Source organism: Colwellia psychrerythraea (assembly GCF_000764225.1).
GTDB lineage: Bacteria > Pseudomonadota > Gammaproteobacteria > Enterobacterales > Alteromonadaceae > Colwellia > Colwellia psychrerythraea_D.
Window position 1 is genome coordinate 346,029 of the sequence record NZ_JQED01000005.1, and the last position, 57,671, is coordinate 403,699.

Consider the following 57,671-nt stretch of genomic DNA (forward strand, 5'->3'; position numbering starts at 1 on the left):
TGTTGGTTCACAAGACACGACTGGCCCTATGACATGTCAGGAATTAGAAGCGATGGCTGCTTCTACTATTTCTCCAATTGTTGATGGTGCATTCCAATCAGGTTGTCACACAGCATCAGTTTGGGATAGCAAAGCAAAAGCTAACACGCCTAAATTAATGGCATTCATGAACAAGTTTGGTTTAATCACAGCACGTGATCCAAAAGGTGTTTACCACTCAATGACTGACGTTATTCATAAAGTATTGAATGACATCACCATTGACGACCGCGCTATCATCATTGGTGGTGACTCGCATACCCGTATGTCTAAAGGTGTAGCGTTCGGTGCCGATTCAGGTACAGTTGCTATCGCTCTTGCAACAGGTGAGTCAGCAATGCCAATCCCTGAGTCTGTTAAAGTGACGTTTAAAGGTAACATGAAAGGCCACATGGATTTCCGTGACGTTGTTCACTCAACTCAAGCGCAAATGCTTAAGCAATTTGGCGGCGAGAACGTTTTCCAAGGTCGTATTATCGAAGTACACATCGGTACATTAATGGCTGACCAAGCCTTTACTTTCACAGATTGGTCTGCAGAAATGAAAGCTAAAGCGTCAATCTGTATTTCAAATGATGAAACATTAGTTAAATCTATCGAGCTTGCTAAGAGCCGTATCCAAATTATGATCGACAAGGGTATGGAAAACGAAGCAGGTACACTTAAAGGTTTAATCGCACTTGCGGATAAACGTATTGCGGGTATCAAGTCGGGTGAACAACCTGCACTTGCACCTGATGATGCAGCTAAATACTATGCTGAAGTTGTTGTAGATCTTGACTCAATTGAAGAGCCAATGATTGCTGATCCTGATGTAAACAACGATGACGTATCTAAGCGTTACACCCATGATGTTATCCGCCCTGTATCATATTACGGTGATAAAGCTGTAGATTTAGGTTTTATTGGTTCATGTATGGTTCATAAAGGTGACATGCAAATTGTTGCGCAAATGTTACGTAATCTTGAAAAACAAAACGGTACGGTAGAGTTTAAAGCACCATTAGTTGTTGCTGCGCCTACTTACAACATTGTTGATGAACTTAAAGCTGAAGGCGATTGGGACATTCTACAAAAATATGCTGGTTTTGAATTTGACGATGCTGCGCCTAAAAATGCTGCTCGTACTAAGTACGATAACATCTTATACCTAGAACGCCCAGGCTGTAACTTATGTATGGGTAACCAAGAAAAAGCTGAACCAGGTGATACAGTAATCGCAACGTCAACACGCTTATTCCAAGGTCGTGTTGTGGCTGATACTGCAGAGAAAAAAGGTGAATCATTACTTGGCTCATCAGCGTTAGTTGTTCTTTCAACGGTATTGGGTCGTTTCCCTACTATGGATGAATACAAAAGCGCTGTAGAAGGTATCGACTTAACTAAATTTACTCCTCCTACTGAAGAAATGACAACTCAGTTCATTCCAGTTAAAAGAGTATAAAGCTATTCAACTGACCAGCTTTACTTAGTGTAAAGCTGGTCCAAACTAGCAATAGCAAAATCGACAAACTAAAAAGGGTTACTTTCCAGTAACCCTTTTTTTTGCCTGATAGTTTATCCTCATAATAAGGGGCAGTTGATCTTATTCCGTTCTTGGACACTCAAGTTTCGCAGTTAAGTTTGGCATTATCATATTCGGCGAAGCTCTGAAATGATCAAAACTTTCAACCCCAGTTATCAACTCAAGTTTATAACCATATCTACCACAGATTAAGTAACCTCTACGTAGGAGAAATACCGATAATCGCTCAAAGCTAACGTTATTATTTGGGATAACTTCTAATTGATAATTGAATTCATCAAATTGAGTTTTTTTGAATTGTAATTGGTGATCAAAGTCCCACTCTGTTTGTGCTTGACCTAGCACGACTGAACTCGGGCCTGCACAAGCAGATAAATATAAGAGACTGAACGAACACAGAGCAGTTCGGATGACTGGTTTATTTATGAGGTTTAACATGGTAATTATCCTTTTTACAGTTGCCTTATCAGTCTAACAAATAGAAAACACTGACAACAAACATACTAAAGTACTTACTTAATAATAATTAACTACTCGTGGAGTGTTCGATTAAATTAAAGTTAGTTTTTGGCTCACCAAACACATAAATACTGCAGTTTTTCCAATTGGTGGGGATTGTCCAAGTATTATTATTTTCTACCGTATAAACATGGCGTTTATTAGCGCAGCGAACATCTAAAGTATGTAAAGAGCCTTCAATATTGGTTAACGAAAACTTATTTCTTACTAAGTCTGCATACCAGTAATCATTATCAATAGCAGCCTTAATCATGATATCTTTGTCACTACTGATCACTGAATCAATATCTGCCATAAGTTTTTCAAGTTTTGCCAAATATGGTTTTGCCTCTTCAAGCTTAATAAGCTGTTCATAGGTATTAAATGCACTTTGAAACTTAGATAAAGCCGCCTCTAAGTAGAATTGTTGATACAGCACAGAAAATTTTAACTTCTCACTTTTTACTCCACTATCAAGTGTTACTCGATCAAGATGATATAACTGTAAAGTATCATTACCAATCTCTCTCGCATAATTTGCCGCAAGAATGTGCATGTAATTATTTTCACTGAGGTGCATTGTTCTGCGCGCGCTCATTTTAGCTAACTGATGCTCTACCTCCTGGTAATCTTTATCTTTCAATGCCTTGTCAGCTAGGTCATATTTTCTCTTAAAACTTCGAGATACTCCTTGAATACCGTCGTTCTTGCCCATACGGAAATTCATTTGTACTGTATTAACGCACTGCTGTATTGGCTTGCCATTTTCAAATGCTGGTTGATATTTCCATTTAGTCACGGCTTTTAGTGCTGCTTTATCAAAATCTTTACTACCTGAAGATTCTTTAACTAATGCATCAGAAACATTGCCCTTTTCATCAATAACAAAACCAAGAACCGTCCAACCTTCACGGCTTTGCCTAGCAGCCTCAATAGGGTATTTGGGGGGAATGCGTTTAATAGGCTCAGGAATAATAATCGTTGATAGGTGTTGAGAAATTTCGTTGGCAGAAACTGAGGTACTAGCGTTTGCTGTTAGAAGAGCAGCCACACTTACGTAGAGTACTTTATGACTCATAATTAAATCCTTTTATTTTTAGAGTTATCTAATACCAAATCCATTAAGTTATTTCCCACTCAGAGCATGCCAGCGGTTTGAGAACAAATAGAATTTTTTTGTATATAGTCACTCTATATGAAAGAAATTCTGTGCAGTTATCGAATCGCTGGAAAGCTCCCGAAGGGCGAGTTTAAAAGACTTATATGCGGCGTTATTGATTTTGACAAGGGAATAACCATTCTCTTCAATCAATGCCTTGCTTCTAAGGCTTTTAACTCTCACTGAGTGGGAAGAAACTTATTGGAATTGGTATAAGGTTAACAGAATGTTAACTATCAATCTACAAGTACAAAAAAACCAATTATAAATAACTAACATTAGTTTCTATAATTGGTTTTTATTAAATAACCTTATTTCGCTAAGCAAAAATTAAGCTAATTATTTTTTCTTTTTCTTTACTGCTTTAGCATTTGGTAAATCAGTGATTGAACCTTCAAAGATTTCTGCCGCTAAGCCAATTGATTCATTTAACGTTGGGTGAGCATGAATGGTTAAACCAATATCTTCTGCATCAGCGCCCATTTCAACCGCTAAACAAATCTCACCAAGCATTTCACCAGCGTTGATACCAACAATTGCGCCACCTAAGATACGACCAGAATCTTTTTCAAAGATTAGCTTAGTTTTACCTTCAGTACGTGCAGAAGCGATAGCACGGCCAGATGCAGCCCAAGGGAAGTTTGCTACTTCGATGTTTAAGCCTTGCTCTTTCGCTTCAGCTTCAGTAACACCAACCCAAGCCATTTCTGGATCAGTATAAGCAATTGAAGGGATACAACGAGGTTCGAACGTATGTTTCTTACCAGAGATAACTTCAGCTGCACAATGTGCTTCATGAACCGCTTTATGTGCAAGCATAGGTTGACCAACAACATCACCAATAGCGAAGATGTGTGGCACGTTAGTGCGAAGCTCGTTAGTTACGTTGATGAAACCACGCTCATCAACATTTACGCCAGCTTTATCAGCAGCAACTAAATGACCATTTGGCTTACGGCCAACAGCAACTAGAATCTTGTCATAACGTACTTGTTCTTTTGGTGCTTTTTTGCCTTCAAAAGTAACATATAAACCATCATCTTTTGCTTCAACAGCAACAACTTTAGTAGACAACATGATGTTGAATTTTTTCTTGTTGTAGTTGTTGTAAACTCTAACGATATCTTTATCAGCTGCTGGCACTAATTGATCAGCAAACTCAACAACAGATACATTAGAACCTAAAGCAGAGTAAACAGTACCCATTTCTAAACCAATGATACCGCCACCAAGTACTAACATTTCTTCTGGAACATCTTTAAGTTCTAAAGCACCAGTTGAATCGATAACACGTGGGTCATCGTTAGGGATAAATGGTAAGTCAATTACTGAAGAACCCGCTGCGATAATTGCGTTATCAAAAGTAATGGTTGTTTTTTCGCCGTCATTACCTGCAACTTCGATAGTTTTATCTGAAGTGAATTTACCGTAACCGTATACTGTAGATACTTTACGGGCTTTACCCATGCTGCCTAAACCACCAGTAAGCTGAGCAATAACGCTTTCTTTCCAGCCACGGATTTTATCTAAATCAATTTCAGGCTTACCAAAAGTAACACCGTGAGAAGCCATCGCCGCTGCATCATCAATAACTTTAGCAACGTGAAGTAATGCTTTTGATGGGATACAACCAACGTTTAAACAAACGCCACCTAAAGTTTCACGGCTTTCAACTAAGACTACGTCTAAACCTAAATCTGCTGCACGAAATGCCGCTGAATAACCACCAGGGCCTGCACCTAATACTACTACTTGAGTTTTGATATTGTTACTCATGCTTATCCTCATTGAATATGTAAGCTGATATAGGGTCTCTGTATCAACTTTTATTTATAATAAATTCTTGTGGCGAAATTCTACGCCTATGCGTTGAATTTCGCCAATATTAATTAACCACTGCCGACTAAAGTCTGACTATTTAACGTTTGACAGTACGGTTTAAAGTACTAACTTACGAATATCAGACATAACGCCCGCTAAATGCACAGTGAAACGTGCAGCTAATGCGCCATCAATTACACGATGATCGTAAGACATTGATAGTGGCAACATTAATTTAGGCTCGAAATCTTTACCATTCCACTTAGGTTTCATCTCTGATTTAGAAACACCTAAAATAGCCACTTCTGGTGCATTAACGATTGGCGTAAATGCTGTGCCACCGATACCACCTAAACTAGAAATGGTAAAACAACCACCTTGCATATCAGCTGCTTTTAACTTGCCATCACGCGCTTTCATGCTAATTTCAAGTAACTCACGAGATAACTGATGAATACCTTTTTGGTCAACATTACGTACTACTGGTACAACTAAACCATTAGGCGTATCAACCGCAACACCAATGTGAATGTACTTTTTAAGAATTAAACTTTCACCATCTTCACTCAGGCTTGAGTTAAACGTTGGGAAAGCACGTAGTGCATCTGCCGCCGCTTTTAAGATGAATACTAATGGTGTAATTTTAAAACCAAGTTTTTGCTTTTCACACACAACATTCTGTTCTTTACGGAACGCTTCAACGTTAGTGATATCTGCTTCATCAAATTGCGTAACATGCGGAATAGTTACCCAGTTACGATGTAAAAATGGTCCAGAAATTTTCTGAATACGTGTTAATGCTTTTGTTTCAATTTCACCAAATTTAGCAAAATCAATGGCCTTAGCACTAACAACTTGTAAACCACCTTCACCGGCTGCAACTGAACTACCTGCATTCGCTTTTGGACGAGATAACTCATATTTCACGTATGATTGCACATCTTCTTTTAAGATTCTGTCTTTACGACCGGTGCCTTTCACTAAGGTTAAATCAACGCCAAATTCACGTGCCAAACGACGAATTGAAGGTGTCGTATAAATTGCCCCTTTCTTTACATTACCCGCTTGTGGGTGATGTGGAACGGGTGCTGCTTTTGTTGCTGCTGGTGTCGCTGCAACAACAGGCGCGCTTGCTGGTGCCGCTTGCACTGCGGGAGCTGCTGCAGCAGGTGCAGCAGGTGCAGCAGGTGCAGCAGGTGCAGCAGGTGCAGCAGGTGCTGCGCCGCCAGAGGTTTCAAGTTTAATTACAAGTGAACCCTGCTTAACTTTATCACCATTGCTAATAAATACTTCTTTCACTGTACCAGCGTGCGTTGATGGTACATCCATTGTCGCTTTATCAGTTTCAAGTGTGATTAAACCATCTTCTTCTTCAATCACATCGCCAACGTTTACTAATACTTCAATAACGTCAACTTCACCATCTTCACCAATATCAGGTACTGCAATTTCAATCACTTGAGAGGCAGTAGCAACTGGTGCAGCGACAGGTGCCGCTTCAACAACAGGAGCAACTGGTGCTGCTGGTGTTTCAACAACTGCTGCCGGCGCTTCTTCAACTGGCGCAGATGCTGCGCCAGCCGCCTGCATTTCAGCGATAATATCGCCTTCTTTAATCTTGTCGCCAACTTTTACAGTTAAGCTTACTAGCTCTCCTGCAAACGGCGCAGGAATATCCATTGACGCTTTATCCGTTTCAACGGTAACAATGCCTTCATCTGCTTCTAAGGTATCGCCAACAGCAAAACAAATTTCAATTACTTCAACTTCATCGCCACCCACATCAGGGACTAGAACTTTTTCTATAGACATAATATTTTCCTTATCTAGCCGCTAATTAAGCGTAAAGTGGGTTAAGTTTTTCAGTATCAATATCAAAGCGTTTGATTGCTTCTGTAACTACTGAACGTTCGATTTCGCCACGATTCGCTAACTCGAATAATGCCGCTACAACCACGTAAGCTGCACTTACTTCAAAGTGAGTACGTAAATTTGCACGACTATCACTACGACCAAAACCATCAGTACCTAAACAACGGTATTCTGTGTCAAGGTAAGCACGTACTTGATCAGAGTAGTTTTTGATGTAATCCGTTGCGGCAATCGCAGGGCCCGCTTCTTTAGTAATAACTTTTGCAATGTATGGTACACGCTGTTCACTTTCTGGGTGAAGCATGTTCCAACGAGTCACGTCTTGTCCATCACGGCCTAGTTGGTTAAATGACGTTACTGAGTAAACATCACTAGATACATTGTAATCATTTGCTAAAATTTGAGCTGCTTCACGTACTTTCTCAAGAATAGTCCCTGAGCCTAACAACTGAACATTTGCAGTCGCTTTACCTTTAGCTGGTGCGGCTTGTTCTAGTTGATAAATACCTTTAATGATTTCTTCTTCTACACCCTTTCTTTCAGGGAAAGCAGGGTGCTGGTAGTTTTCATTCATTAACGTTAAGTAGAAGAAGATATTTTCATTTTCTTCATACATGCGGCGTAAACCTTCACGCACGATAACAGCAATTTCATAACCGTAAGTTGGATCATAAGTAACACAGTTAGGGATTAAACCCGCTTGTACATGTGAATGACCATCTTGGTGTTGCAGACCTTCACCGTTAAGCGTTGTTCTACCTGCAGTAGCACCTAATAAGAAACCGCGTGCTTGGCTATCGCCAGCTGCCCATGCTAAATCACCAACACGTTGGAAACCAAACATTGAGTAGTAGATGTAAAACGGAATAGTGGTAGCATTACACGTAGAGTAAGACGTACCAGAAGCGACCCAAGAGGCCATAGCACCTAGTTCATTAATACCTTCTTGTAAAACTTGACCTTTTTTATCTTCACGATAATAAGCAACTTGGTCAGCATCTTGTGGAACATACTTTTGACCTTCACTTGCATAAATGCCCACTTGGCGGAATAAACCTTCCATACCAAAGGTACGTGCTTCATCAGGAATGATTGGCACGATGCGCTTACCGATTTTCTTATCTTTTAATAAGCTGTTTAATACACGGACAAAGGTCATTGTTGATGATACTTGACGCTCACCTGAACCTTTCAAGATAGGATCAAAGATTTTAAGCGCAGGTACTTCAAGTGACTCTTCTGCTTGTACACGACGTGCAGGTAATGAACCACCTAATGCTTCGCGACGCGCTTTCATGTATTTAAATTCTTCACTATCTTCTGGGAACTTGTAGAAAGGTAGATCAGCAATATCTTCATCTTTTACTGGGATGTTGAAACGGTCACGGTAATGTTTAATTGAATCAACGTCCATTTTCTTAACGTTATGTGCAATGTTTAATGCTTCACCAGATGCACCTAGACCAAAACCTTTAACAGTTTTCGCTAAGATAACCGTAGGACGCCCTTTAGTCTTCATTGCTTGATCATATGCAGCATACACTTTAACTGGATCATGACCACCACGGTTTAAACGCCAAATGTCATCATCAGACATGTTAGCAACCATAGCCGCTGTTTCAGGGTACTTGTTAAAGAAGTTTTCGCGCGTGTATTTACCACCTTTCGCTTTACAGTTTTGGTATTCACCATCCACTGTTTCGTTCATTAACTGTAATAATTTACCTGACGTATCACGCGCAATAAGTGAATCCCAGTAAGAACCCCAAATAACTTTCACTACTTCCCAGCCTGCGCCACGGAATGTACCTTCAAGTTCTTGAATAATTTTACCGTTACCACGTACCGGGCCGTCTAAACGTTGTAAGTTACAGTTAACTACGAAACATAAGTTATCTAAACCTTCACGTGAGGCTAAACCAATAGCACCTAATGATTCTGGCTCATCTGTTTCACCATCACCTAAATAACAGTAAACACGTTGACCTGAACAGTCTTTAATACCACGGTCAGTTAAGTACTTTAAAAAGCGTGCCGTGTAGATAGCTTGTAATGGACCTAAGCCCATAGAAACTGTTGGGAACTGCCAAAAATCCTTCATCAAATGAGGGTGTGGGTATGAAGATAAACCTTTGCCATCACACTCTTGACGGAAGTTGTTCATTTGATCTTCAGTTAAACGACCTTCCATGAAAGCACGTGAATAAATACCTGGAGAAATATGACCTTGTGCGAAAATAAAATCGCCACCATTTTCTGGCGTTGCCGCTTTAAAGAAGTGGTTAAAACCAACATCATACAAAGTAGATGAAGAGGCAAAACTACCAATATGACCACCAAGCTCTAAATCTTTTTTAGAGGCACGTAATACTAAAACCAAAGCGTTCCAACGAATTGCAGCACGAATACGTGACTCAATAGTTTGATCTGCAGGCATGTTTGGCTCTTGGCCTGGTGGAATAGTATTTACATAAGCAGTTGTTGCATCAAAGGGTAAATGAGTACCACCGCGGCGTGCGCGATCAATTAACGTTTCTAATAATTGATGTGCGCGCTCTGGGCCTTCATTTTCTAATACTGACTCCATTGATTCTAACCACTCTTGGGTTTCTGCTGAATCAATATCGATATTTGGTAGATCTGACATATTGTTTAGTCTCCAATACTTTTATATTTAATAAAAAGTTTTAATTAAATGTTTAAAATTAAATTTTCAAACTATTCGTTATTTCACTACATTAATTTTTTCTTCTAACGCTTTGTTGCTTGCGCCTATTCCTTTACATTCTGCGCATTGAGCGTTTCATGCGACTGTTTTCTTGTGTACATTTCTTTGAAGAGTAATAATACTTCTTCGATAAACGCTAAATGTCCATGGCTTGCTCCCCAAGCTTTTTTGAGGTTCACCACTGACTTATCTACATTCTGCGCATTGAACGTTCCATGCGACTGTTTTCTTGTGTACATTTCTTTGAAGAGTAATAATACTTCTTCGATAAACGCTAAATGTCTATGGCTTGCTCCCCAAGCTTTTTTGGGGTTCACCACTGACTTATCTACATTCTGCGCATTGAACGTTCCATGCGGCTGTTTTCTTGTGTACATTTCTTTGAAGAGTAATAATACTTCTTCGATAAACGCTAAATGTCTATGGCTTGCTCCCCAAGCTTTTTTGGGGTTCACCACTGACTTATCTACATTCTGCGCATTGAACGTTCCATGCGACTGTTTTCTTGTGTTGACTTTAATAATACTTCTTCGATAAACGCTAAATGTCTATGGCTTGCTCCCCAAGCCTTTTGGGGTTGGCCACTGAGAATGGCATCAAGTAAACGCTTTCTATAATCAGTAATCTTGCTAAAAATATCAGGACGCTTTGCTAATACTGTTAAATTTTGTGCAATATTATCTGCTAATAATGACGACATGCTGCGAGCAAGCTGTAAAATCACTGCATTATGCGATGCAGCACAAATGGCTAAATGAAATTCAACCACAGCTTCAGCTTCTTTGCGAAAGTCATCTTCTAATTGACTTGTGCCAATTTCATTATGCTTTGCTTGAATTTGCTCAAAATCAGCGGGTGTTCCACGCATTGCGGCATAGTAAGACGCCATACCTTCAATACCATGACGAAATTCCAATAAATCAAATTGGGATTCATTATTGTTGGACATTAACTCAAACAAGGGATCAGAAAATCCACTGAGTAGATTGTTACAAACAAATGTTCCTCCACCTTGCTTACGTGTCACCAAACCTTTCGCTTCTAACTTTTGAATAGCTTCACGTAATGATGGTCTAGAAACTTCAAATTGCAATGCTAGTTCACGTTCAGGTAACAATTTTTCACCTGGCAGTAAACTTCCTTCAATTATCATGGTTTCAAGCTGCCCTAAAATAATATCAGCTAATTTTTGTGGCTTTACTCGCCCACTACTTTTGGTTGCTGATGTTGATTTTTTTGTCGTTACATTTGTATTCATAAAAGTAAATTAACTAATTATTTCAATGATAATAAAAAGACAATAAGGCTTAAAATCACTCGCCAAACACCTGGTAAATTGGTAAGACCAATTGATTTCTGGGTAATAAAGTAGCAAATCCAGCTACTTTTGACAAGTAAATTTAGTTGATGAATAGTCTTTATGCAAGGTTTTTATGCGCTAAAACAAATTTTTTTTAACTATTTTAGCGCATAAATGGAGGAGAAAAAGATTGGTCTTACCAATCTTTTTTCGGCTGCTTTTAATTTAATAAACCAGAAAGGGTCAAGATTGAAATCACAGCAAGTACAAGCAGAACATTGCGTTTTGCTAGTCTAACAAGCAAGCAAGGCTCTGCTGTACAGTCATTGTCGTTTACCAAAAGATCTTCAGATTTTTCTGCAACATCAATCAATACTTGATGCGTTGTCTTTTGACTATCAAATAAGCTTTCTAACCAAACAGGCATAGCTTTAGAGAAATGACCTACAAACATATAACCAAAAGAGGCGATACGCACAGGTAACCAATCTAACCAAAAAAGCACATCATGATGATTTTGACAGCCATTCATAATATTTGGCGCAACATTACCCTCATGAACGGTTGCATTTTTATTTTCAAGCTCGATGTCACTTTCAGTTACTGAGCTTTTTTCTTTATCACTGTCAGCAGCACTCGCCATACATTTAGCTTTTTTGTGCTCAATAACTGTGGTTAGCAAACGATAAAATACCGCACCAGCAGCACCGAAAAGAGTAAAAAACAACATAATAGCAATGTAATAACGGTAATTTAACCAAATGAGTGCTTGACCAAATCCCATCTCTGGTAAATTTTTATCTGACAATAATTGCTTGTGATGCATCTCGGTGGTGGTTTCTTCGCCACGAAAGGCAGAGTGCAAATAACTTTTATAACTCTTTCTCGTCGTAGTACAGCCAAAACACACGATAAGTATCACAGTAGAAAGCAATAATTGCAGTACAGAGTTATCAATGGCGTCAAGCAGCAAGTATGTCAAAATAACAGGTAAGATAATAAATACCGCACTCGCGGTAGTTCCCTGCTTAGCGGTAAAGTTTTTACTAAAAAAATGGTGGTAATGGTGGTAATAAAAATTAAATTGCCATACTTTTGCAGATAAAGATCGATCGGCTGCTAGTGCAATTAATAGACTTAATAAACTCATATTAGGTGTTGTTCCTTGTCGCTTGATCAGTCAAACACTGACGAAAGTATTGCCAGTCAAATACAGGCCCTGGATCAGTTTTTCTAACTGGGGCAATAGCACAATGACCAACAACATTGTCCATAATGATAGCAGGAAATTGATCTTGCAAACAAAGTGTTAACACGATTAATTGCTGATATTGCTCTGCTGTATAAGGGATATCATCAGTGCCCTCCAATTCAATGCCGATAGAATAATCATTACAACGCTCTCTGTTATTAAATGATGAAACGCCTGCATGCCAGGCTTTGTCATTAAAAGAAACATATTGAATCACACGACCATCACGGCGAATGAGGCAATGTGCCGACACTTCAACGCCTTTTAGGTCATGAAAACTCGCATGAGCATCACAGTCAAGTTGACCAAGAAAGAGATCACTAATGTAATTATCGCCAAACTGCCCTGCTGGCAATGAGATGTTATGAATAACCAGTAAACTAATTTCTTCATCCAGCTCACGTGAAGAAAAATGCGGTGACGGCAGGTGCTCTGCTTGAGTTAACCAGCCAGAGGAAATTGAAAACATAGGTTTCTCATTTTAAAGTGATTGATGCATTTGCTATAAGATTACGCTTTGTACTTTATTACTTGCTAACATACAATATCCGTACAATGAATCATAGGCTGCTTATTATGGCTGAAGTTGACCCCACGAAAAAAATGGCGAAGATATTCGTTTGGCTGGCCTGGATAATTGGCTTAGCATTATTGATGTTCTTATTTCAGGGTGTCCTTGACGAACAATACAACCCAAATAGCCGCCCAGAAATGCGTTTGTCGGAAAGTGGCCAAGCAGAAGTAATTTTAGATCAAAATAGGCAAGGTCATTATGTTGCCCAGGGCACAATAAATGAGGCTCCCGTTACCTTTTTACTCGATACTGGAGCAACTCAAGTATCGATACCTGCCCATATTGCAGAGCAATTAGGTCTAGTTGCCCAAGGAAATTATCGAGTACAAACAGCTAATGGCAGTATTACCGTTTATAAAACTGAAATTGCCCAATTGAGCTTAGGTAATATTTTCTTGTATAATGTCGCCGCTCACATTAACCCAGCAATGAAAGCCGATGAAATACTTTTAGGCATGAGCGCACTAAAACAAGTCGATTTTTATCAAACGGGCAAACAATTAATCTTACGGGATCCCCTGTAATAGGAAGAAAGCAATGCTTAGTTCACAATTAGAAAAATTACAGCAAGACATTAGCAAAACAATCTCTTGGGCCCTTTGTGAAGATTTAGGTGCCGTTGATAATGCTATGCCTCAAGCGAGCCAAGATATTACCGCGATGCTAATTCCCGAAAATGAACAAGCAGTTGCTACTGTGATAACCCGTGAAGATTGTATCGTTTGTGGTGTTGCTTGGGTCAATGAAGTCTTTAAGCAACTTGATGCATCATTAAATAGAACCACTGAGCAGGCAACAAAAATCACTTGGTTCGTCAATGACGGAGAATCTGTTGCTGCCAACAGCACACTGTTTGAACTTGAGGGTGATGCACGAACTTTGTTGACAGGTGAACGTGTTGCCTTAAACTTTTTACAAACATTATCAGGAACAGCAACCTTAACAAGTCAATACGTGAAAGAGCTAGCAGGTAGTGATACTAAGCTGCTTGATACGCGTAAAACATTACCTGGATTACGAAGCGCACAAAAGTACGCCGTGCTTTGTGGTGGGGGTGTAAACCATCGAATTGGCTTATTCGATGCCTTTTTAATTAAAGAAAACCATATCGCCGCTTGCGGTGGTATTAGCCAAGCAGTCACTACCGCTAAAAGCAATCACAGTGATAAGACAGTGGAAGTAGAAGTCGAGTCACTCAATGAACTCGAACAAGCACTTAACGCTGGTGCTGACATTATCATGCTGGATAACTTCACGCCTGAAATGATAGAGCAAGCTGTCAAAGCAACCCGAGGTAAAGCAAAACTTGAAGTCTCTGGCAATATGACAATTGAGATTTTGCAAGAATATGCCAAAGCAGGCGTCGATTACATATCAAGCGGTGCACTCACCAAGCATGTTAACGCAATTGATTTATCTATGCGGTTTAAATAATCGCTAGCAATAATAAAAAACGGTAAGCATTTTTTGCTTACCGTTTGATATGTCTAATTTATTTCATCACTATATCAGACATAATTATATCCCCATTAAGCCCCAAACCACAGCGACTAGTCCAGTTAGCAGTATCATAAAGCTATATATGGTGGCAATAACAGTGAACTTCACAAAAGTAAAAAAGTAACCTTGTCTATAAACTTTTCTTTGCATTAAAAATAAATAGATCGGTATCCAAAATAAAATCCCTCCAGCAACAACACCGATAAAATTGGCGAGAATCGGATACATTGGTGCAAGGTAGTTATCTAGCACATCCAATATTTCAGAGAGTAATATCGCGATAAAAATGAAACTGTGACTATGCAAAGCTACCGTTAAATGCTCCATGTATAATCGCTTAGAGAACATAAACATCACTTTTAGTAATACTGCAAAAAGTGGTAGTAAAATAAACATCAACTGGGGTAGTTTTCCAATGACTTGCTCAATGAGAGGACCAGTATCAGTATTAAACGCTTTTTCAGCTTTATCCGTTAACTCTTTTACGAAAGCATTTACTTTCTTATTTTTTTCATCCGATAAAAAGTCAAATGACAGGGTACCATCATCATTATTAGCTATCTTGATATCTTGCTTATTTTGAGTGCCACTTTTCACTTTCAATCGACTGGCAATCAGTGAATCAAAACGCGCTTTTTCATCCGCGGGTAGCTCTTCTTTAATTTGATCAAACTCCAACTCAAGCAGCTCTCGAGTCAGTTTAATAATCTGTTTATTACTTCCCAAATTATAGTCACTATTCAAATCATCAAGATAAACAGTAAACTTTGCTATATCAGCATCTAATGTTGCTATATTTTCAATAGCGTCAACACTAGCTTCTTGCGTTTTTTCAACGTCACTTTTCTCAGTTTTTAGTTGCTTAATATGGCTTTGCACTTGGGAAATAAGCGCTTGTTTGTCACTAACCGTGATGGTCTTATTATTTTCAGCCGCAATAAAAAATTTTAGCGTGAGGAAAAAAATAATACTTATAAACAAATATAATCGTAGTGGCGGTACATAATGTACCCTTCTGCCAGCAAAATATTCATTGGTTAAAAAAGCAGGCCTGGTCAATAAAGGAAAAAGAGTTCGACTAGCGCGAGAATCAAAACTAAAAATATCATCTAATAAGTGCATAATAACCACCCAAAAATATTTCAATTTCGAATCAGCTTCTTGTCCACAATTAGCACAAAAAGGGCCTTTTAGTGGCACATGGCAATTTTCACACGTTTGATTGCCCTCATTCGGGACATTTACTACTTCATTGATAGACTCTGTTTCGGTTAACTCTTTTGTTGGCATAATGAATAATTGTTGGATAGCAAAAGACAATAAAAGCATAACATTATGTGAATATAAAGTTACAAAGTAATTAAAAAACTTAAGTAAATAAGATGTCGCGACTAATCTATTCTGCTAAATTAATAATTGAGATAAAGGATCAAATCACAGTATTTCAACTAACTCTATTAATACAGGTCAACTATGCTTAGGCATGATGACCAATAATACACATTGAAAACATAGCCAAAAGCAGGAGAATTGTAATGGCGTTTGAAGTTAAATTTGAATTAACCGAATCAGACTTAGAGCATTTCCGTGATGTTATGCGCAAAGCGCAAGCAGGTGCCGAACAACTTAGTGAGCAAGAAATTCTCACTAACGCTAAAAAGATTAGTCAAAATATAAAAGCTAATGTACCTGAATTTGTTCGAGATCGTATTCAAAAACTAGAAACTTTCGTAGCCATGATTGAAGATGATGAATGGCAAATTCCAACTGATGAGCGCACGGAAGTATTAAGTGCTTTAGCGTACTTTAGTGATCCTGAAGATTTAGTACCTGACCATATTCCTGTATTAGGCTTTTTAGATGATGCAATTATGATCGAACTAGTTGCCGAAGAATTTAAAGACGATTTTGAAGCTTTTGAAGAGTTTTGTGCCTACCGTCAACGGGAAGAAGGCCGTAGCGGAGATGCGACTATTACGCGTGACGAATGGTTAGAGTCCAAACGCCACGAATTACATAGCAGAATGAGAAGTCGTCGTTCATCTAGACGAAGTGGTCGTTCTTCATTTCGCTCTATTTTTTAACATAAAAATGGTTAAGGCTATTTATTAGCGAGTTTTGTCTGTAAACATTCAAAATGACAAAGAGTTTTCTTTGTCATTTTTATTATCTAATCATCACCTCAGAGTCTAAAGGTCACTTGGCCTACCAGCGTCACCCTGACTATAGTCACACACTCCTTGAGAAAATATTGCCCGTAAAGATGTTAACTGTTCAGTCAGGTCTATATCTGCATACATACCTTGCTCTATCGCTTGTTCAAATGGAATTTTATAACACTTGAAAACGCTGCCCTGCCAAGGACCTTCAGCTTGAATACGACTATTTGAAAAAATAGCATAATGCTCAGCACATACACCTCGTTTGAAATCTTTTTTCCCGTAATCTCCGTTATTCCAATTACCATGCCATACATCTTTTCCTTCAGCGAGAACACTACCCTGGTCATCAAAACAAGTATCTTGTAATTGTACTGGTTTACTTTGAGCCGCATTGAGTTCTGGAAATGCTAAACGCTTTAATAACCATAAATCCATCAACTCAAAGGCCTGATTTGTCGGATCAAAATCCCGCTTTGCCACCCAAATAACCTGATTTTCATAATGGCCATTTGCTTGCTGTAATCGTAAACGCGTACTAAACGATGCCGAAATATGATGCATATCCAACTTTTCTTCTAAGTAGTGACGTACATCAATAATCGGTAAATTAAGTTTACCAATAAAAACCTGTCCGCCTCGATAAGCTGCTTCAATTGCCTTAAGTGAAGCACTTCGTCGAGGCGCTAATTCATTATCCATTACTTGCGTTATATTATCGCTACCCCATAACGAAATCCAAAACGGCATTTTACGGCCGAAGGGAGTCACAATGGTTTCAGCCCTCATTTGGTGTTGCGCTTTCCAACTGCCAATATTCTTATTAATATGAACAAATTCAGCCAAGGTTATTTTTCTTTGCTTTAAGGCACTTAGTCCATACTGCACCCCCTCATTATCCCAGGTACTTTCTACCAAGCCGTATTTATCACGGCCAAACAGCCAAGCCATATCTTCCCAATAATTCCAGTTAGTTTGTTCAACAACATCTTCACTAAAGAAGTGGCGCAAAAAACCTTGTCTAGGATTATGGATAAAGGTAGATAAACCAAAATAACCATTAATGCATTCGCTATTACCTTTAGGGAAGCTCGGTACCATACCAGCCATAAATTGAGCTACTGGTTGAAGAAAGGCTATTTTTTGTGGAAAGTCATGCAAGCTATTCATCCCCTCGAGCAATTGTCTCTGATCCCACTGTTGCCAGCGGCTATTATCTTTGGCTCGAAAGGTAAAGTAATTATTAAATAAGTCGCAATCTAGGGTGTAAATTGTCTGGCTTAACATATCCGGATATGAATATTGAGGGATCAGGCCATCGAGAATGCCGCGACTGTTTTGGCCAATCAGGTATTGAGCTAGCCCTCCGCCTGATCCGCCAATGCCCACTGTGTATAATGGCTCACCAAATAAGCTGATGAAATGAAGCTTCACTCTACGCGCTGTGTCTTCTGCCAATAACATATTATAGGTATAACTGGTTCGATTCCCGCTTGAACTTATAATCGCATAGCCTTTTTGTACTTCTTCTAAACGCCTAGTTATTGTACGTGTCGCTTTTTGTCTGCCCTGTCTAAAACCTATTCCTGAGCCGCCATGAAACTGATAAATTAATTTTTTATTCCATAACGAGCTCTTAGTACGTGTTCCTAGCTCTTCAGGAGTTATTGCCATAGCAATGGTGTATATAAAACGATTAATACTGCCTTGTTCCGCACGAAATAATTGCAAGGGTAGCTGAGCATCTCTTAAAGAGGTTAGTTGGGAGAATTGCTCCGGAGAGATTTTAACTAATTTTTCATTATTATTAAGGTAATAAAACTGTAAATGACTTTTCACTAAACAATCTTTCGAATAACCAATAATAGCCGTCTGTAATGCTATATTTTCATAAACAGGGACACCAAAACCTTCTTGGTTATCTACTAGAGGTTGGCCAATACCAGAGTCTATGGTCATGCAATAGAATGGATATTGTTTAGGGCCAGAGTATAAAGAATTACTTGGACCCACATGGCCAAGCTTTATTGGAAAGTAGAAGGTCTCATCTGGTCGATTAACTTGACTAATGTGCGGAGAGATTGGCAGTAAATAATTTTCTTCTGCGCTAGCTAACCGCTTAACTTGACGATATTGATACGGGCGTTCCGAAGGATAAAGCCAAATTAGGACAGCAATCAGCGTGAGAGTAACAAATATAAATTTTCTCTTTTGCATAACAATACCACCGAAAAAATTACCCAACACTTAATTTAAATATAGTGGAGATAATTTAGTCCGGTAGAAGATATTGCACTGAAAAAGTTGTCGCTTATTTCAATTTAGCAACGAAAGTTTTTCTAAACTTAGCTAACTTTGGTGAGACAACTGCTTGGCAATATTGATTTTCTGGATTATTTTTAAAGTAATTGTGGTGATAATCTTCACCACAATAAAAAGTAACGGCTGGACTTACTTGAGTCACGATTGAATCATCAAATAACTGCTCTTGATTGATTTCTTCAATGATAGCTAAAGCAACCTCTTGTTGTTGAGCATCATGAGTAAAAACTTCAGAGCGGTATTGTGTGCCGATATCATTTCCTTGACGATTTAACTGCGTTGGATTGTGTAGACTAAAAAACACCTCCAATATCTCTCTATAGCTTATCACTGAACTATCAAATTCAAGTTGTACTACTTCCGCATGGCCACTCTTACCAGTACAAACTTCTTCATAAGTTGGCGCCGTAGTATGCCCTCCCATGTAACCAGGCTTGGCAGAAATAATACCATTTACCATATTAAATGCACTTTCAATACACCAAAAACAGCCTCCAGCTAGAGTCGCTATTTGTACCGCTTTGTCGTTGGGTTGATCTGTCATTTTGTTTGTTGCCTTAATCATTGTTTCTTTTATGATTTACCTCAGCCTTTTTTGTTGCTAAATAGGCTAAGATGTAATCGTTAACTCATATTATACTCATATTTAGCCAGTAAGAAATATATGCCACAGTTTTTCAAAAGAACCAGCCAAATACAGGCTATTATTGCATTACGCAGTATTGCAATTGCCATTCAGTTACTGTTAATTCTATTTGTAAATTTAGGATTAGCCTATGAATTACCATGGATGCCATTGGTGAGTATAATTAGCTTAGAAGTGCTTTTTACCTTCAGTAGCTACCTTTATTATAGCCGTAATCACTTAAGTGAAAAAAAAGCGAGCCAAAAAGCAATATTAGTGCAAATCTGTGCTGATATTATTTTCCTGTCACTTTTACTCTTTTTTAGTGGTGGGGCAACCAATGCTTTTGTTTCTTTATTACTCATTCCTATCGCAATAGCTGCTGTTACTTTAACGCCATTATTACTGACAATCGTTGCCTTCCTTGCCATAGCTTCTTATAGTATTTTATTATGGTCATTACCCATGAGCGTTATGCACGGTAATATGCAAGGGCACTTTATTGGTATGGGGATCAACTTTTTATTTTCTGCGCTCGTCGTTGCTATTGTTGTGGGTAAGATGGCACGCAGCATTAATCAACAAGAACTTGCCATTGCCGCCTATCGTGAAAATTTGTTAAAACAAGAGCAAGTTACCTCACTAGGTGTTGCGTCTGCTCAGGTTACTCACCAATTGGCTACCCCTATCGCAACAGTGCAATTGCTTGCTGATGAATTACTTGATGATTTACCTGACAACGAAATAGTACTTGATATGCAAAATCAACTTACGCGCTGTAGAGACAGCTTATCTGATTTTCGTGCGATGGTTTTCGATATTAAAGAACAAGTAATTAAAGCCACTAATTGCCAAGCTTTATTCGATGAAATCACTGATAATGTCCGTGTAAATAATCCGGAAATAAGCTTACAGTTACAAAAAGATAGTGATAAAAACTCTAATGGAGCCTCTATTAATGCTGATGCTGCTTTATTACCTGCTATTATCAACTTAATAAATAATGCAATTAGAGCAAGTAAAGCCAATAACAGCAAAGCGCTAAGCCTTACTTGTCAAATTATTGAGGATAATTGGCAATTTACTATTCGAGATTATGGTAAAGGTTTTACCTTAAAAAAACTTAATGAATTAGGGGTAAAACCTGTTAATAGTGAGCAAGGCTTTGGCATGGCCGTTTTTTTAAGCCATGCTAGTCTAGAGCGCCTTGGTGGTAAACTAGCGTTAACAAATCACCAAGATGGTGGCGCGCTCGTGACATTAAGTCTACCAATTTCATCTTACAATAAATTCTAAGGGAGTGAATATGCCTAATTCAGCCATAGCACCATCAAAACTACTAATTGTTGAAGATGATGTTATTTTTGCCAATACCCTTAATAGACGTTTAACTAAACACGGCTTTGATTGTGTGCAAGTTGATAATAACAACGATGCGTTACTTGCATGCCACCGCCATACGCCTGATTATATTTTATTGGATATGAAGTTGGCAGAAGAAAATACCTTATCAATCATCACTCCTTTACGTAAATTACGCCCGCAAAGCCGCATTGTATTACTCACGGGGTTTGCTAGCATTGCTACGGCTGTTGACGCGATAAAGTTAGGTGCTGATGATTATTTATCTAAACCAGTAGATAGCCAGACACTTCTTGCGACACTTAAAGGCAGCAAGGCTGAAACTATCGAAGTCGACACTCAAAGCGAAGAAACTTTATCGGCAGAACAAGTTGAATGGCAACATATTCAACAAGTGTTGAAAGCTAATCAGGGGAATATTTCGGCTACCGCTAGACAGCTTTCAATGCACAGGAGAACGTTACAACGTAAATTGCAAAAAAGACCTCATGCAACTTAAGCTGGCAAAGCTAATGTGTTTTAAAAATTATAGGCTAAGTGCTGATGAAATCTTATCATCACTTCTTCTTTAGTCGGCTCAATTTCAAGTTCTACTGCCATCAGCTGCATTGCTTGCTCTATTTGATTTAAAAATCGACCAAATCCGTGACCACTATTATTTTCAGGTGTTGCTACAAAGACTAACTGAACATTATCAGTTAGCTCATCTGCACTCCATTTACTAACAATTCCGCATGGGCTTTGCTCAGGGTTATAACCCAACATTTGTAACTCACCCACACGAGATACAATTTCATGAATACTATATCGAACAATAGGCACCAAACCATTGGCAATCAGCGCACCATTATTTAGGTTATAACGCTTAGCCGCCATAGTAAAAACATCGGTTAAATACATATATAACGGGTTGTAAGGGTCTTTTGAATGGCTATCTATTTCTACTTGTTGCAATAGTTCATTACTGATATTCAAAGTAACTACTGCATAATTCATGGCGCTATGATGAGTCGGTACTGTCACTTTTTGACTGGCATAACGTTTATCAATTTCACGCAATTTATGGGCTTGGGTAAGAGTACATCCTTTATTCTGAGCAAACAGATCGTAAGTCAGATGCTGATGATCTCTCAAACGCATATCGCTTTTATCTAACTTAATTCTTTCACAAAAGTTCTCGACCACTTGACTCACTTTACTGTGAAAATTAGCCGCATTAACTCTAATGTCGTTACCTGTTGCTAAAAAAAGTAGACAAATTTTCTTTGCCCTTTTACTGCCATCGAAAAATGATTTTTTAAGGTGGTGATTCTCTGGATTGTAGTAAAACAGAATTTGCTGATTCGTTTGCCATTGATGCATTTCTTGGCTATATCTTACGCGCGCCAGTTTATCATTAGCAATAAACTGGCAATTATCGAGCTCAACACCATCAGTTAACTCAAAGAATAGAGCAGATAATTGTTGGTAAAAATCATAGTATGGCTGCGGCTTTAGTTCACTATAATTGCTCGAGAACTGCTGAAACACTTCGTCAGTCAAGGTAAACTCAGCTAAAATATACTGGTTATCACGCACATTACCAGGTAAATAGGCTTTATGAGCGGCACTTCGTTTTCGAATAATTGACATGTTCATCCCTAAATTAATTAACGCGGTTGAGCTTTACTCACAATACTTCAAAATGCTGGTTGCAGGATGTCTGATTTACCCATAATAAAAGCGCATCTTTTCATTAAGGGTTACTCCCTTATTAACCGATGTATAATCATCATGTGTATCTAAGAGCCCACTGCAGGCTAGATTTAGAATAGTCTAATGCACGTTATTGACTTCTAGAGAAAAAAGCATTTCCTTCAATCAGAACATTGCCTAATAACACTTCTAATTTCGACTAAATCCTGCATTTTTAGGTAACATAGGTATTGCTATTAGCCTTTTAAGATGGGAGCAGTATAATAAACACTAATGAAGCTTTTGTGACTTTTATATGTCACTAATATTACACTGGCAAACAAATTTACGAGAACAGATTAAGCTGAAACCTAGCTCTATCTAACTTTCATTAGCACTTATCCTACAAAAGGATCTATTTTGTTAAACGATCAACAAGCCCTGATTGAAGCCATTAATCAAACCATGCCTTTTGGAAAGTATGCTGGTAGAAAGTTATTGCAATTGCCTGAGCCATATTTGGTGTGGTTTCAAAGCAAAGGCTTTCCTGAAGGAAAATTAGGGCAACAATTAGCCTTGATGTATGAAGTGAAGCTAAATGGCTTAGAAACCATGCTGAAACCTTTATTGCGTACTTAATAGCGTGGAGTATTTTTTCTCAAAGGAGTTTATGTAACAACCATGGATTAAAAGCAGCTACTTTTTTAGAGTAATTTTATCTATTAAACATGCTATTTATTATCTATCGCAATAATGTTTTAACATGAAGTGATGCTAACAATTTGTTTTACCAAAGCAAACTTTCATGAAAAAAAATATGCCCTGAGTTTTTATTTCTTCGTCCTGATTTCTCCTGCTGACAGTTACATATTTTCACTTGCGTCAGCTGGAAAATTCCTCTTAAATAACTCGTCGATTGATCAAATTTCATACATCACTAGGTCGATGCAAAATTCGACAATCGGTCGCTGTATGGTATTAAGTATTAAATGATCCTAGGTAAATGAGGGATACAAATTTGTTTATTAATTGATTTATCAATTAATACCAATCGGTCTCATCTCTTGAGCTGTTTGGCACACTTACAGAAAGTTTATAAGGTGAAATAAATGAAAAGACAAAAAAGGGATAAACTTGGTAGAGCACATGCTAATGGATATCAGGCTGGTCTTGGCGGCAAAACAAAGGAACAATGCCCCTATCAGAGTGTTAATGCAAAATCACAATGGTTAGGAGGTTGGCGAGACGCCATAAGCGATAGAAACTTAGGACTTTTTAAATAGACATTAAGTTAGAAATTTATCCCCAAATTCTACTGTTTGGGGATAAGTATATTTCTAAATTAAGTTGTACCAATCGGACTAATTAAATCACTCGAGAAAAACGTTGCTGATTAACATGTTTTTTCATATAAGCATCAAAGCTCATACAAATAATACGAATTAATAAACGGGCTTTTTGTCCAACTTTAATATAATTTTCATTATTTTCGACTAAACCATCATTTATAAAAGTATCTAGTAGTGGTAGATCTTCGGCAAAATATTCGTCAAAATTAATATTATATTTTTCATTAATGACTTGCTTATCTAGGTACAAGTTACACATTAATTCCTGAATAACCTCACCGCGTAAAATATCATCTTCAGATAAACAAACACCTTTAATTTGCGCATGTTGTCTTTCTGTTATTGATTGATAATATTCTTTCAAATCTTTTATATTCTGACTAAAACTATTGCCGATAGAGCTAATTGATGAAACACCTAGCCCTAATAGGTCACAGCCACCTTTAGTGGTGTAGCCTTGGAAGTTACGATGCAAAGTACCATCACTTTGTGCGACCGCTAATTCATCATTAGGTTTAGCAAAATGATCCATACCAATAAAGTCATAACCAAAGTCACACAGCGTTTCTATTGCCAACTTCATTAAGGCAAATTTTTCTTGCGTATTTGGCAACCATTCATCACGTAACTTACGCTGTGCAGCAAATCGGCTTGGTAAATGGGCGTAACTAAAAAGAGAAATACGATCAACATCCCATTCGTGTGCTTTTACTAACGTTTTAGCAAAATTCTCAAGTGTCTGATGAGGTAAACCATAGATCAAATCGATATTAATAGACTTAAAACCAACATCTTTGGCATGCTGAATAAAATCACCAATGAACTCGGTTGACTGAACACGGTTAATCGCTTGTTGTACTTTTAAATCGAGATCTTGCACACCTAAACTTAAGCGATTGAAACCTAATGAAAATAAATGTTCAGCTAAGTCCATTTCGATTTCACGTGGGTCAATTTCAATGCTCATTTCTAGCTCATCTGAGAAATTGAATTTCTCTTTCAATAAAGAGACTAGTTGAGTGATTTGCGGATGCGTTAAAAAGCTGGGCGTACCACCGCCCCAATGTAATTGTTTAACTGTGTACTCTTCAAACAATGGTGCCTGTAGCGCTATCTCTTTTGCTAAATATTCAAGGTAAGTATCTGCTTTGCCACGATGACGAGTAATAACCTTATTACAACCACAGTAATAACAAAGCGTGTGACAAAATGGGATATGCACGTAAAGTGACAATTCGCGATTTTGCGAAGTTTCTATCGCTTTAATAAAGTCTTCATGCTTAAAGTCATCATGAAACTCTAACGCTGTTGGATAAGAGGTGTATCTCGGTCCGCTGGTGTTATATTTACTTAATAGCGTATTATCGAAGAATTGACTTACTTTCATATTTTCTTACCGTTTAATTTAGTGAACGAAAATAGTATAGCTTTTATATAATTTATACGCATTGATCAAGCGCAACAACAGAGCTGAATAAGATCTGTAATTGCAAGCAAGGTCCGCTATTGTCGCTAAGAAGTTAGGTGGGCGAGTTGTTCAGTAGTAAACTTGTATAACTCATCTAAATCACTGACAACCTCATCATGCCTTTTATTCAACGCAGTCATACGCTGATAATCCTCACGCATTCGATCTTTTTTTGTCAGATTTTTACGAGCATCAAGAATTGAGAGATTTTTAATTTCATCGTATAAGCCAAATATGCCCGGAAACTTCTCAGTCAGTTCCGTTAAGGTTTTCAATGAAGACAATAATACCGACAAACGCCAGCAACCTTCATCGAACTCACATTGCTCTTCCTGCATTGCACGGGTTATTAATAATATGCTATCAAACACCTTTTTATCATGCTTATTTAGTGCTTGTTGATGAGCCAACTCAGCTTGTGCTTGTTGTTCTTTTTGCTGAGCTAGCTGTTTTAATAACTTACCTGCATAAACAGCCAAGGCAATGACAATGATAACGCCAATCAATAAAGCATATAGCCAAAAATCACTCATTGATGTTACTCTTTTTCTTCAAAATCAGAGAAGTCAGGTCGGTCTAACTTATCCCAAAGTTCATCTTCGCTGTCACTGCCGTTAGACTCATCACTAGCATCGTCATCCTCATCAAGGCCTAATTCAGCCGATAATACTTGATGCCGGTCCATTTTCTCGTTGTAGTAATCAACTTCTTTCTCAGTCAATGCAATTTCATCTTCTTGCTTAGCTAGAATGTTTTGCAACAGTTCATCCTGCTCAATAGCATCAATTTCTTGCTCGGCAGATAATTCAATCACTGTATTTTCAACAAAGCGTACACTCGCAATAGCTGATGATTTTTCGCTATTTTGCTTGGTGTTCATTTGTTTAGGCTTATCTTGCTTGGCAACAACTTTGCCTAAAACAATGGGTGTTTTACTTCCAAGGCGAGGGTCTTTATTACCACCTTGCTGTTTATTGTCAGCTTGGCTCTGCACCGCTTCTTTTTGACGGTTACCTGCCACTTTACCCGTTGTTTTACGGATACGTTTCTCAACTTTCGCTAATTCTTGCTTACTTAATTTAGGTTTAGCTGTAGGTGCTCCACCTGGTTTTCTAGATTTTTTTGAACGAGACATAAATACAATTACTTTCTTACTAATAATGTCGAACATTTTACGTTATTAATGGTTTAAAAACCTTAAAAAGCAGAAAAAAGACACAAAAAAAGCGCCCATGGGCGCTTTTTTTGTCTTTCGCTAACTTAAAGGCGAATCTTAATCTTTGGGTGAGTATTAATTTCTCCCCCTTTAGAGATAACAGCGATATTATCATTACAACTTAGAACTGCCACATGAGTATCATGAAGATCTCTAATAAAGCTAAGCTTATAACCAAATTGCGCTAAGCTACTGGCAGCAAATTTCTGTGCCAAGGTTAAGCTTTCCCAAAGTTTATCTGTATCCTCCGACACTTCTTGCCGACGTTCCAACAGGTATTCTCTTCGCATTGCTGAAGCCATAATTTCCCCTCCCTAGATCAATTATGATGTAGATAAGTTGTTATTATTATTGTTACTCTATTTTGAATGAAATTTAACCTACTTTACATACAACATCAATAGCGATTACACTGTCAACATGAATTAGTTGGTTTTTAAGCAAATAGTCTTTGATATATAAGGTAAAAAATGACACGTGTATTAGATGAGTTATCAGCATTATTAAAACTAGAAGTCATTGAACAGGGCATCTATCGAGGACAAAGCCAAGATTTAGGCTATAAAGCTCTCTTCGGTGGTCAAGTCATGGGACAAGCACTATCGGCAGCTCAAGAAACAATTGCAGCAGATCGCACTGTTCATTCCTTACATTCTTATTTTTTACGCCCTGGAGACGCAAGTTTACCTGTTATTTATGAGGTGGAAGTTATTCGTGATGGCTCAAGCTTTAGTACCCGAAGAGTACAAGCAGTGCAAAATGGTAAAGCCATTTTTTATATGACAGCATCTTTTCAACACGCTGAAATAGGGTTTGATCATCAAGATACTATGCCAGATGTGGTAGCCCCAGAAGAGCTTCCGTCATTTACCGATTACATTAAAGCCAACCAGCATGCTATACCTAAAGCTTTACGAGAAAAATTTTTAGCTGAAAAGCCCATCGATATTCGCCCTGTTAAGCAATATAATTGGTTACAGCCTAAAGCAACAGAGGCGGTAAGCCAGATGTGGATAAAGGCCAATGGCAATTTACCCGACGACTTAGGTATACACACCTATATGTTAGCTTACACGTCAGATTTCCACTTTCTACCTACGGCTTTGTTACCTCATGGCGCCAGTTATTGGCAACCTAACTTTCAAATTGCCACCATAGATCACGCAATGTGGTTCCATCGCCCGTTCCGTTTTGATGATTGGTTACTCTATTGCGTCGATAGTCCATCGGCTAGCAATGGCCGGGGACTAGTCAGAGGACAAATATATAATCGTCAGGGGGAGTTAGTCGCTTCTACCATGCAAGAAGGTGTGATTAGGCAGCGCTAAGCAGAGTTATCAGTAATATGGCATCGCATTTTTTACCATATTACGGGTAGAGAACAGACATCAAGTAGATTAATAAAAGTTATTTATCTCGCATTTTCTTTTCTAATGCTTTGCGTTTTTCAACCGCAAGTGATGTTACTCGCGCTTTTAGCTCCGACTCAAAACCTAACATAAAGTATACTTCTGCCATTAGAAATAATGGCCCTATTAGAAATTGACTCAAATCGTCAACAAAAGCCGGTTTAGCTTTTTCATAATAATGACCAATAAACTGAATAACCCAGCCGATAACAAACAGAGCAATTGCGATATAGATTAAATTTGGTGTACCGCTAAATAACTGTGCAATATACAAATTAGTGAATATATAGGCCAACATGCCTGCAGCTAATAGACGGTGTAAAAAAATATAATAAATAGCAACGACAGAAAAAATAGCCATCGCAAGAGTATAGTGCAAAGTAAGCTGAGTACTAAAGAGTTCATCCATCGTTATTTCAAAAACAATAGTATTTAGCATCAATGTTACGGCAAACACAATCAAAGGCACACCAATGAAATGTGTTTTAATATTTTTTTGATTCAAGTGCACACTTTTATAGCGCGCTAATTGTTCTTCAATTGACTTCATCACGATACTCTTTGTTATAAATTTTTCTGCCAATCATGACCACTTGGATGTTGAAAGACTCGCAAATCAAACTGCGGTGCAATGGCAAAAAGATGGTCGAAAATATCAGCTTGAATTGTTTCATAAGTCTGCCAATCGGTCGTATCCGCAAAACAATAAATTTCCAAAGGTAGCCCTGTTTGTGTCGCGGTTAACTGCCTAACCATACACGTTAAATCATTTCGAACATGACTATTTTGTTGCAAGTATTTGGTAATATAAGCTCGAAAAGTTCCAATATTCGTCAGTTGTCGGCTATTAAGAGAGGTAAATGATTCCGCAGTAAGATCGCTTTTATTATTTTGCTCACTTAAGGCAAGCTCTTGCTTTTTTTCACTCAGATAACCTTGTAATAAATATGCATTAGTCAGCTGATTTATTTTATCAGCACTACAAAAATCAATACTAGCAAGATCTATTATCACAGTACGCTTAATGCGTCTTGCACCTGTATGGTACATATTGCGCCAATTCTTAAAGGAATCACTAATCAATGCATAGGTTGGCACTGTGGTAATGGTCTTATCAAAGTTTTCTATTTTTACCGTACTTAGCCCTATTTCTAACACATCACCATCGGCACCATATTTTGGTAACTCTACCCAATCACCTGCAACCACCATTCGATTCGCTGAGATTTGAATACTTGCGACTAATCCCTTTATAGTGTCTTGAAAAACTAATAGTAATACCGCAGTTAAAGCACCTAAACCACTTAATAGATATACTGGTGATCGGTCTATAATGAGCGAAACAATGATAATACTTGCCACTAAGTACAAGGCGAGTTTTATAATTTGAATAATAGCATTTAACGGGAGAAACCGTTGTTTAGCACTTTCTTGGTAGATACTTCGACTAACATTCAATAAGGCGCTAATACATCGGGCAATTTGAAAGGTAAGCAGTACTTTACTCAACAAAATAAGTAAGATGCTAGCAATACTACTGTTTTCTAAAACAAGTGGCGTTAAAAAAAGCATGAGTAAAAAAGGTAACAATAGTGCCATACGACTGAGGACACCGTGCTCCATCAAAGCATCATCCCAAGTGTTTTTACTATTAATAATGATTTTATTCATTAAGCCTAAAACTTGATATTTAGCAATATAATAACTTAGGCTGGAAACCAACAAGATTAAACCGATACCAACAGCCGTGGCACTACTTGCTAAATATTCTGAGCTAAGGCCTTGTTCACTTAGCCAAGTACTGATCAGTTCATTCATATAATTTTCCTGTCATATTGCTGGCATGCTAGCTTTCAGGAGCATCAAACCTTAACATTTAGCCATCATGTTGAGCGCTATTTTTCTGTATCATTTTCTCAAGCCTTGCATCTTTATCGTGCCAAAATTTCGTTAACCATTTCTGAAAAGCAACTCTGTCATTTCGATCTGAAAAATTGATATGGCCAACTTCACTCGCAATATCTAGAGTCTGAATTTCAATATGTACCTCTTCTACTTGCCCGTAGATAAAGTCGCTAAAATTTGGAATGCCATCAGGATAATAAATAGTAACATCAACAATTTTAGTTAAATGCTCGCCCATGGCATCCAAGACAAAAGAAATCCCGCCTGATTTAGGTTTCAGCAAATGCTGAAAAGGAGAAGCTTGTTTATCATGTTTGCTTTGAGTAAAACGCGTGCCTTCAATAAAATTCATTACGCTGACAGGCTTATGTTTAAACTTAGCACAGGCTTTTCGAGTTGTTTCTAAGTCTTTACCACGCAGATGAGGGTTTTTCTTCAAAAATGCTTGGCTATATCTTTTCATAAAAGGAAAATCAAGAGCCCACCAAGCCAGCCCCAGCAGCGGCACATAAATAAGTTCCTTCTTTAAAAAGAATTTTAAAAAAGGAATCTTTCCGTGCAATGCACGTTGTAACACAACAATATCAACCCAGCTTTGATGATTAGCTAACACTAAATACCAGTCATCAACCTTAAGAGCCTCTAGACCTGTCACCACAATACGAGTTTTAGTAAATAATTGTTGAATGATACTGTTTGTCGCAACCCAATTACTGGCCATTAAGTCCAATAGATAGCTAAATACTTTTTTTGAAAAATCTAATGGAATTAAAGCCTTAAGCAGTGAAAAAACCAAAATAGGCAATAACCAAAATAGAGTATTAAGGCTGTAAAGGAAAAAAGAGAGTAAACCGATCAATTTGGCAGGTAAAAAATTTAGCATAGCTTGATAATAACTACTATTAATAGATAAGTGACACGGGTATCGTCATTTAATCATGATTTAGCTGAAAATTAAATTTTTTTATTACTCCACCATTACGCAACTCATTTTAAACTCTGACTATTCGATAAATAATCATTAAAAAATGTTTACGAACAAAAAGTGCCCTCTTTTTTTTTATCACCCAATAATTACACTTTTTTAGAGAATTTAAAGGGGTAAAACACATAGTTACCGGCAAATACTTTGCAAAGCGTTTGAAAGCAGCCCTTTTTGACTTTTCAAATAGTGAATAATTACCTTTAATAATTGAGTTTTTAATCAGTTTCAAGCATACTCAAACAAGCAGAGTAATAGGAGATAAAATGAATTTTAATAGAGCTGTAATCAAAGTCGGAAGTGCATTGGTAGCACCTAGTCACGATGGTTGTAGTGGCCAATATACCTTAGCAATTGCACAATTTATTACCAAATGCCAACAGCAAGGTAGAGAAATCATTTTAGTTTCATCCGGCGGTGTCGCAGCTGGCCGTACTATCATACAACATGGCTCGCCAAAACTCTCACTTTCCACAAAAAAAGCCATGGCAAGCGTTGGTCAAATGCAGATGATGGCTAATTGGCAGCGTTTTTTTGACATTCCTTGTAGCCAGATACTCATCACCCAAAATGATTTAGCGGATAGAGAACGCTTTATAAGTATTCAAGAAACCATAAAAATTCAATTAGCTAATGGAGTACTACCCATAGTTAATGAGAATGATACGGTTACCACCAAGGCACTCGCTATCGGTGATAATGACAATATAGCCGCCTTAGTTGCCCAAGCATGTGAAGCGGATAGTTTATTCATTTTAAGTGATATCGATGGTGTATTTACCAAAGATCCAAATATCAATGATGACGCCGTATTAATTCCGAATATCGATAAGATTACCGATGAGATTTATGCCATGGCGGGCACAAGTCGCAACCCTTTAGCCAGCGGCGGCATGAAAACCAAGATACAAGCTGCTGAAAAGGCTGTTGAACATGGGATAAATACCTATATTGTTAACGGGACGAAAAGTGAGGTATTTAGCTCTCTTTTAGCAGAAGTTAATCCAGGCACCCGTTTTGCGGCAGATAAAGATATTATTACCGCTAAAAAACATTGGTTAAAGCATACGCTAAAAAGTCGAGGGAAAATAAAACTCGATCCTGGCGCGGTAAATGCTGTTGTTAATAAGGGGGCATCTTTATTACCTTCAGGTATTAAATCAGTGAGTAATAAATTTAAAGCCGGTGATGCTATTGATTTAGTTGATGCAAGCAATAATGTAGTGATTGCTAAAGGCATAACGTTATACAGCCACTATGACTTAAAAAGAATTATGGGCAAACACAGTAATGATATTACCGCTATTTTAGGCCATGATCAGGGCGATGTTGTAGTACATCGTGATGATATGGTTATATTATAATTAGGCTATAGCAAGTAGATTAAACAACTTAAACAATTTTCGACAAGAGTAGTAAAATGACTGACTTTAATATCGCCACTATGGCACGTAAGGCTAAAAATGCCAGCAGGGTGGCTGCACAACTTAACAGTAGTGAAAAAAATACGCTATTAAATGACATTGCCACTGCCATTGAAAATAATAGTGATGCCATTATTCAAGAAAACACTAAAGATATTACTGCAGGTCGAGAAAAAGGCCTATCCCAAGCCATGTTAGATCGATTAGTGTTAACGGAAAAAGGCATTAAAGAAATAAGTTCTGCTATCCGTGAGATTATTGCTTTAACGGATCCTGTTGGCGATATTGATAAATTATCATTACGCCCAAATGGCATTCAAGTTGGTAAAATGCGTATCCCACTTGGCGTAATAGCCATGATTTATGAAGCGCGCCCCAACGTGACCGCAGAGGCTGCAGCGTTATGTATTAAATCAGGAAATGCGGTAATTTTGCGTGGCGGCTCAGAGGCGATTCACTCCAATTTAGCCATCGCAGATTGTTTGCATCAAGTATTAACAGCGCATAATATTGATGAGCACGTGGTAAGTGTTATTCCTGATACTAGTCGTACCGTTATTGAAGAGTTACTCAAACAAAGTGATACCATTGATCTTGTTATTCCACGTGGCGGTGAAGGGCTGATCCGTTATGTCAGTGAAAATAGTCGTATCCCTGTTATCCAGCACTATAAGGGTGTTTGTCATTTATACATTGATAAATATGCTGATTTAACTAAAGCTGTGGATATTTTGGTCAATGGTAAAACTCAAAAACCTAGTGCTTGTAACGCCTTTGAAACGGTTCTTGTACATACTGATATTAGTGAAAAATTCCTTCCACTAGCAGCCAAAGCGCTAAATGAGGCCGCAAAGGTGAAAGTCCATGCCTGTAAAAATAGTATTAACTATTTCACTGGCGCTGAATTAGCAACAGAAGATGATTACCAAGCTGAGTATTTAGCACAAGAAATTGCAGTGAAAGTAGTAAATAGCTTTGATACGGCCATTAGCCATATTAATGAATTTACCTCTGACCATACTGAAGTCATTATCAGCCAAGACATCTCACGCAGCCAAAGATTTATTCGTCAGATAAACTCTTCCGTAGTCATGGTGAATGCCTCTTCACGCTTCTCAGATGGCAACCAATTAGGTTTAGGTTCAGAAATAGGTATCTCAACAAGTAAGCTACATGCCTATGGCCCGATGGGCTTAGAGGCCTTAACAACAGAGAAATTTATCGTTTTTGGTGATGGACAAATTCGAGAGTAAGTAACCAACAGAGTAAAAAGCCTAAAATTCACAAAATCTTAGGCTTTTTACTTAAGTTTGATGTTTAATGAAAACGTCGAGCATTAGGTTTTTGTTTTACAATACCCAATGCTAAACGGTCAGCCCATTGCCCATTGTGTTTCACCTGACAAGCTTGCTCACTATCAAAACGGACGCTTTTTTTAATATTTTTGACCACTACGCCTACCTTTAATAATTGCTTCTGGATAGTCGCGATCATTAATTCATCTTGTTTTAATGCTTTCATTCCATCAATTTCTTTTTCAGTATTAAATACACAGGTAATTACTAAGCTAGCGGGGAAATTGGTGTAATTTGCTCTATGGGTTAACCACACAAAACCTGCTATTTCATGTAAAGATGATTCACACGCTATAGTTAATGCTTTGCAGACGTTGTTATCAATTTTCTGATTGGTTTTACTTAATTTCATCATTCATATCATAGCAATTCAGTTTCATTCATTTTAACTGCGGCTAAATGGGAACACAATAAAACCCTACGCCACAAATTTTAAAGCATTTTCCTATAATCACTAAAAAGTAAAATTCAGTCACAAATGCTTGAGGTTTTCTGAGTTACTGAGTATGCTACGCGACCTTTTTCTCACTGGCATTCTCATAGGTAATAATGATGATAGGTTTTGATTACGGTACATCCAACTGTGGTGTCGCTACTATGCGTGACAACCAGCCCCACATTATTCCGTTATTAGGAGATGAGTCATATATAGCTTCTAATCTATATGCTCCAAGTCGTGATGTTATTGCCCATTGGCTTTCTCAACAGTTGGCGAGTCCACAACAAGCCAGCTATCTTGCAGAGAGAAAGCTACAGCTACAAAAAGCTCAATCAGCCCTGCGTGAGCTAAAATATGACGGTATTTCGAGTGAGTTACTCTTTGGTAAGGCTGCCTTGAATCAATACCTTGAAGACCCTGAAGAAGGCTACTACATCAAGTCACCTAAATCATTTCTTGGTGCGAGTGGGTTGGCACCAGCACAAATCCAATTTTTTGAAGATATTGTTGCCTGCATGATGAGTAATGTTAAAACTCTCACGGAAAAGTCATTGCAAAGAGAAGTGACACAAACAGTTATTGGTCGACCAATCAATTTCCAAGGCTTACATGGCGAAGAGAGTAACCGACAAGCCATCAGTGTATTAACCAATGCAGCAAAACGGGTTGGTTTTAAAGACGTTGAATTTCAATATGAACCCGTCGCAGCAGGCTTTGAATTTGAAGCGTCACTAACAAAAGAAACACGCGTACTCGTTGTTGATATTGGTGGTGGAACAAGTGATTGCTCAATGCTGCTGATGAGCCCTAACTTTACTAATAATGAACAGCGTAATGACCACTTACTCGCTCACACGGGTGTTCGTGTGGCAGGGAATGATTTTGATATTCAATTAGCCTTACAAGGCATCATGCCAAGCTTAGGTATGAATAGTTTATTAAAGACAGGTAAGCCGATGCCAACAAGCAGTTTTTATCAAGCTTTGGCAATTAATAATATCAACGAGCAAACCGAGTTTTACAGTGCCCAAAACAGACGTGATTTAATTCAGTTATCGCGTGATGCCAAAGAAACAGCGATTATTGAACGTTTAGTCGCAGTTCATGATCACAAACTCAGTTATCAATTAGTTAATGCAGCCGAGCAGGCGAAAATTGCCCTCTCTGAAAAAACGAAGCAAACAATCGATTTAAATGATATTACTGAAGGACTTTCTGCTGATGTCACGAAAGATACATTACGCTCGGCTAATAAACGCACTTTAGAAAGCATTGCTAACATCATGCAATCAGCGGTGCAGCAAGCCCAATGTCAACCTGAGGTTATTTTTGTCACTGGCGGCACGGCAAAATCGCCTGTTTTAAGTGAATTTTTACAACAGCAGATGCCTAATACCCCTGTCGTAGTTGGTGACCATTTTGGTAGCGTAACGTCAGGTTTGGCGCGCTGGGCCCAAAAGATTTATCAATAAGCGGACAAGACTACACGCCTATAGAATGAATAAAAAACGACGCGAATGCGTCGTTTTAGTTAGCGGTACTTGCACTTTAAGCTATGCTCTATGCCAATTAAACCGCTTTCACTAACATAACATTACCTGTGATGGAAACAATGACACACTGACTGTCTGCGCTAATGGGTTTCCCGTTAGCTTCCTCCGCTAAACGTGCTTGCCAATCGATACCAGAATAGCGAATTCTCCCGCTACTGACATTAATCTCGCTACTAGCTAAAACAGTTAACCCTACCATATCACTGGAGTTATCCGTTTTATCTTTAGAGTTTTGCAATGATTTTAACGGCTTCCATAAAATAGCAGCAACAACTGCGGTTAATATGCCAACAGTAAATATTTCACTTTGCCACCCTTGGATAAAACCGATTGTTATCAAAATACCGGTAGTCAAACTTGCGATAGCAAAAAATAATAACGGACCACTTAATCCCATGATACTCAGCTCTATAACAAAACTAATACCGGCTATTAAGTACCATAAATGGTCAGGGTTTTCTAAAAAATATTCCATAAAGCCTCTTTGATATAAGAAAGTTCAGACCTTTTTACAAGGTCTTGCGAACTTATTAGTTTGACAATTTCAAATTGCTTGAAACGGCAATTGCTTGTGCAACCGTATTTGCAATATTTTCGCCTGTTTTACCATCAGTCAATACTACGGTACCTTCCTTAGCAATCGCTTGATGCGCGGTAATTGAATCTTGTGCGATCGTCAACATAACAGCCGATTGACCTTGCTCTGTATTAGCAACACTACCCACGACCTCTAATGCACTCGCATCAGCTTCAGCAACTAAACGTATCGCTTCCGCTTTACCTGTTGCTTCAAGTATCTGAGATTCTTTTGATGCTTCTGCCGCAAGTACTTGCTCTGCTTTTGCTGCTTCAGCATCAAGAACGCGAGCACGCTTTTGGCCTTCAGCTTCAGTAATTGCTGCCGTTTTTACCCCTTCAGCAGTCAAAATAACCGAGCGTTTTTCTCGCTCTGCTGTCATTTGTTTTTCCATATCTTCACGAATGGTTTGTGGCGGGGTAATATCTTTAATTTCATAACGTGTCACCATGACACCCCAAGGCGCGGTTGCTTCCGTCATTGAATTTAATATTTGTGCATTAATGGTATCGCGGTTTTGAAAACATTCGTCCAACTCCATTGAACCAATAGCATTACGCATAGTGGTCATAGCGAGTTGCGTCACTGACATCTTGTAATCAGTTATATTGTTAGTCGCTGCCGCTGCATCAGTTACTTTCATAAACAAAATGCCATCAATATCTAAACTAATATTATCTTTAGTGATCGCTGCCTGTGACGTTATTTCTAAAGACTGTTCTTTCAAATTCCGATCAGCTGCCACTGATTGCACGTAAGGAATGATAAAATTCAAACCCGCTGATAGGGTTTTATTGTATTTACCTAGGGTATAAATAACATAACCACGGTTTTGCGGCACAAAGTAAATACCTTTTTTTAGCGTATATAAAATAACGATAGTCAGCCATAAAACAGGACTAGTGAGTATGCCTTCAACAATGTTTTCCATAAATATCTTTCCTTTTAATGAGCCTTGCATTCAATTGAGAATTACTTTTAACAACACGTTAATGGACTGTTAAAAGCAAAGCAAGCTATTTTGCCTGAGCCTTTAATTGCCGCACAATAACAATAAATGCGCAGTAAACACTGACAGGAATAAAAAGGTATCATTCAACTAGAGGAATAACGAGAGAAAGCAAAAATTACAATATGGGGAGATTTCAGCAACCATACTATTTATCGATAGGGCAATATGGGGTGTATCGAGGGATTATTCTTCACGCTTAAGAAAAAATGAAAAGCACCAACAAAAGTAGTGCTTAAACACTTTACCATCAATACTGAGCAGCAGGTCTATTACGTACGATAACCTCCTGCTTTTTTTACTTGCTAGAAAATTGTTAGCTTATATAAGTACAACAATAATCAATTAAAGTTTTTGCACGTATTTCAAAAGAACTATTTGCAGGCACGCCAAAAGATTGTCCACCACTAATGCTTTGCCACTCAGTCGCACCAGCGAGTAAAATATCACATTCACCTGCGGTAATTTCCATTAACTCTTCTTCATTGGTACCAAATTTATAATCACCTGGCATCATAATACCGAGTGTTTTAAAGCTTCCGTCGTTAAAAGTAATTTTACGGCTAGTTACTTTGCCATCAAAATAAACGCTCGCTGCTTTAGTAACGGTAACTTCTTTAAACTCTGACATGGGTAGCTCCTTGATAAGCTTTTATGTATGTTTTTATAATAATAGGTAAATCATTAGGCAAAAAAAACGGCATAGGAATAAATTCAAATGCCGTTCATATTAACTCAATGATGAGTATTATTTTGCACTAGCAATTTTTTTCATGTCGGTCATATAACCGCGAAGTTCTTTACCAATCACTTCAACACCATGACTGCGAATTGCTTCATTAACTTCAATTAAACGAGCATTATCTACGTTAGTTGACGTTTCTTTTAAGCCTTCGCCTAATTCTTCAAGACTTAATTTACTCGCATATTCAGCTAATAAAGGTTGAGCAGCGTGAGTAAATAAGTAGTTACCGTATTCAGCTGTATCAGAAATTACTACGTTCATTTCGTATAATTTGTTACGAGCGATACAGTTAGCAATTAATGGCGTTTCATGAAGTGATTCATAGTAAGCCGACTCTTCAATGATACCCGAATCAACCATTGCATCAAAAGCAAGCTCAACACCCGCTTTAATCATAGCTACAACAAAGATACCTTTGTCGTAGTATTCTTGCTCAGAGATTTCAGTGTCACAGTCAGCTGCTTGTTCAAAAGAGCTTTCAGCTGTTTCTTCACGCCATTTTAATAAGTTAGCATCGTCATTAGCCCAATCTTCCATCATAGTCGCTGAGAAACGACCTTCGATGATGTCATCCATATGCTTTTGGAATAAAGGACGTAAAATTACTTTCAACTCTTCTGACATATCAAACGCTTTAATTTTCGCAGGGTTTGATAAACGGTCCATCATGTTAGTGATGCCACCGTGCTTAAGGCCTTCAGTTGTTGTTTCTAAACCGTATTGTAGTAACTTACGTGCGTAAGCTGCATCCATGCCTTGAGCAACTAATTGCTTATGACCTAAAACAGCAGCCGTTTGTAACATACCACAAAGAATTGTTTGCTCACCCATTAAGTCAGACTTAACTTCAGCAATGAAAGACGACTCAAGAACACCCGCTCTGTCACCACCAGTTGCTGAAGCGTAAGCTTTAGCGATCGCTAAACCGTTACCTTGAGGATCATTCTCAGGGTGAACAGCGATTAGTGTAGGAACACCAAAACCACGTTTGTATTCTTCACGTACTTCAGTACCAGGGCACTTAGGAGCAACCATAACTACTGTAATATCAGAGCGAATTTGCATACCTTCTTCAACGATGTTGAAACCGTGAGAGTAAGCTAAAGTAGAACCTTGCTTCATGTGAGGCATTACCGCAGTAACCGCTGAAGTATGTTGCTTATCAGGAGTAAGGTTTAATACTAAGTCAGCTTGAGGAATTAATTCTTCATAAGTGCCTACAGTAAAACCGTTTTCCGTAGCCCACTGCCAAGATTGACGTTTTGAAGAAATTGCAGCTTCACGTAAAGCATAAGAAATGTTCAAACCAGAATCACGCATGTTTAAACCTTGGTTTAAACCTTGAGCACCACAACCAACAATAACAATGTTCCAATCTTTAATGAAGTTACAACCATCGCTGAATTCTTCACGTTTCATAAAACGACATTTGCCTAATTGGCCTAATTTTTCACGTAAGCTTAAAGTATTAAAATAGTTGCTCATGGGGCACCCTCTGAATTTGGTTCTTAATTAAGTCAGTTTTCCTGACGATGGACTCACCATACCCTAGATATTGTATTGCAAAAAGTGATATATTCGCACCACTGCATTGCACTTATTGCAATACACACTCTACTATCGACTTCGAGGTCATAAATTATGGATCAAAAGGCATTATCAATGTTTGCCCACTTGAGCCAAACATTACATTTTGGTAAAACCGCATTGGCACACCACATCAGCCCGTCTACGCTAAGTAGGGCAATTCAACGACTTGAAGACGAAGTAGGTGGCGAATTATTACATCGAGATAATCGAACCGTAGTGCTAACTGATGTTGGCAAGAAATTTAAAATTTATGCTGAGCAACAGCTTGAACAGTGGCACAGCTTCAAACAGTCGCTAGACCAAAAGCAAGTTGCCTTAACGGGAAAGCTTCATATTTACTGCTCTGTCACTGCCGCCTACAGCCACTTGCCGCCCTTGCTTGAGCGTTTTCGAGCTCAACACCCCTTAGTAGAAATTATGCTAACCACGGGTGATGCCGCCGAAGCCCTTGAACAAGTACAAAGTCAATCCGTTGATTTTGCTATTGCAGCAGCCCCTGAAAACCTACCGCGTAGCGTTTACTTTCACCACCTCGATACTATAGCACTTGCGGTTATTGCGCCAACAATGACCTGTAAAGTGCAACAGCAATTGAGTCAACCGGTGTTAACGTGGTCTGATATTCCGATAATTTTACCTGAGCATGGTGCTGCTCGGAAAAGATTCGAGCTTTGGTATCGTAAAAAACAGCAAGGTAAACCAAATATTTACGCAACGGTTTCCGGTCATGAAGCCTTGGTAAGTATGGTAGCTTTAGGTTGTGGTGTTGGTATTGTGCCGCAAGTGGTTGTGGATAATAGTCCTGTGAAAGATAGGGTAAGTAATCTCGAAAACATCGGTGATATTGAACCCTTTGAACTAGGTGTCTGTTGTTTGAATCAATCAAAAGCACAACCGCTGATCAAAGCCTTTTTTTCATCAATTGTGTAACTTTCAGCAGTCGTTAAACCGTCACAGCGCTCATCAAATGGCGCAATAATCGGTCCATTGCTCGATAAGATAAGGCCTCAACTAGATGTTGATGGCCAATAGCTGAATGTCCTTCCATGTCGGCTAGAGTACGGGCAATTTTTAAAATCTTGTGATGCGCACGAGTTGATAAACCTAATTTTTCTACCGCAAGCTCTAAGAATTCATTATCATCACTGCTTAGGTCGCAGTACCGCTTCAATTCACTACTGTTGATATGCGCATTCGCTTTGCCTTGTCGTTCAAGCTGCAGCGTTCGACACACCTTCACTCGCTGCTGAACTTGTTCACTTGACTCATTTTTTTCGCTGCTCTGCCCCCAAGTACCTCGAGGCAATCTTGCCACTTCAATTTGAATATCAATTCGGTCAAGAAAGGGGCCTGATAAACGATTTAAGTAACGTAAGACTTGCTCTGGCGTACTGCGCTTATCGTTATAAAACCCTGTTGGGCTCGGATTCATGGCAGCGATCAACTGAAAACACGCGGGAAAACATTGCTTTTGCAAAGCCCTTGAAATAGTAACTTCACCTGATTCCATCGGCTCTCGTAGCACGTCTAACACTTTTCGCTCAAACTCAGGTAATTCATCTAAAAATAGCACTCCGTTATGCGCAAGTGTGATTTCTCCTGGTTTGGGTTGACTGCCTCCTCCGACTAAAGCCGCTGATGATGCAGTGTGATGCGGCGCGCGAAAAGGACGAGTGAACCAAGATTTACGTGTGATACCTTGATGGCTTATCGATTGAATGGCTGCAACCTGCAGCGCCTCATCCTCGGTCATCGGCGGTAAAATCCCCGCGAGCCGGCTCGCCAACATGGTCTTACCTGTACCTGGCGGGCCAATAAACAATAAATTATGTCCACCACTCGCGGCAATTTCTAACGCTCGCTTTGCCAAAGGCTGCCCCATAACATCACTCATATCCAGAACTTGTTCAACGTCCTCTTCTACCAAGATCTGTTCTGTGATTAACGGCAAAACTTGTTGACCGGCAAAGTGGGGAAATAACTGTGTTAGGTGATTGATAGTATGAATTTTCGCTTGTTTAACCCAGCTGGCCTGTTCGATGTTTTGTGTAGGAATGATTAAGGTCCGCTGACTGTGACTACTGGCCATGGCAACAGGAATTTCTCCGACAATTGCTCGTAGTTCGCCCGATAAAGCGAGTTCTCCAGCAAACTCATACAGAGATAAATCGACAGGCGGCAGTTGCTCTGAAGCGGCAAGAATACCCACGGCAATGGGTAAATCAAAACGACCACCCTCCTTAGGTAAGTCGGCAGGAGCAAGATTTACGGTAATTCGCTTAGCAGGAAATTCATAACCACAATTGATGATGGCGCTGCGCACTCTGTCTTTAGATTCTTTTACCGAAGCTTCCGGTAAGCCGACAATATTGAATGCAGGTAGACCGTTTGCAAGGTGAACTTCAACGGTAACAAGGGGTGATTCTAGGCCGATTCGTGCCCGACTATACACACAAGAAAGTGACATAAAAATTCCATTTTATTGATTCCTTTTCCTCAGTGTAGTTCATTTGTTGTTTAGTTGGTTTATTACTTAATGTCATTTATTGAGCAAAAAAACTCTAATAAAAAAACTTGCACATTGGATTAGAGCTATGGTACTAATTTAATAAGTAAGCGATGCTGACCATAAAAAAATCAATAATCAGTCTGCACAAAATGAAACAAACAAAGAGATAAAATGCACAAATATAACTCAATTCTTATTAACCTTCTCGTCGTGGTGATTATTAAATCAACCCGAGGGTTTTGTTGAGCTAAAGAAAGGCATTCAATCAAATAACAAACCCTCGCTTCGCAAGAACCGAGGGTTTTCTTTTTAGCTTTTTTTTATGAAAAAACTCATTGAAGCTGAAAGTACTGAAAAAATTGACTTTAACAATATAACAATTGGAATCATCATGACCGAGAGTAAAACGCTAACAGGCGGCGCATTATTATTTGAAGTGTTACAAGAGCACGGTGTACAGCACGTCTTCGGCTATCCAGGCGGTGCCATCATGCCAATTTACGACGCTTTATATGATAGCGATGTAAAACATTTTCTATGCCGACATGAGCAAGGAGCAGCATTTTCTGCTGTTGGCTATGCGCGTGCTGCAGGCACAGTTGGTGTCTGTTTAGCAACCTCAGGTCCAGGGGCAACTAACTTGATCACTGGTTTAGCCGATGCACTTGCCGACTCAATTCCAGTTGTTGCAATTACCGGACAAGTTCCAACGGCTGCAATGGGTAGTGATGCCTTTCAAGAGATTGATATTTTTGGTTTATCACTTGCCTGTACTAAGCACTCTTTCCAAGTAACCGACATTAATGAGCTTGAAAAAGTTTTGCACCAAGCCTTTGAAATTGCTTTGGAAGGTCGTCATGGGCCTGTACTTGTTGATATTCCAAAAGATGTACAGTTAGCTGAAGTCACTCAACGTTTAGATAAACTATCTCATTTAAAGAATAAGGTAAAACTACCGCTTGCTGATATCAGCAAAGCGCTTGATTTACTAACCCATGCTAAACAACCTATTTTGTACGTTGGTGGTGGTGTTGGTATGGCAAACGCAGTAGAAGAAGTACGTGATTTTGCCGAAAAAACCGGTATGCCAAGTGTTTCAACGTTAAAAGGCTTAGGTGCCATTAATCCAGATAATGAAAACTACCTTGGTATGTTAGGTATGCACGGCACAAAAGCCGCTAACCTTGCCGTACAGGAATGTGATTTATTAGTCGTTGTTGGCGCTCGTTTTGATGACCGAGTGACAGGTAAGCTAGATGAATTTGCTCCAAACGCTAGAATTATTCATTTCGATATTGATACCGCTGAAATTAATAAACGTCGCGAAGCTGATGCTGCAATTTTAGGCGATTTAAAAGGTAATTTACCTTTATTATCAACTGAATTAGACATTGCTAACTGGCAAGAAAAATTAAAACAAATGAGCATTGATTATGCTTGGCGATATGATCATCCAGGTGACAATATTTTTGCTCCTGCGGTATTGAAAACAGTTAGCGACCTTATGCCAAGCAATACTTGTGTAACAACGGATGTTGGTCAACATCAAATGTGGTCTGCCCAACACATGACATTTGATGACCCAAGCAACTTTTTAACCAGTGGTGGTATGGGTACCATGGGCTTTGGTTTGCCTGCGGCAATAGGCGCACAAATATCACGCCCACATGATACGGTAATCGCGGTTTCCGGCGATGGTTCAATTATGATGAACGTGCAAGAATTAGCGACAATTAAACGCTACCAAATCCCGGTGAAAATTGTACTTATTGATAACGCAAAACTTGGCATGGTTCGTCAATGGCAAGACCTATTTTTTGATGGCCGCCTAAGCGAAACTGATTTATCAGATAATCCCGACTTCATCATGTTAGCCACAGCGTTTGATATAAAATCGAAGTTAATTACTCAAAAGAGTGAAGTTAAAGCGGCCGTTGAAGAAATGTTAGATCATGATGGTCCATACTTATTACAGGTAAAAATTGATGCCGCAGAAAATGTTTGGCCGTTAGTACCGCCAAATACAGCAAACGATAAAATGATGGAGAGTGTTTAATATGAATTCTATGACGCTAAATAAGTATCAATTGATCATTATGGCTGATGATAAACAAGTAGTGCTAGAGCGAATTTTACAAGTTACTCGATATCGCGGCTTTTTAATCAATGGTATCAATGCTGAAGTAAATACCGGTAACAATGTTGCAACGATCACCATGAGTGTTAGTAGTGAGCGCCCTATCTCTTTACTTATTGATCAAATAAACAAATTGATCGACATCAAGGGTGTCAAAGTGGACAATAGTGAAGTGCAAATAAAACAACATAGCGCGTAAATAACACTGTGCTTAGACAACAAGTAATATAATAAAATTTCGCTCTCAATAAATGGACAAAACTTTGACATAAGTCGAGGTTTGTTGATGCGTCGAGAGCAACAAAATTAGGAAAGAAAATGGCTAAAGTAAATGCAGAATATATTTGGTTTAACGGTGAACTCATGCCTTGGCAAAACGCTACCGTGCACGTAATGAGCCATGCGCTTCATTACGGTTCATCTGTTTTTGAAGGCATTCGTGCCTATGAAACACATAAAGGCACATGTATTTTCCGCTTGGAAGAGCACATCAAGCGCCTGTTCGATTCAGCAAAAATTTATCGTATGAACATTCCATACACTCAAGAAGAAGTGGTACAAGCATGTAAAGATGCTGTGGTGAAAAATAATTTAAAAGCTGCATATCTTCGCCCATTAGCCTTTCTAGGTGATATCGGTATGGGTCTTCGTCCACCAATTGATGCTAAAGCTGACCTTATGATTGCCGCATTTAGCTGGGAAGCATATTTAGGCGCAGATGCTGTTGAAAATGGTGTAGAAGTAGGCGTTTCTAGCTGGAATCGTTTAGCACCAAATACTATGCCTACTGCGGCAAAAGCAGGTGGTAACTACTTGTCTTCTCAACTTATCTCATCAGAAGCAGCTCGCCATGGTTATGCCGAAGGCGTTGCACTTGATGTAAACAACATGGTAAGTGAAGGCGCAGGACAAAACTTATTTTTAGTGCGTAACAATGTGATTTATACACCACCAGGAACGGCCTCTATTTTACAAGGCTTAACTCGTGATGCAGTATTTTTCTTGGCTAAACAACTGGGCTACGAAGTACGTGAAGAGTCAATTGCTCGTGAAGCTTTATATCTTGCTGACGAATTCTTTATGTGTGGCACGGCAACAGAAGTGGTACCAGTTAAATCAGTTGACGGTTTGCCTGTAGGTACTGGTTCTCGTGGTCCTATAACCAAAGCGCTGCAAGAAGCTTTCTTTGGTATTTTTGATGGGACTACCGAAGTTCCAGAAGGCTGGTTAGATCCTGTAAAATAAATTAGTAACGACTTAACTCTTTGTCATTTGATACTGTATCGGCATCGGAAATACTCACTTATATTCATAAGCTCCGTATTTCCTCTTTGTTACAGCACCAACTGACTTTGAGTTGAGTTGTCACATCGCCAACCATTGAATAAAAGTTATTTTAAAAGTTCATTTAACTCAGTAATCATAAAGTGAACTTTCAAAATAAACCTTATCAACATCATCACTTGGAATGTAAACATCATGCCTAAATTAAGATCTGCAACTTCTACTCAAGGCCGTAATATGGCTGGTGCTCGTGCATTATGGCGCGCTACAGGCATGACAGACGGTGATTTTGGAAAACCCATCGTTGCGGTAGTAAACTCTTTCACGCAATTTGTACCTGGACATGTACATTTAAAAGACATGGGGCAATTAGTTGCTGGTGCGATTGAAGAAGCCGGTGGTGTTGCTAAAGAATTTAATACTATTGCTGTTGATGACGGTATAGCCATGGGCCACGCTGGCATGCTTTACAGCTTGCCATCACGTGATTTAATAGCCGATTCAGTAGAATACATGGTGAATGCACATTGTGCTGATGCCATGGTCTGTATATCTAATTGTGACAAAATCACCCCAGGCATGTTGATGGCAGCAATGCGCTTAAACATTCCGGTAATTTTTGTTTCCGGTGGTCCTATGGAAGCAGGTAAAACCAAGTTAAGTGAGCAAATCATCAAACTTGATTTAGTTGATGCCATGATTCAAGGTGCTGATCCTTTAGTCAGTGACGAACAAAGTGACCAAGTTGAACGTTCCGCTTGTCCTACCTGTGGTTCATGTTCTGGCATGTTCACCGCTAACTCAATGAACTGTTTAGCTGAAGCATTAGGCTTAGCATTACCAGGTAACGGCTCTATGTTGGCAACCCATGCAGATAGAGAACAATTATTTTTAGATGCTGGTAAACAAATTGTTGAATTAACAAAACGTTATTACCAAGATAATGATGAATCTGCCCTACCACGTAATATAGCCAACAAAGATTCTTTTTCTAATGCGATGTGTTTAGATATTGCTATGGGTGGTTCAACCAATACTATCTTGCATTTATTAGCGACCGCACAAGAAGCAGAAATAGATTACACCATGGCCGACATGGATAAATTATCACGCATTGTGCCGCAGTTGTGTAAAGTTGCGCCATCTACACCTGAATATCACATGGAAGATGTGCATCGCGCTGGTGGGGTTATCTCGATTTTAGGTGAATTATCACGTGCTAACTTATTAAATACTGACGTACCTAATGTTCTAGGGACTACTTTAGCCGATGTTATTGCTAAATATGATATTACCCTAACTGACGATGAAGACGTTAAAAAATTCTACCGCGCAGGACCTGCAGGTATTCGTACCACTAAAGCCTTTAGCCAAGATTGTCGTTGGGATACTTTAGACGATGACAGAGAAAATGGCTGTATTCGTAATATTGAAAATGCTTTCTCTACAGAAGGTGGTTTAGCGGTACTGTCGGGTAATATTGCCATCGATGGTTGCGTTGTTAAAACTGCAGGCGTAAGTGATGACAATTTAGTCTTTACTGGCCCTGCACACATTTTTGAAAGCCAAGATGATGCTGTTGCCGGCATTTTAGACGGAAAAGTGGTTGCGGGTGAAGTAGTCGTTATTCGTTATGAAGGCCCTAAAGGCGGACCAGGCATGCAAGAAATGCTTTATCCAACGACTTACCTTAAATCTATGGGGCTAGGCAAAGCCTGTGCCTTATTAACTGATGGTCGTTTCTCTGGTGGTACTTCAGGTTTATCTATTGGTCATGTTTCTCCTGAAGCAGCTGACGGCGGAACAATTGCCTTGGTTGAACAAGGCGATATCATTCATATTGATATCCCTACACGTGAAATTACATTACAAGTATCTGATGCTGAACTTGAAGCGCGTCGTGCGGCAATGGAAGCTAAAGGTCAAGCGGCTTGGAAACCTAACGATCGTGTTCGTCCAATTAGTTACGCATTGAAAAATTACGCCATGTTAGCAACCAGTGCTGATAAAGGTGCGGTTCGAAATAGAGCCTTACTTGATGGCTTAGTTGAAAAATAACAGCTGTTGGCGCGACTCTCGTCGCGCCAATCTAAGCCTACAATTTGCTTTAAGCAATAAATACTGAAAACCAACTCTACACAAAGAGTTAACTTAAAATTCTAGGTAAATCTAATGACAGAAACACTCAAGCAAGCCGCACTTCCCGAACCATTAGATTACCTACGTCGTATTCTACTTGCGCCTATTTATGATCTCGCCGTTGAAACTGATCTAACACCATTGCATAAGTTATCCTCACGATTAAATAACCAAATTTATTTAAAACGTGAAGATCAACAACCTGTACATTCATTTAAATTACGTGGTGCTTATAACAAACTCAACAATTTAACTGAAGAGCAATGTATTCATGGTGTCATTGCCGCTTCCGCTGGTAATCATGCACAAGGTTTAGCGTTAGCCGCTAAAAAACTTGGCATCAATGCAACCATTGTCATGCCTAAGACGACTCCAGATATTAAGGTAGACAATGTCAGACGTTTTGGTGGTGAAGTACGACTAGTGGGTAATAGTTTCAATGAAGCACAAGCCGCTTCCATTGAATACGCCGAAGCTGAAAAGAAAACGCTAATTCATCCGTTTGATGATGTTGAAGTGATTGTTGGCCAAGGTACTGTGGCGAAAGAGCTATTACAACAATTACCTCAAGCTGATGTTGTTTTTATACCGGTTGGCGGTGGTGGTCTACTGGCGGGTATGGCGGTATATCTAAAACAACTGAGCCCTAAGACTAAAATTATCGGTGTAGAAGCTGAAGATTCAGCTTGTTTAAAAGCCGCGCTTGAATCGGGTGAGCCAGTTGATTTAACACAAGTAGGATTGTTCGCTGATGGCGTTGCGGTTAAACGTATCGGCAAAAATACTTTTGGTCTGATCCAAGAGTTTTGTGATGAAGTGATCACAGTATCAACCGATGAGATATGTGCGTCAATTAAAGATATTTTTGAAGAAACCCGCGTTATTGCTGAGCCTGCTGGCGCATTATCTTTAGCAGGTCTACAGAAATACTGTCTGACGAGTAAAGGTGATGAATCATTAGCAGCCGTACTTTCTGGTGCAAACATGAACTTTCATACGCTTCGTTACGTGTCAGAACGTTGTGAATTAGGTGAAAAGAAAGAAGCAATACTCGCGGTAACGATACCAGAAGAAAAAGGTAGTTTTAAGCGTTTTTGTCAATCTATCGGCAATCGTGCTATTACCGAGTTTAACTATCGTTTCTCAGGTAAACCTAGTGCTGAAATTTTTGTTGGTGTCCGCTTAGGTGGTAGTGTGCAAGAACGTCAGGAGTTACTGCAAGGGCTAGTCAATGCTAATTATCAGGTAAGAGACTTTACCGATAATGAGTTAGCTAAATTGCACGTTCGTTACATGATTGGCGGAAAAACACCTAGCCCAGCTAAAAATGGCAACGGTGAGCGACTTTTTAGCTTTGAGTTTCCAGAACATCCCGGCGCACTAGAAAAATTCTTAGCCGCAATGGGCGAGTACTGGAATATCACCCTATTTCATTATCGAAACCACGGTGCAGCATTTGGACAGGTACTTGCAGGTTTTGATCTTGATAAAAGCCAGCAAAACGAATTCTTCCAACACCTTGATGACCTTGGTTATCAATGGTCAGAAGAAACTGACAACCTCGCTTATCAAACCTTTTTGAATTAATACTAAAGCGCCAATAACCTTGATACGTTTTTGGCGCTTATCCTTTAAGTATTACTCTGCTGGAATTGCCGCATCAATTTTTTTCAGCGAGCGTAAAAATAGTCCTAATCCACCCATCGCCAAAACCAAGATAACGATTAAATCAAAAGAGGTCATGGTTATAAAGCTAAAACGAATAGAAGAAATTACGCCAAAAATAAGTCCTGTAATAGAGCCGAGTGCTAACAGCCAGCCAATAGGGTTTTTACTGTTATAGAAAATAATGCCGACACCGAACATAAAAGGGATCATAACCATGCCACTGGTGATGCTGTAGCTTCCGCCCATAGCAGAAAAGCCATAAAGACGCATTCCCAGCCCAAAACTAGAACTGACGGTTATTGCATTAAGCAGTAGATAAAAACCACCGCACATCATGATCAACCCTATAAAAAACTGTCCTAAACCACCTGATGTTCCACCTGCTCCGCGCATAAAGTCCCTTATTTTATAATGTTAGCTGCTGTATTAATTATTATATTTTTTATAGATACTACCTGAGCACAGGTAAAAATGGCAAGATTTTGATTGAACGCAAATTTTGAGTTGAGCTTGGGTTATACGAACAACTGATAAGTAAAATAACAAAGATATTTAAGTGCTACTCCACCTGAACATACATTTTCGACCAGACTGTAGAAACAAGACAAAATGTATATTTAACCTGAACTCTGGATAATGAGTGCTTGATGTTTAAGTAAAATCAACAACTTAGATTGTTACGTATAAAAAGTAATAAAATTAAAGTAGTTATAAGCTTTATCAATGTTTCATTTTATTCAATTATCAAGGCAAAACGTTTATGAATAGCTGGCTATTTATCGACGTTTTAACGCTGAGAATTGGATGAAGAGGAATGTTGAGCAAGTGCTGCTTATCCAGAGTTCAGGTTATTTACACTCATATGTCATTGTTTCAGGTAATAACCTAGTTTTTAAACTTTATCGACTTTGTTGTTTGATCACAGCCATTACATTGTGCGTAATATTGTCACAGCGATCACCGGCAAATTCATACAAACTAAGTTTCTGTTCCGTGAGTATCTGCCCGATTTCTATTTTTAACATTTTTTTAGCTCGATAAAAGCGTACTTTGACCACGTCATATTCAAGTGAAAGGATTTGAGCAATATCATTTATCGCCATTTTTTCAATCGCACTTAATATAAAAATAGCACGATAATTTATCGGTAATGCGTTAATTAATTGCTCTAGCGTGGCTTTAGTTTGTTGATTAGCGATAGTGTCATGTATGGGCTCAGCTGCTATATCAAGTTCAATTAAATTAAACACGTCTTCCTCCTCTTGATAACTTAAGCGGCTAGATTTTCTTAAGCGCATCAAAGCAATATTTCGCGTTATCGTGGCAATCCAACTCATAAAGCCTTTTGGTCCCTTAAAAGAGGCGAGTTTTTGATAAGCAGTAATGTGCGCTTCTTGCACAATATCCATCGCCTCATCGTCATCAACAAAAATGCCTTTGGCTATGCGAAACATAAGTTGGTTATAGCGCCGTATGACTACTTCATAGGCATTAATATTACCCGCTAAAATATGCGCAATGAGTTGGTAGTCTTCTGCTGTTTTTAGAGAATCAATTTCTGTCATGTATTCGCCTGTAAATCATGCTTTAGTTGCTCTGCATTACTTATTTTTTATTGAGCCTACTTACAATGATAGTAAATATTGTACTAAATCATCTTTTTCAGACGGCATTAATCCTAAAGCAAAGTGATTATTATAATGTTCGACTACATCAAGTAAGGTCGCGGCACTACCATCGTGAAAATAAGGCGGATGCTGCCATACGCCTGCCAATGGCGTAGTACGGTATTTTCCAGTAAGACTTCTGCTAGCTAACGTGGGGTCAGTCCCAATAACGTCAGGATAATGAAGCTGTGTGTCAGCATCGGTAAAATTATCACCGCTATGACAAGCACTACAGTTGCCCTGGTTATTAAAGACTACCTTGCCTCGTGTCGCAGCGTCACTATCAAAGCTCCCTGCTGGGGCTTTAGGGGCATTTAAGGAAAATTGATAAGCTTCTAAGGCTGGTAGTTTGTCGGTAACTAAATCAGGATCATGCATAATATTGAGTCCTAACCTGTCATCAACGAAATTACCTTGTGCGCCCATTTGTGTCACGGCAACATAAGCATTCCAATATGAAATACTTCCTTCACCCGTATAAGTTGCTAATGCGACGTCTTTTAAACCGTAGGCTGGTGGTATTACGGTAGGATCATTAAGGCCATCTTGATTCCAATACGCATCATACTTACCAGCGCCCCAAGATAGCAGTACGTCTTGTATTACCTGATCTTGTAGAGCTGGTGACAATGACAGAATTACACCCGGATTTAGGTCTCTATTTGCCCAGCCATCTAATCGTTTACCAATGCCCGGCGCAACCGAGTCATCTACGGTTGAATGACACAAGGCACAAGTCGTTCCAAGGCTAACTAAGGTATCTTTACCATTAATTTCTTGAACATCACCCTGTAAACCAACAACGGCATTGAGCTTTAATAAAGTGATAGTCGTAGCAGGATCAGTAAGGTCAACCGTTTGCAATACTCCTTCAGGTAATACCTCAGAATCAACTTTTAGGCCAACTGATAAAGCGGTTACCGGATCGACTGCGCCTGCAACCACATTGTGTAATTGCAATGTATCTGTCCATAGTTGCTCATCACCAAAGGTATCAAAGCGAAATATCTCTTTGCCTTGTGCAACAAGTTTTGGGTCTAACATTGTTTCTTTTTTGGATGATTCATTACATCCTGACAGCCCTAATATTATCAGGGATATGAGCGTAATTATCTTGCTTGTATGTTTCATGTTGCTCTCATATTTTCTAATAAGTGTAATTATTAGATGTATGAGCTCAAAAAAAGTAACAAAATTATTGAAAAAGTTGTTAGAAAATAAAAGCTAATCTGTGTGCATTAACGACGTTAGCTATACGCTAATCCTAGCGTCAGCTGAAAGCTCAAAGCTGCCGCTCAATTAAATGTGACATCTCACTGTTACTAACGAATAAAGGGGATTCATATCAGATTTTGACAAGTAAACTATATAATTGCTTTATTTCACGTTCACTCAAGCCTAACGAAAGAGCCAGTAATTCTTTATCACAATCAACGTGAGTCTTGTTTCCAGATTCGGTTATCTGAACATGCACAATACGTTGGTCTATTTGGCTTCTGGCCTTAACAACATGGCCCGCATCTACTAACTTGTTAACTGCTCTTGAAACATTTGGACTGTCATCCACCATGAACTTTTTCACTTGGTTAATGGTCAACCCTTCTTTTGGTGCCTCAGAGAGAATATGCAGTATCTGTAGTTGAGTCAGTGAAACCCCTGTGTGTTTTATTCGGCTTGTCATTTTCATTTTTTGCTCTTGCCCAATACAAGCAATTAACGCATATACCTTTGATTCTATGGGGTAACTAGCATCAATTATTGACTGTTTATTTGCCAATGAAGCCTCCTTAATTTGCACGCTTTTTACGTAATAATTCTAATGTTTCTGCTCGTTACTGAGCAAATAATTAGAAAATTATAATTCAATTGACAAATGTAGTCCATGGAATATATTATTGCATCCATGGATAATAATTCCATGGATAACTCCAACTCAACTTGTTAATTGCTAGGTTAAATAGTATGAAAATTCCCATTCTTCATCGTTCACTAAAATCACCTTACGCGCAAAAAACAATGCTAATAATGGGGTATTTAAATCAATCCTATTTGTCATTTATTGCACCTAAGGGCATACCAAGACCAATAGAAGAAGAACTTGTTGGAGAGTACAGTCGTAGAATTCCAATACTTCAAATAGGCGCTGACTTGTACTGTGATTCGGAATTAATAATGAAAGTGCTAGCCGAAAAGAATGAGTCAGATTACCTATTTAATTACCCTTCATTTGAGGAGGCTAGTAAGTGGATTGAAAAAATTGAAATACATGGAAATACATCGATTTTTGGATCAATCAAACCGCTAGAGTTGGTCTGTGCATATTTTAAAAATATGCCGCCGAATCACGCATGGAAATTCATTTCTGACAGAGCTAAACTTGGCAAAACAGTAAAGCTACCAAATGCTGATTTACCACATGAACAAAAAGTAAATATTGCTCAAAAATATCTCAAAGAAGTAGACAAACAGTTAAGTAAACAACAGTTCTTCCTAACATGCAAAATGCCTACATCCGTGGACTTTACCGCCTTCACGATGATTTATTACTTAGACACAATAAACAAGCTCAAGTTGGCCGAAGGTTTACCGAATTTGCACCGTTGGTATAAAAGGATGTCTTCAATAGGCACAGGGAGTTTTAATGAAATATCAGGTAAAGAGTGCTTAGAAGTTGCGAGAGATGCCTCTCCAATGCCAATTGATTCACAATACTTAAATTCATCAAGAATTGGTCAAGAGATTACGTTTACAAACAAAGGTTTTATGGCACAAATGAATAGTGGCGTGAAAGGTGTTGTTGTGGGAGAAAATGATAACGTAATTATTCTACGCAGAGAATCCCCTCAAGTTGGTGTAGTTCATGTCCATCTCCCAAAACTTAGCTACTAACTCTGCCATTTATCACACTATCAAATACTGATATTTCAAACAAACAGGAGATTATCTAGTGATACCTAGCAATCCGTCAGAACTAAAAGGTTTACACCTTTTTTGTAATCCATACTCAAATTGTGCTGGCAGAGTTATGTTAGCTATTGCTGAAAAAGGAATTGAGGCTCGAATACATCAAGTTGATTTACTTAAAGGTGAACAGTTAAGTCTGAAATATCGAGCAATAAACCTAACATGTGATTTACCAGCTATTGTTCATGATGGAAAACCGCTGGGAGATAGTGTGACTATCTTGAAGTATTTAGAAAAGGCATTTCCAGAAAGGTCGTTAACTCCTGTTGAGCCTTTACAAGAGCAAGAGATGAATGAGTTTTTAGAATTAGCCTCTAAATCGCACATGGAATATATAGTTCCTTGGTTATATGCAAAAGGTTTTGGTCGCCTCCCGACACCAGAACAGAAGGAGTTTTATGACAAATATGTACCGCATCGTTCCAAATTTCATAACAAGCGAATATTAGGGCAAACCGCAAAAGACCTCAGAATTTATGAAGCGATGATGCATAAAGATTTTGCCATGTTTGAGAAAAAACTATCGAAATATAATTACCTCATTGGTGACTCAGTTTCATTAGCTGATATGGCATGGTTCCCAAATGTATATTTATTAGTAAGAGTTTTTGCAATGCCTCTTAGTAACTACCCGCATATATCTCGCTGGCTCAAGGAAATGGAACAAAGAAAAACCTTTATTAATGGTGTAAAATCCTACATGAAGCCGATACCTTTTTGGTTACTAAGAAGAGTAATGAAAATAATTAGGTTAACAGGAAATCGAAAGTAGCAGCACCCAAGTCAATCTGAGGTTTTGTGTACTTGCACCGAGGACTGCTTAGGTGGCTAAGCGGACTATTTGTTGTGATAAATTCACGCTTTAATTAGGTCGGCTTTGTGCAATAGTGGGCGTTACAACATTAACATTTTGAAAGGAATTCTAATTGAACTACTCCGACACTATGAACCAAGGAAAAAGGCTTTCTACTGAAGAGTACATCAATAGTCTTGATTGCGATGGTACGAAGAGAGTCTTTTCTGAGTGGTTTTCATCGATTCCAAAAATGGTAAGAAATATCAATAAAATGTATAATAAAAACATGGATATACCTAATGTTTTTATAAAAATAGAAGACACTCCAAATGCGTCGACTTTATTTGGTAGTATTACAATTACTACCGCTATGATGGATTTTATTAAAAAAATAGAATCTACGAACCTTTCGTTATTGTTTCCTAGTACCACACTGCCGGATGCTTTCTGTGATCGGATTATAATTGACTCTAGCTTCTATTGGTTTATGTATCATGAACTATTTCACTTAGCATTTGAGCACGCAGAGTTAATAGATAAACAGGACGACCGAAGACTTGCGAGTCTCGCATGCGAATATGATGCAGATTTATGTTCGATTGCGATGGTATACAGACAGTTAGAGGCTGGGGTTGGTAAAATTCTCAATTTAAACAAACCTCAACTTTGTCAAGTCGTCATGTATGGCGTTTATTGGTTTATCAGGACAATTCAAGACTTAGGAAAAGAGACAGATCACCCATCAATCGAAAGAAGACTATGTTTTTTGATAGATAAAATTGCAAGACTTAATATTTCGGGCACCGAAGCTGACTATTCTCTTGTTGAAGAAGATAGTAGAAAAGCTATAAATGACATGGTTGTGTTGATTCGAGCTATTGAAGAAAAGGTTGTTAGCCCTGGGTTGATTTCAAAGGCTAAAGGTGACGCATTAGAAGCAATTTTAAAGGTTACAATAGAGCAAAGGAAAGGTTGTGAAACTACTAAAGAATGGTTACGTCTTTTTTCAGACTCAGAAACTAAATACAGGAAGAAATAACAGTAATATTGAAATTATTAGGATCAATATTGTCAGGTTCGTTGAAAATGGATTTATCGAGCGACAGCTACCGATCGACTACCTTCCTAAATGAGGTTAAACGAATACATTTCAGTTTTAGGTCAATTTAAATGATGAGATAGTATTATAAACTTTCCAATGAAAGACTATATTGGTAGCAAACCGGACTCTTTAGTGTAATAAATACATGTCATGATTTGTCTGCTGTGTGGCATTAGTGATCATACTGGAAGCAAAACTAAACGATTAGTGGCGGTCACAAAACGTAGTAAATATATTAAATTTTCACATTGTGTGACGCGAGTCATCATTTAAAACAAAGCTTCACCAATGGTTAGTATTTTAAGTCCACAAACACAATTCGACATTGGAATTATATTTAATAAACCTGGTATTATTGTTATCTTCTTTTCAATGGTGCTAGAATTAAAAGAAATCTTATTACCTAATTATTAAGTAGTTAATACCTAGGTAATTGTAACTCACTCATAATCTAAGTGTTGCTTATGACTACTTTCATCAATAAAACAGTAATGGTTGTTTTGCTTTGTTTGATCTTTATCGGTCAATCAATGGCATCAAAGACTATGTTTTATAGCATGACAGCGATGCAGCAAAGTGAGCAAATGATGACTGAAATGTCATCGATGAAAGGTTCAAATCATCACAACACACAGAGAAAAAACACTGCCCACGACATGAATGCCATGCCTGATTGTGACGAAGAAATGATGACAGAAAAAACTTGTGCTTCTATGTCTTCTGACAGTTGTTGTGAACAAGAGTGTGATTGTTTAACAGGCGGATGTTCAACCGTTTCAGCATTTTCAATGACTATCAATTACACCCCAGTCTTTGCCACGCCGAGTAAAATAAAGTCACTCAATACCCTTACTACAAACCGAACACTGACCTCCCTTTATAGACCACCTATTCTGAGCTAATCACAGTCTCATTGCGTCTAAATTTTGCCGTTTTAATTTTATCGCTGATAGCTAACAGAGTATCGCTGATGCAAAAAACCGTCTCGTCATTACCGTAAAGTATTCCCTCAGGAGGGAGTCATGTTTTTATTTTCTTTTCCCGTTCAAGCGCGCGCAACTGTCGCCATCATCACATTAAGTGTGTTATGTGTTGCTAGCCCTACTCTTCAGGCTGCTGATAATCAAAAGGTTTGGTCATTTAATAGCACAGTAACAACCGCACAAAAAAACGACCCTTGGCTCACGGGTAATAAACACCAGCAACAAGCCGTTGAGGCATTGAGCAATGCCGCTTCAAGCTTACCTGACCCTAAAATGTCAGTCGCATTTGCAAACCTGCCTACTGATGGGTTTGATTTTGCCCAAGAGGGAATGACACAGCTAAAAGTGGGTATTACCCAAATGTTTCCTCGCGGTGATAGCCTGACCATAAAAAATCAACAATTACGTATTCAAAGCGAAGCCTATCCGTTTCAACGAAGCGATAGAGAAGCCAAAGTTGCGGTTACCGTTGGCAGCTTATGGCTGGATGCCTATTATGTTCAGCAAAGCATAATCCTTATTGAACAAAATCGATCGCTGTTCGAGCAATTAGCTGATGTCGCTCAAGCCAGTTATTCTTCAACCTTAGGTAAAACACGCCAGCAAGATATTGTGCGTGCCCAACTTGAATTAACACAGCTCGATGATCGGCTCGACATATTAGCGCAACAGCAAAATGCTTACGTAGGCATGTTGTCGCAATGGCTATCAACCGCATTTCTTAATGATCCTACGCAAGTAGGTATCGCTGAGTTCGGTCAACTACAACATATGACATTAGCTAAGCAATTACCCCAGTTAGATTTACTACATGCAGGTTTAAGACACGCGAGTACTGGTCTGAGCAATACTGATATGAGTAATAATACTTGGTTATCCGTAGAAGAGCTCACCGAACAATTCGTTAAGCACCCTGCAGTCATTGCACTAGATAAAAAGATACTCGCGACAAAAACAGGCATAAATTTAGCAGAACAAGCCTACCAGCCTG

The 57,671-nt window shown here is 38.7% G+C and carries 53 protein-coding genes (2 of these 53 cut by a window edge); 23 read left to right on the plus strand and 30 right to left on the minus strand.

Going from position 1 to position 57,671, the window contains the following annotated elements; translation table 11 throughout:
* A protein-coding gene (locus ND2E_RS17640; protein WP_081961962.1) for a bifunctional aconitate hydratase 2/2-methylisocitrate dehydratase crosses the window boundary here: on the plus strand, window positions 1-1,483 show its 3' portion. It extends 1,313 nt beyond the left edge of the window; only the last 1,483 of its 2,796 coding nucleotides appear in the window; its start codon lies beyond the left edge, outside the window; it ends in the stop codon at window positions 1,481-1,483.
* A gap of 141 nt (window positions 1,484-1,624) precedes the next feature.
* Here the strand turns inward: ND2E_RS17640 and ND2E_RS17635 are convergent, their stop codons facing one another.
* The 9 genes from ND2E_RS17635 to ampD form a co-directional block, all read right to left on the minus strand.
* Window positions 1,625-2,002 (minus strand): hypothetical protein, encoded by a 378-nt coding sequence (locus ND2E_RS17635; RefSeq protein ID WP_033092477.1) that lies wholly within the window; start codon window positions 2,000-2,002, stop codon window positions 1,625-1,627.
* Window positions 2,003-2,090: 88 nt separating this feature from the next.
* Window positions 2,091-3,140 carry an energy transducer TonB gene (locus ND2E_RS17630; RefSeq protein ID WP_033092478.1) on the minus strand — a complete coding sequence of 350 codons (1,050 nt, stop codon included), beginning with the start codon at window positions 3,138-3,140 and terminating at the stop codon, window positions 2,091-2,093.
* Window positions 3,141-3,560: 420 nt separating this feature from the next.
* Entirely contained in the window at window positions 3,561-4,997 is a 1,437-nt protein-coding gene (gene lpdA, locus ND2E_RS17625) for a dihydrolipoyl dehydrogenase (protein ID WP_033092479.1), read from the minus strand.
* 162 nt (window positions 4,998-5,159) lie between these two features.
* Window positions 5,160-6,854 (minus strand): dihydrolipoyllysine-residue acetyltransferase, encoded by a 1,695-nt coding sequence (gene aceF / locus ND2E_RS17620; protein WP_033092480.1) that lies wholly within the window; start codon window positions 6,852-6,854, stop codon window positions 5,160-5,162.
* Between the two features lie 25 nt (window positions 6,855-6,879).
* Window positions 6,880-9,561 carry a pyruvate dehydrogenase (acetyl-transferring), homodimeric type gene (gene aceE / locus ND2E_RS17615; protein WP_033092481.1) on the minus strand — a complete coding sequence of 894 codons (2,682 nt, stop codon included), beginning with the start codon at window positions 9,559-9,561 and terminating at the stop codon, window positions 6,880-6,882.
* Between the two features lie 125 nt (window positions 9,562-9,686).
* The gene (locus ND2E_RS23270; RefSeq protein WP_033092482.1) at window positions 9,687-10,100 is read right to left on the minus strand and encodes a hypothetical protein; all 414 of its coding nucleotides are present in this window, start codon (window positions 10,098-10,100) and stop codon (window positions 9,687-9,689) included.
* An 8-nt stretch (window positions 10,101-10,108) separates the two neighbouring features.
* Complete coding sequence (pdhR, locus tag ND2E_RS17605; protein WP_033092483.1) at window positions 10,109-10,900, minus strand: pyruvate dehydrogenase complex transcriptional repressor PdhR; 792 nt, start codon at window positions 10,898-10,900, stop codon at window positions 10,109-10,111.
* Between the two features lie 262 nt (window positions 10,901-11,162).
* Entirely contained in the window at window positions 11,163-12,092 is a 930-nt protein-coding gene (gene ampE, locus ND2E_RS17600; protein ID WP_033092484.1) for a beta-lactamase regulator AmpE, read from the minus strand.
* Window position 12,093: 1 nt separating this feature from the next.
* Window positions 12,094-12,663, minus strand: a complete 570-nt coding sequence (ampD, locus tag ND2E_RS17595) for a 1,6-anhydro-N-acetylmuramyl-L-alanine amidase AmpD (protein ID WP_033092485.1) — start codon at window positions 12,661-12,663, stop codon at window positions 12,094-12,096.
* 107 nt (window positions 12,664-12,770) lie between these two features.
* Between ampD and ND2E_RS17590 the strand changes: the two genes are divergently transcribed.
* Window positions 12,771-13,292, plus strand: a complete 522-nt coding sequence (locus tag ND2E_RS17590; protein WP_033092486.1) for a retropepsin-like aspartic protease family protein — start codon at window positions 12,771-12,773, stop codon at window positions 13,290-13,292.
* 13 nt (window positions 13,293-13,305) lie between these two features.
* Window positions 13,306-14,202, plus strand: coding sequence for a carboxylating nicotinate-nucleotide diphosphorylase (gene nadC / locus ND2E_RS17585; RefSeq protein WP_052056234.1), 897 nt, complete (start codon window positions 13,306-13,308; stop codon window positions 14,200-14,202).
* Between the two features lie 84 nt (window positions 14,203-14,286).
* Here nadC and ND2E_RS17580 read toward each other — a convergent pair whose 3' ends face one another.
* On the minus strand, window positions 14,287-15,597 hold the full coding sequence (locus tag ND2E_RS17580) for a DUF3667 domain-containing protein (protein ID WP_223303528.1): 1,311 nt from the start codon (window positions 15,595-15,597) through the stop codon (window positions 14,287-14,289).
* A gap of 206 nt (window positions 15,598-15,803) precedes the next feature.
* On the opposite strand from ND2E_RS17580, the gene ND2E_RS17575 reads away from it, so the two are divergent.
* Entirely contained in the window at window positions 15,804-16,352 is a 549-nt protein-coding gene (locus ND2E_RS17575) for a YkvA family protein (protein ID WP_033092487.1), read from the plus strand.
* Between the two features lie 105 nt (window positions 16,353-16,457).
* Here ND2E_RS17575 and ND2E_RS17570 read toward each other — a convergent pair whose 3' ends face one another.
* Both ND2E_RS17570 and msrA read right to left on the minus strand, forming a co-directional pair.
* Entirely contained in the window at window positions 16,458-18,644 is a 2,187-nt protein-coding gene (locus ND2E_RS17570) for a DUF6351 family protein (RefSeq protein WP_033092488.1), read from the minus strand.
* Between the two features lie 94 nt (window positions 18,645-18,738).
* Window positions 18,739-19,293, minus strand: coding sequence for a peptide-methionine (S)-S-oxide reductase MsrA (gene msrA / locus ND2E_RS17565; RefSeq protein WP_033092733.1), 555 nt, complete (start codon window positions 19,291-19,293; stop codon window positions 18,739-18,741).
* A 120-nt stretch (window positions 19,294-19,413) separates the two neighbouring features.
* Between msrA and ND2E_RS17560 the strand changes: the two genes are divergently transcribed.
* Both ND2E_RS17560 and ND2E_RS17555 read left to right on the plus strand, forming a co-directional pair.
* On the plus strand, window positions 19,414-20,670 hold the full coding sequence (locus ND2E_RS17560; RefSeq protein ID WP_052056235.1) for a sensor histidine kinase: 1,257 nt from the start codon (window positions 19,414-19,416) through the stop codon (window positions 20,668-20,670).
* A gap of 10 nt (window positions 20,671-20,680) precedes the next feature.
* Complete coding sequence (locus ND2E_RS17555) at window positions 20,681-21,235, plus strand: response regulator transcription factor (protein WP_033092489.1); 555 nt, start codon at window positions 20,681-20,683, stop codon at window positions 21,233-21,235.
* Between the two features lie 20 nt (window positions 21,236-21,255).
* Here the strand turns inward: ND2E_RS17555 and ND2E_RS17550 are convergent, their stop codons facing one another.
* A complete protein-coding gene (locus tag ND2E_RS17550; protein ID WP_033092490.1) occupies window positions 21,256-22,368 on the minus strand; it encodes a DUF3083 family protein in 1,113 nt (370 codons plus the stop codon).
* Between the two features lie 462 nt (window positions 22,369-22,830).
* On the opposite strand from ND2E_RS17550, the gene ND2E_RS17545 reads away from it, so the two are divergent.
* Together ND2E_RS17545 and rmf are read left to right on the plus strand one after the other, a co-directional pair.
* Window positions 22,831-23,049, plus strand: coding sequence for a DUF3820 family protein (locus tag ND2E_RS17545; protein ID WP_033092491.1), 219 nt, complete (start codon window positions 22,831-22,833; stop codon window positions 23,047-23,049).
* A 470-nt stretch (window positions 23,050-23,519) separates the two neighbouring features.
* On the plus strand, window positions 23,520-23,693 hold the full coding sequence (rmf, locus tag ND2E_RS17540) for a ribosome modulation factor (RefSeq protein ID WP_033092492.1): 174 nt from the start codon (window positions 23,520-23,522) through the stop codon (window positions 23,691-23,693).
* 82 nt (window positions 23,694-23,775) lie between these two features.
* Here rmf and hemN read toward each other — a convergent pair whose 3' ends face one another.
* The 4 genes from hemN to ND2E_RS17520 form a co-directional block, all read right to left on the minus strand.
* Window positions 23,776-25,146, minus strand: a complete 1,371-nt coding sequence (gene hemN, locus ND2E_RS17535) for an oxygen-independent coproporphyrinogen III oxidase (RefSeq protein ID WP_033092493.1) — start codon at window positions 25,144-25,146, stop codon at window positions 23,776-23,778.
* A gap of 125 nt (window positions 25,147-25,271) precedes the next feature.
* The gene (locus ND2E_RS17530; protein ID WP_033092494.1) at window positions 25,272-25,760 is read right to left on the minus strand and encodes a DUF2489 domain-containing protein; all 489 of its coding nucleotides are present in this window, start codon (window positions 25,758-25,760) and stop codon (window positions 25,272-25,274) included.
* A gap of 5 nt (window positions 25,761-25,765) precedes the next feature.
* Entirely contained in the window at window positions 25,766-26,362 is a 597-nt protein-coding gene (gene yihI / locus ND2E_RS17525) for a Der GTPase-activating protein YihI (protein ID WP_033092495.1), read from the minus strand.
* A gap of 125 nt (window positions 26,363-26,487) precedes the next feature.
* The gene (locus tag ND2E_RS17520; RefSeq protein WP_033092496.1) at window positions 26,488-26,745 is read right to left on the minus strand and encodes a hypothetical protein; all 258 of its coding nucleotides are present in this window, start codon (window positions 26,743-26,745) and stop codon (window positions 26,488-26,490) included.
* 168 nt (window positions 26,746-26,913) lie between these two features.
* On the opposite strand from ND2E_RS17520, the gene tesB reads away from it, so the two are divergent.
* Window positions 26,914-27,771, plus strand: a complete 858-nt coding sequence (gene tesB / locus ND2E_RS17515) for an acyl-CoA thioesterase II (RefSeq protein ID WP_033092497.1) — start codon at window positions 26,914-26,916, stop codon at window positions 27,769-27,771.
* Between the two features lie 79 nt (window positions 27,772-27,850).
* On the opposite strand, the gene ND2E_RS17510 is transcribed toward tesB, so the two are convergent.
* The 3 genes from ND2E_RS17510 to ND2E_RS17500 are packed head-to-tail and all read right to left on the minus strand — an operon-like array spanning window position 27,851 to window position 30,640.
* The gene (locus ND2E_RS17510) at window positions 27,851-28,402 is read right to left on the minus strand and encodes an Mpo1 family 2-hydroxy fatty acid dioxygenase (protein ID WP_033092498.1); all 552 of its coding nucleotides are present in this window, start codon (window positions 28,400-28,402) and stop codon (window positions 27,851-27,853) included.
* 14 nt (window positions 28,403-28,416) lie between these two features.
* Entirely contained in the window at window positions 28,417-29,670 is a 1,254-nt protein-coding gene (locus ND2E_RS17505; RefSeq protein ID WP_033092499.1) for a mechanosensitive ion channel family protein, read from the minus strand.
* A gap of 58 nt (window positions 29,671-29,728) precedes the next feature.
* Window positions 29,729-30,640 (minus strand): acyltransferase, encoded by a 912-nt coding sequence (locus ND2E_RS17500; RefSeq protein WP_033092500.1) that lies wholly within the window; start codon window positions 30,638-30,640, stop codon window positions 29,729-29,731.
* 365 nt (window positions 30,641-31,005) lie between these two features.
* Between ND2E_RS17500 and proB the strand changes: the two genes are divergently transcribed.
* Complete coding sequence (gene proB / locus ND2E_RS17495) at window positions 31,006-32,103, plus strand: glutamate 5-kinase (RefSeq protein WP_033092501.1); 1,098 nt, start codon at window positions 31,006-31,008, stop codon at window positions 32,101-32,103.
* A gap of 56 nt (window positions 32,104-32,159) precedes the next feature.
* The gene (locus ND2E_RS17490; RefSeq protein WP_033092502.1) at window positions 32,160-33,416 is read left to right on the plus strand and encodes a glutamate-5-semialdehyde dehydrogenase; all 1,257 of its coding nucleotides are present in this window, start codon (window positions 32,160-32,162) and stop codon (window positions 33,414-33,416) included.
* A gap of 64 nt (window positions 33,417-33,480) precedes the next feature.
* On the opposite strand, the gene ND2E_RS17485 is transcribed toward ND2E_RS17490, so the two are convergent.
* The gene (locus tag ND2E_RS17485; protein ID WP_223303529.1) at window positions 33,481-33,873 is read right to left on the minus strand and encodes a Fis family transcriptional regulator; all 393 of its coding nucleotides are present in this window, start codon (window positions 33,871-33,873) and stop codon (window positions 33,481-33,483) included.
* 194 nt (window positions 33,874-34,067) lie between these two features.
* Between ND2E_RS17485 and yegD the strand changes: the two genes are divergently transcribed.
* On the plus strand, window positions 34,068-35,429 hold the full coding sequence (gene yegD / locus ND2E_RS17480) for a molecular chaperone (protein WP_033092504.1): 1,362 nt from the start codon (window positions 34,068-34,070) through the stop codon (window positions 35,427-35,429).
* Between the two features lie 97 nt (window positions 35,430-35,526).
* Here the strand turns inward: yegD and ND2E_RS17475 are convergent, their stop codons facing one another.
* The 4 genes from ND2E_RS17475 to ilvC form a co-directional block, all read right to left on the minus strand.
* Window positions 35,527-35,985, minus strand: a complete 459-nt coding sequence (locus ND2E_RS17475; protein ID WP_033092505.1) for an NfeD family protein — start codon at window positions 35,983-35,985, stop codon at window positions 35,527-35,529.
* 55 nt (window positions 35,986-36,040) lie between these two features.
* Window positions 36,041-37,018: an SPFH domain-containing protein gene (locus ND2E_RS17470; protein ID WP_033092506.1), complete on the minus strand. Its 978-nt coding sequence runs from the start codon at window positions 37,016-37,018 to the stop codon at window positions 36,041-36,043.
* Window positions 37,019-37,412: 394 nt separating this feature from the next.
* Complete coding sequence (ppnP, locus tag ND2E_RS17465; RefSeq protein ID WP_033092507.1) at window positions 37,413-37,727, minus strand: pyrimidine/purine nucleoside phosphorylase; 315 nt, start codon at window positions 37,725-37,727, stop codon at window positions 37,413-37,415.
* A gap of 117 nt (window positions 37,728-37,844) precedes the next feature.
* Complete coding sequence (gene ilvC / locus ND2E_RS17460) at window positions 37,845-39,326, minus strand: ketol-acid reductoisomerase (protein WP_033092508.1); 1,482 nt, start codon at window positions 39,324-39,326, stop codon at window positions 37,845-37,847.
* Window positions 39,327-39,482: 156 nt separating this feature from the next.
* Here ilvC and ilvY point away from each other — a divergent pair, with 156 nt between their 5' ends.
* Window positions 39,483-40,361, plus strand: coding sequence for an HTH-type transcriptional activator IlvY (gene ilvY / locus ND2E_RS17455; protein ID WP_033092509.1), 879 nt, complete (start codon window positions 39,483-39,485; stop codon window positions 40,359-40,361).
* Window positions 40,362-40,374: 13 nt separating this feature from the next.
* Here ilvY and ND2E_RS17450 read toward each other — a convergent pair whose 3' ends face one another.
* The gene (locus tag ND2E_RS17450; RefSeq protein WP_033092510.1) at window positions 40,375-41,898 is read right to left on the minus strand and encodes a YifB family Mg chelatase-like AAA ATPase; all 1,524 of its coding nucleotides are present in this window, start codon (window positions 41,896-41,898) and stop codon (window positions 40,375-40,377) included.
* Between the two features lie 433 nt (window positions 41,899-42,331).
* On the opposite strand from ND2E_RS17450, the gene ilvG reads away from it, so the two are divergent.
* The 5 genes from ilvG (at window position 42,332) to ilvA (ending at window position 49,087) form a co-directional block, all read left to right on the plus strand.
* A complete protein-coding gene (gene ilvG / locus ND2E_RS17445; RefSeq protein WP_052056262.1) occupies window positions 42,332-43,996 on the plus strand; it encodes an acetolactate synthase 2 catalytic subunit in 1,665 nt (554 codons plus the stop codon).
* Between the two features lies 1 nt (window position 43,997).
* Window positions 43,998-44,276: an acetolactate synthase 2 small subunit gene (ilvM, locus tag ND2E_RS17440; RefSeq protein WP_081961964.1), complete on the plus strand. Its 279-nt coding sequence runs from the start codon at window positions 43,998-44,000 to the stop codon at window positions 44,274-44,276.
* A 119-nt stretch (window positions 44,277-44,395) separates the two neighbouring features.
* Entirely contained in the window at window positions 44,396-45,322 is a 927-nt protein-coding gene (locus ND2E_RS17435) for a branched-chain amino acid transaminase (RefSeq protein WP_033092511.1), read from the plus strand.
* A 234-nt stretch (window positions 45,323-45,556) separates the two neighbouring features.
* Window positions 45,557-47,419, plus strand: a complete 1,863-nt coding sequence (gene ilvD / locus ND2E_RS17430) for a dihydroxy-acid dehydratase (protein ID WP_033092512.1) — start codon at window positions 45,557-45,559, stop codon at window positions 47,417-47,419.
* A gap of 114 nt (window positions 47,420-47,533) precedes the next feature.
* Window positions 47,534-49,087: a threonine ammonia-lyase, biosynthetic gene (gene ilvA / locus ND2E_RS17425; protein ID WP_033092513.1), complete on the plus strand. Its 1,554-nt coding sequence runs from the start codon at window positions 47,534-47,536 to the stop codon at window positions 49,085-49,087.
* A gap of 51 nt (window positions 49,088-49,138) precedes the next feature.
* Here the strand turns inward: ilvA and ND2E_RS17420 are convergent, their stop codons facing one another.
* The 4 genes from ND2E_RS17420 to ND2E_RS17405 all read right to left on the minus strand — a co-directional run bounded on the left by ND2E_RS17420 (window position 49,139) and on the right by ND2E_RS17405 (window position 52,612).
* Window positions 49,139-49,561 (minus strand): hypothetical protein, encoded by a 423-nt coding sequence (locus ND2E_RS17420; protein ID WP_033092514.1) that lies wholly within the window; start codon window positions 49,559-49,561, stop codon window positions 49,139-49,141.
* 506 nt (window positions 49,562-50,067) lie between these two features.
* A complete protein-coding gene (locus tag ND2E_RS17415; protein ID WP_033092515.1) occupies window positions 50,068-50,733 on the minus strand; it encodes an RNA polymerase sigma factor in 666 nt (221 codons plus the stop codon).
* Window positions 50,734-50,793: 60 nt separating this feature from the next.
* The gene (locus tag ND2E_RS17410) at window positions 50,794-51,879 is read right to left on the minus strand and encodes a hypothetical protein (RefSeq protein ID WP_223303530.1); all 1,086 of its coding nucleotides are present in this window, start codon (window positions 51,877-51,879) and stop codon (window positions 50,794-50,796) included.
* A 301-nt stretch (window positions 51,880-52,180) separates the two neighbouring features.
* Window positions 52,181-52,612 carry a MarR family winged helix-turn-helix transcriptional regulator gene (locus ND2E_RS17405; protein ID WP_033092517.1) on the minus strand — a complete coding sequence of 144 codons (432 nt, stop codon included), beginning with the start codon at window positions 52,610-52,612 and terminating at the stop codon, window positions 52,181-52,183.
* Between the two features lie 185 nt (window positions 52,613-52,797).
* Here ND2E_RS17405 and ND2E_RS17400 point away from each other — a divergent pair, with 185 nt between their 5' ends.
* From ND2E_RS17400 to ND2E_RS17380, 5 genes are all read left to right on the plus strand, one after another.
* Window positions 52,798-53,724 (plus strand): glutathione S-transferase family protein, encoded by a 927-nt coding sequence (locus ND2E_RS17400; protein WP_033092518.1) that lies wholly within the window; start codon window positions 52,798-52,800, stop codon window positions 53,722-53,724.
* A gap of 58 nt (window positions 53,725-53,782) precedes the next feature.
* A complete protein-coding gene (locus ND2E_RS17395; RefSeq protein WP_033092519.1) occupies window positions 53,783-54,571 on the plus strand; it encodes a glutathione S-transferase family protein in 789 nt (262 codons plus the stop codon).
* Between the two features lie 154 nt (window positions 54,572-54,725).
* Window positions 54,726-55,634 carry a hypothetical protein gene (locus ND2E_RS17390; protein ID WP_150113704.1) on the plus strand — a complete coding sequence of 303 codons (909 nt, stop codon included), beginning with the start codon at window positions 54,726-54,728 and terminating at the stop codon, window positions 55,632-55,634.
* Window positions 55,635-56,161: 527 nt separating this feature from the next.
* The gene (locus ND2E_RS17385; protein ID WP_033092521.1) at window positions 56,162-56,599 is read left to right on the plus strand and encodes a hypothetical protein; all 438 of its coding nucleotides are present in this window, start codon (window positions 56,162-56,164) and stop codon (window positions 56,597-56,599) included.
* 120 nt (window positions 56,600-56,719) lie between these two features.
* On the plus strand, window positions 56,720-57,671 hold the 5' portion of the coding sequence (locus tag ND2E_RS17380; RefSeq protein WP_033092522.1) for a TolC family protein. It continues 512 nt past the right edge of the window; 952 of the gene's 1,464 nt are visible here — the first part of the coding sequence; its start codon is at window positions 56,720-56,722; the stop codon falls past the right edge of the window.

Coding starts and splice junctions, on each gene's coding strand:
- ND2E_RS17635 (WP_033092477.1), bottom strand. CDS start 2,002: ATGTTAAACCTCATAAATAAACCAGTCATCCGAACTGCTCTGTGTTCG.
- ND2E_RS17630 (WP_033092478.1), bottom strand. CDS start 3,140: ATGAGTCATAAAGTACTCTACGTAAGTGTGGCTGCTCTTCTAACAGCA.
- lpdA (WP_033092479.1), bottom strand. CDS start 4,997: ATGAGTAACAATATCAAAACTCAAGTAGTAGTATTAGGTGCAGGCCCT.
- aceF (WP_033092480.1), bottom strand. CDS start 6,854: ATGTCTATAGAAAAAGTTCTAGTCCCTGATGTGGGTGGCGATGAAGTT.
- aceE (WP_033092481.1), bottom strand. CDS start 9,561: ATGTCAGATCTACCAAATATCGATATTGATTCAGCAGAAACCCAAGAG.
- pdhR (WP_033092483.1), bottom strand. CDS start 10,900: ATGAATACAAATGTAACGACAAAAAAATCAACATCAGCAACCAAAAGT.
- ampE (WP_033092484.1), bottom strand. CDS start 12,092: ATGAGTTTATTAAGTCTATTAATTGCACTAGCAGCCGATCGATCTTTA.
- ampD (WP_033092485.1), bottom strand. CDS start 12,663: ATGTTTTCAATTTCCTCTGGCTGGTTAACTCAAGCAGAGCACCTGCCG.
- ND2E_RS17590 (WP_033092486.1), top strand. CDS start 12,771: ATGGCTGAAGTTGACCCCACGAAAAAAATGGCGAAGATATTCGTTTGG.
- nadC (WP_052056234.1), top strand. CDS start 13,306: ATGCTTAGTTCACAATTAGAAAAATTACAGCAAGACATTAGCAAAACA.
- ND2E_RS17580 (WP_223303528.1), bottom strand. CDS start 15,597: ATGCTTTTATTGTCTTTTGCTATCCAACAATTATTCATTATGCCAACA.
- ND2E_RS17575 (WP_033092487.1), top strand. CDS start 15,804: ATGGCGTTTGAAGTTAAATTTGAATTAACCGAATCAGACTTAGAGCAT.
- ND2E_RS17570 (WP_033092488.1), bottom strand. CDS start 18,644: ATGCAAAAGAGAAAATTTATATTTGTTACTCTCACGCTGATTGCTGTC.
- msrA (WP_033092733.1), bottom strand. CDS start 19,293: ATGACAGATCAACCCAACGACAAAGCGGTACAAATAGCGACTCTAGCT.
- ND2E_RS17560 (WP_052056235.1), top strand. CDS start 19,414: ATGCCACAGTTTTTCAAAAGAACCAGCCAAATACAGGCTATTATTGCA.
- ND2E_RS17555 (WP_033092489.1), top strand. CDS start 20,681: ATGCCTAATTCAGCCATAGCACCATCAAAACTACTAATTGTTGAAGAT.
- ND2E_RS17550 (WP_033092490.1), bottom strand. CDS start 22,368: ATGTCAATTATTCGAAAACGAAGTGCCGCTCATAAAGCCTATTTACCT.
- rmf (WP_033092492.1), top strand. CDS start 23,520: ATGAAAAGACAAAAAAGGGATAAACTTGGTAGAGCACATGCTAATGGA.
- hemN (WP_033092493.1), bottom strand. CDS start 25,146: ATGAAAGTAAGTCAATTCTTCGATAATACGCTATTAAGTAAATATAAC.
- ND2E_RS17530 (WP_033092494.1), bottom strand. CDS start 25,760: ATGAGTGATTTTTGGCTATATGCTTTATTGATTGGCGTTATCATTGTC.
- yihI (WP_033092495.1), bottom strand. CDS start 26,362: ATGTCTCGTTCAAAAAAATCTAGAAAACCAGGTGGAGCACCTACAGCT.
- ND2E_RS17520 (WP_033092496.1), bottom strand. CDS start 26,745: ATGGCTTCAGCAATGCGAAGAGAATACCTGTTGGAACGTCGGCAAGAA.
- tesB (WP_033092497.1), top strand. CDS start 26,914: ATGACACGTGTATTAGATGAGTTATCAGCATTATTAAAACTAGAAGTC.
- ND2E_RS17510 (WP_033092498.1), bottom strand. CDS start 28,402: ATGAAGTCAATTGAAGAACAATTAGCGCGCTATAAAAGTGTGCACTTG.
- ND2E_RS17505 (WP_033092499.1), bottom strand. CDS start 29,670: ATGAATGAACTGATCAGTACTTGGCTAAGTGAACAAGGCCTTAGCTCA.
- ND2E_RS17500 (WP_033092500.1), bottom strand. CDS start 30,640: ATGCTAAATTTTTTACCTGCCAAATTGATCGGTTTACTCTCTTTTTTC.
- proB (WP_033092501.1), top strand. CDS start 31,006: ATGAATTTTAATAGAGCTGTAATCAAAGTCGGAAGTGCATTGGTAGCA.
- ND2E_RS17490 (WP_033092502.1), top strand. CDS start 32,160: ATGACTGACTTTAATATCGCCACTATGGCACGTAAGGCTAAAAATGCC.
- ND2E_RS17485 (WP_223303529.1), bottom strand. CDS start 33,873: ATGATGAAATTAAGTAAAACCAATCAGAAAATTGATAACAACGTCTGC.
- yegD (WP_033092504.1), top strand. CDS start 34,068: ATGATGATAGGTTTTGATTACGGTACATCCAACTGTGGTGTCGCTACT.
- ND2E_RS17475 (WP_033092505.1), bottom strand. CDS start 35,985: ATGGAATATTTTTTAGAAAACCCTGACCATTTATGGTACTTAATAGCC.
- ND2E_RS17470 (WP_033092506.1), bottom strand. CDS start 37,018: ATGGAAAACATTGTTGAAGGCATACTCACTAGTCCTGTTTTATGGCTG.
- ppnP (WP_033092507.1), bottom strand. CDS start 37,727: ATGTCAGAGTTTAAAGAAGTTACCGTTACTAAAGCAGCGAGCGTTTAT.
- ilvC (WP_033092508.1), bottom strand. CDS start 39,326: ATGAGCAACTATTTTAATACTTTAAGCTTACGTGAAAAATTAGGCCAA.
- ilvY (WP_033092509.1), top strand. CDS start 39,483: ATGGATCAAAAGGCATTATCAATGTTTGCCCACTTGAGCCAAACATTA.
- ND2E_RS17450 (WP_033092510.1), bottom strand. CDS start 41,898: ATGTCACTTTCTTGTGTGTATAGTCGGGCACGAATCGGCCTAGAATCA.
- ilvG (WP_052056262.1), top strand. CDS start 42,332: ATGACCGAGAGTAAAACGCTAACAGGCGGCGCATTATTATTTGAAGTG.
- ilvM (WP_081961964.1), top strand. CDS start 43,998: ATGAATTCTATGACGCTAAATAAGTATCAATTGATCATTATGGCTGAT.
- ND2E_RS17435 (WP_033092511.1), top strand. CDS start 44,396: ATGGCTAAAGTAAATGCAGAATATATTTGGTTTAACGGTGAACTCATG.
- ilvD (WP_033092512.1), top strand. CDS start 45,557: ATGCCTAAATTAAGATCTGCAACTTCTACTCAAGGCCGTAATATGGCT.
- ilvA (WP_033092513.1), top strand. CDS start 47,534: ATGACAGAAACACTCAAGCAAGCCGCACTTCCCGAACCATTAGATTAC.
- ND2E_RS17420 (WP_033092514.1), bottom strand. CDS start 49,561: ATGCGCGGAGCAGGTGGAACATCAGGTGGTTTAGGACAGTTTTTTATA.
- ND2E_RS17415 (WP_033092515.1), bottom strand. CDS start 50,733: ATGACAGAAATTGATTCTCTAAAAACAGCAGAAGACTACCAACTCATT.
- ND2E_RS17410 (WP_223303530.1), bottom strand. CDS start 51,879: ATGTTAGACCCAAAACTTGTTGCACAAGGCAAAGAGATATTTCGCTTT.
- ND2E_RS17400 (WP_033092518.1), top strand. CDS start 52,798: ATGAAAATTCCCATTCTTCATCGTTCACTAAAATCACCTTACGCGCAA.
- ND2E_RS17385 (WP_033092521.1), top strand. CDS start 56,162: ATGACTACTTTCATCAATAAAACAGTAATGGTTGTTTTGCTTTGTTTG.